The sequence below is a fragment of the Nocardia pseudovaccinii genome, from assembly GCF_050942345.1.
In the GTDB taxonomy this organism is placed as follows: Bacteria; Actinomycetota; Actinomycetes; order Mycobacteriales; family Mycobacteriaceae; genus Nocardia; species Nocardia pseudovaccinii.
Genome location: NZ_CP192074.1, coordinates 3155709 through 3211700, shown reverse-complemented (window position 1 = coordinate 3211700; position 55992 = coordinate 3155709). Strand labels below are relative to the sequence as shown.

General features: G+C 65.8%; 58 protein-coding genes and 2 pseudogenes (2 of these 60 running past the window's edge). 28 read left to right on the top strand and 32 right to left on the bottom strand.

All coding sequences use genetic code 11. The annotated features are described in order from the left end of the window. From cysD to ACQPZ2_RS14270, 5 genes are all read right to left on the bottom strand, one after another. A protein-coding gene (gene cysD, locus ACQPZ2_RS14290; protein ID WP_433525968.1) for a sulfate adenylyltransferase subunit CysD crosses the window boundary here: on the bottom strand, positions 1–503 show its 5' portion. Its footprint begins 433 nt before the window's first position; 503 of the gene's 936 nt are visible here — the first part of the coding sequence; its start codon is at positions 501–503; the stop codon falls past the left edge of the window. A gap of 26 nt (positions 504–529) precedes the next feature. Continuing rightward, positions 530–1300 carry an SDR family NAD(P)-dependent oxidoreductase gene (locus tag ACQPZ2_RS14285; RefSeq protein WP_433525967.1) on the bottom strand — a complete coding sequence of 257 codons (771 nt, stop codon included), beginning with the start codon at positions 1298–1300 and terminating at the stop codon, positions 530–532. Positions 1301–1385: 85 nt separating this feature from the next. Beyond that, the gene (locus ACQPZ2_RS14280) at positions 1386–2450 is read right to left on the bottom strand and encodes a hypothetical protein (RefSeq protein ID WP_433525966.1); all 1065 of its coding nucleotides are present in this window, start codon (positions 2448–2450) and stop codon (positions 1386–1388) included. Between the two features lie 26 nt (positions 2451–2476). Beyond that, positions 2477–3604 (bottom strand): sulfotransferase family protein, encoded by a 1128-nt coding sequence (locus tag ACQPZ2_RS14275; RefSeq protein ID WP_433525965.1) that lies wholly within the window; start codon positions 3602–3604, stop codon positions 2477–2479. A 4-nt stretch (positions 3605–3608) separates the two neighbouring features. Further along, positions 3609–4481, bottom strand: a complete 873-nt coding sequence (locus tag ACQPZ2_RS14270; RefSeq protein ID WP_433525964.1) for an SDR family NAD(P)-dependent oxidoreductase — start codon at positions 4479–4481, stop codon at positions 3609–3611. 167 nt (positions 4482–4648) lie between these two features. Between ACQPZ2_RS14270 and ACQPZ2_RS14265 the strand changes: the two genes are divergently transcribed. Together ACQPZ2_RS14265 and ACQPZ2_RS14260 are read left to right on the top strand one after the other, a co-directional pair. Further along, positions 4649–5602: a LysR family transcriptional regulator gene (locus ACQPZ2_RS14265; RefSeq protein WP_433525963.1), complete on the top strand. Its 954-nt coding sequence runs from the start codon at positions 4649–4651 to the stop codon at positions 5600–5602. Between the two features lie 537 nt (positions 5603–6139). Continuing rightward, the gene (locus ACQPZ2_RS14260) at positions 6140–7315 is read left to right on the top strand and encodes an amidohydrolase family protein (RefSeq protein WP_433525962.1); all 1176 of its coding nucleotides are present in this window, start codon (positions 6140–6142) and stop codon (positions 7313–7315) included. Between the two features lie 45 nt (positions 7316–7360). Here ACQPZ2_RS14260 and ACQPZ2_RS14255 read toward each other — a convergent pair whose 3' ends face one another. Next, positions 7361–8185 carry an SDR family oxidoreductase gene (locus ACQPZ2_RS14255; protein WP_433525961.1) on the bottom strand — a complete coding sequence of 275 codons (825 nt, stop codon included), beginning with the start codon at positions 8183–8185 and terminating at the stop codon, positions 7361–7363. Next, on the bottom strand, positions 8182–8652 hold the full coding sequence (locus ACQPZ2_RS14250; protein ID WP_433525960.1) for a VOC family protein: 471 nt from the start codon (positions 8650–8652) through the stop codon (positions 8182–8184). The genes ACQPZ2_RS14255 and ACQPZ2_RS14250 overlap by 4 nt, the downstream gene beginning before the upstream one ends. Positions 8653–8740: 88 nt before the next feature. Here ACQPZ2_RS14250 and ACQPZ2_RS14245 point away from each other — a divergent pair, with 88 nt between their 5' ends. The 4 genes from ACQPZ2_RS14245 (at position 8741) to ACQPZ2_RS14230 (ending at position 12964) form a co-directional block, all read left to right on the top strand. Beyond that, positions 8741–10042, top strand: coding sequence for an acyl-CoA dehydrogenase family protein (locus tag ACQPZ2_RS14245; RefSeq protein ID WP_433525959.1), 1302 nt, complete (start codon positions 8741–8743; stop codon positions 10040–10042). Between the two features lie 29 nt (positions 10043–10071). Beyond that, positions 10072–11067 carry a phosphotransferase family protein gene (locus ACQPZ2_RS14240; protein WP_433527421.1) on the top strand — a complete coding sequence of 332 codons (996 nt, stop codon included), beginning with the start codon at positions 10072–10074 and terminating at the stop codon, positions 11065–11067. Between the two features lie 156 nt (positions 11068–11223). Beyond that, the gene (locus tag ACQPZ2_RS14235) at positions 11224–11994 is read left to right on the top strand and encodes an enoyl-CoA hydratase-related protein (protein ID WP_433525958.1); all 771 of its coding nucleotides are present in this window, start codon (positions 11224–11226) and stop codon (positions 11992–11994) included. Position 11995: 1 nt separating this feature from the next. Beyond that, positions 11996–12964 (top strand): NADPH:quinone oxidoreductase family protein, encoded by a 969-nt coding sequence (locus ACQPZ2_RS14230; protein WP_433525957.1) that lies wholly within the window; start codon positions 11996–11998, stop codon positions 12962–12964. Between the two features lie 160 nt (positions 12965–13124). On the opposite strand, the gene ACQPZ2_RS14225 is transcribed toward ACQPZ2_RS14230, so the two are convergent. The 11 genes from ACQPZ2_RS14225 to ACQPZ2_RS14175 all read right to left on the bottom strand — a co-directional run bounded on the left by ACQPZ2_RS14225 (position 13125) and on the right by ACQPZ2_RS14175 (position 22344). Then, entirely contained in the window at positions 13125–13376 is a 252-nt protein-coding gene (locus ACQPZ2_RS14225) for a hypothetical protein (protein ID WP_433525956.1), read from the bottom strand. A 28-nt stretch (positions 13377–13404) separates the two neighbouring features. Beyond that, positions 13405–14298 carry a hypothetical protein gene (locus ACQPZ2_RS14220; protein WP_433525955.1) on the bottom strand — a complete coding sequence of 298 codons (894 nt, stop codon included), beginning with the start codon at positions 14296–14298 and terminating at the stop codon, positions 13405–13407. 168 nt (positions 14299–14466) lie between these two features. Beyond that, positions 14467–14865, bottom strand: coding sequence for a hypothetical protein (locus tag ACQPZ2_RS14215; protein WP_433525954.1), 399 nt, complete (start codon positions 14863–14865; stop codon positions 14467–14469). Positions 14866–14969: 104 nt separating this feature from the next. Then, positions 14970–15590, bottom strand: a complete 621-nt coding sequence (locus ACQPZ2_RS14210; RefSeq protein WP_063039525.1) for a TetR/AcrR family transcriptional regulator — start codon at positions 15588–15590, stop codon at positions 14970–14972. Between the two features lie 93 nt (positions 15591–15683). Next, positions 15684–16832, bottom strand: coding sequence for an acyl-CoA dehydrogenase family protein (locus ACQPZ2_RS14205; RefSeq protein ID WP_433525953.1), 1149 nt, complete (start codon positions 16830–16832; stop codon positions 15684–15686). An 11-nt stretch (positions 16833–16843) separates the two neighbouring features. Next, a complete protein-coding gene (locus ACQPZ2_RS14200; protein WP_433525952.1) occupies positions 16844–17989 on the bottom strand; it encodes a thiolase family protein in 1146 nt (381 codons plus the stop codon). Next, on the bottom strand, positions 17982–18812 hold the full coding sequence (locus ACQPZ2_RS14195) for an enoyl-CoA hydratase/isomerase family protein (RefSeq protein WP_433525951.1): 831 nt from the start codon (positions 18810–18812) through the stop codon (positions 17982–17984). Before ACQPZ2_RS14195 ends, ACQPZ2_RS14200 begins: the two co-directional genes overlap by 8 nt. Next, positions 18809–20041: a CaiB/BaiF CoA transferase family protein gene (locus ACQPZ2_RS14190; RefSeq protein ID WP_433525950.1), complete on the bottom strand. Its 1233-nt coding sequence runs from the start codon at positions 20039–20041 to the stop codon at positions 18809–18811. Before ACQPZ2_RS14190 ends, ACQPZ2_RS14195 begins: the two co-directional genes overlap by 4 nt. Next, the gene (locus ACQPZ2_RS14185; RefSeq protein WP_433525949.1) at positions 20041–20808 is read right to left on the bottom strand and encodes an SDR family NAD(P)-dependent oxidoreductase; all 768 of its coding nucleotides are present in this window, start codon (positions 20806–20808) and stop codon (positions 20041–20043) included. Before ACQPZ2_RS14185 ends, ACQPZ2_RS14190 begins: the two co-directional genes overlap by 1 nt. A 20-nt stretch (positions 20809–20828) precedes the next feature. Further along, on the bottom strand, positions 20829–21995 hold the full coding sequence (locus ACQPZ2_RS14180) for an acyl-CoA dehydrogenase family protein (RefSeq protein WP_433527420.1): 1167 nt from the start codon (positions 21993–21995) through the stop codon (positions 20829–20831). A 40-nt stretch (positions 21996–22035) separates the two neighbouring features. Next, the gene (locus ACQPZ2_RS14175) at positions 22036–22344 is read right to left on the bottom strand and encodes a hypothetical protein (protein WP_433525948.1); all 309 of its coding nucleotides are present in this window, start codon (positions 22342–22344) and stop codon (positions 22036–22038) included. Between the two features lie 139 nt (positions 22345–22483). Here ACQPZ2_RS14175 and ACQPZ2_RS14170 point away from each other — a divergent pair, with 139 nt between their 5' ends. The 13 genes and pseudogenes from ACQPZ2_RS14170 (at position 22484) to ACQPZ2_RS14110 (ending at position 32109) form a co-directional block, all read left to right on the top strand. Then, entirely contained in the window at positions 22484–22954 is a 471-nt protein-coding gene (locus ACQPZ2_RS14170) for a pyridoxamine 5'-phosphate oxidase family protein (protein WP_433525947.1), read from the top strand. Between the two features lie 71 nt (positions 22955–23025). Further along, positions 23026–23556 carry a carboxymuconolactone decarboxylase family protein gene (locus tag ACQPZ2_RS14165; RefSeq protein ID WP_433525946.1) on the top strand — a complete coding sequence of 177 codons (531 nt, stop codon included), beginning with the start codon at positions 23026–23028 and terminating at the stop codon, positions 23554–23556. Positions 23557–23561: 5 nt separating this feature from the next. Further along, positions 23562–24830 carry an aromatic ring-hydroxylating oxygenase subunit alpha gene (locus ACQPZ2_RS14160; RefSeq protein WP_063039542.1) on the top strand — a complete coding sequence of 423 codons (1269 nt, stop codon included), beginning with the start codon at positions 23562–23564 and terminating at the stop codon, positions 24828–24830. Further along, a complete protein-coding gene (locus ACQPZ2_RS14155) occupies positions 24814–25155 on the top strand; it encodes a hypothetical protein (RefSeq protein WP_433525945.1) in 342 nt (113 codons plus the stop codon). The genes ACQPZ2_RS14160 and ACQPZ2_RS14155 overlap by 17 nt, the downstream gene beginning before the upstream one ends. A 3-nt stretch (positions 25156–25158) precedes the next feature. Further along, the gene (locus ACQPZ2_RS14150) at positions 25159–26376 is read left to right on the top strand and encodes an amidohydrolase family protein (RefSeq protein WP_433525944.1); all 1218 of its coding nucleotides are present in this window, start codon (positions 25159–25161) and stop codon (positions 26374–26376) included. Then, positions 26363–26779 carry a nuclear transport factor 2 family protein gene (locus tag ACQPZ2_RS14145; RefSeq protein ID WP_040700292.1) on the top strand — a complete coding sequence of 139 codons (417 nt, stop codon included), beginning with the start codon at positions 26363–26365 and terminating at the stop codon, positions 26777–26779. Before ACQPZ2_RS14150 ends, ACQPZ2_RS14145 begins: the two co-directional genes overlap by 14 nt. A gap of 2 nt (positions 26780–26781) precedes the next feature. Beyond that, positions 26782–27870, top strand: a complete 1089-nt coding sequence (locus ACQPZ2_RS14140; RefSeq protein ID WP_433527419.1) for an acyl-CoA dehydrogenase family protein — start codon at positions 26782–26784, stop codon at positions 27868–27870. 66 nt (positions 27871–27936) lie between these two features. Continuing rightward, positions 27937–28671 carry an acyl-CoA dehydrogenase family protein gene (locus ACQPZ2_RS14135; protein ID WP_433527418.1) on the top strand — a complete coding sequence of 245 codons (735 nt, stop codon included), beginning with the start codon at positions 27937–27939 and terminating at the stop codon, positions 28669–28671. A gap of 30 nt (positions 28672–28701) precedes the next feature. Further along, positions 28702–28995 carry a hypothetical protein gene (locus tag ACQPZ2_RS14130; protein WP_433525943.1) on the top strand — a complete coding sequence of 98 codons (294 nt, stop codon included), beginning with the start codon at positions 28702–28704 and terminating at the stop codon, positions 28993–28995. A 131-nt stretch (positions 28996–29126) separates the two neighbouring features. Continuing rightward, positions 29127–30302: a helix-turn-helix domain-containing protein gene (locus tag ACQPZ2_RS14125; protein ID WP_433525942.1), complete on the top strand. Its 1176-nt coding sequence runs from the start codon at positions 29127–29129 to the stop codon at positions 30300–30302. 190 nt (positions 30303–30492) lie between these two features. Then, on the top strand, positions 30493–30678 hold the full coding sequence (locus tag ACQPZ2_RS14120) for a hypothetical protein (RefSeq protein ID WP_433525941.1): 186 nt from the start codon (positions 30493–30495) through the stop codon (positions 30676–30678). A gap of 449 nt (positions 30679–31127) precedes the next feature. Continuing rightward, a pseudogene (locus tag ACQPZ2_RS14115) lies at positions 31128–31514 on the top strand (transposase); the annotation flags it as partial. Then, positions 31504–32109 (top strand): ImmA/IrrE family metallo-endopeptidase, encoded by a 606-nt coding sequence (locus ACQPZ2_RS14110; protein ID WP_433525940.1) that lies wholly within the window; start codon positions 31504–31506, stop codon positions 32107–32109. The pseudogene ACQPZ2_RS14115 and the gene ACQPZ2_RS14110, both read left to right, overlap by 11 nt. 663 nt (positions 32110–32772) lie before the next feature. Here the strand turns inward: ACQPZ2_RS14110 and ACQPZ2_RS14105 are convergent. The 5 genes and pseudogenes from ACQPZ2_RS14105 to ACQPZ2_RS14085 form a co-directional block, all read right to left on the bottom strand. Next, positions 32773–32930, bottom strand: a pseudogene (locus ACQPZ2_RS14105) (enoyl-CoA hydratase); the annotation flags it as partial. A gap of 91 nt (positions 32931–33021) precedes the next feature. After that, entirely contained in the window at positions 33022–34377 is a 1356-nt protein-coding gene (locus ACQPZ2_RS14100; RefSeq protein ID WP_433525939.1) for a cytochrome P450, read from the bottom strand. Between the two features lie 406 nt (positions 34378–34783). Then, a complete protein-coding gene (locus ACQPZ2_RS14095; RefSeq protein ID WP_433525938.1) occupies positions 34784–35566 on the bottom strand; it encodes an enoyl-CoA hydratase in 783 nt (260 codons plus the stop codon). Positions 35567–35577: 11 nt separating this feature from the next. After that, complete coding sequence (locus tag ACQPZ2_RS14090) at positions 35578–36753, bottom strand: acyl-CoA dehydrogenase family protein (RefSeq protein WP_433525937.1); 1176 nt, start codon at positions 36751–36753, stop codon at positions 35578–35580. After that, positions 36737–37735: an acyl-CoA dehydrogenase family protein gene (locus ACQPZ2_RS14085; protein ID WP_433525936.1), complete on the bottom strand. Its 999-nt coding sequence runs from the start codon at positions 37733–37735 to the stop codon at positions 36737–36739. Before ACQPZ2_RS14085 ends, ACQPZ2_RS14090 begins: the two co-directional genes overlap by 17 nt. Positions 37736–37912: 177 nt before the next feature. On the opposite strand from ACQPZ2_RS14085, the gene ACQPZ2_RS14080 reads away from it, so the two are divergent. Genes ACQPZ2_RS14080 through ACQPZ2_RS14070 form a run of 3 tightly spaced genes read left to right on the top strand, consistent with a single transcriptional unit; the run spans position 37913 to position 40514 of the window. Next, positions 37913–38566 (top strand): TetR/AcrR family transcriptional regulator, encoded by a 654-nt coding sequence (locus ACQPZ2_RS14080; RefSeq protein WP_063039575.1) that lies wholly within the window; start codon positions 37913–37915, stop codon positions 38564–38566. A 45-nt stretch (positions 38567–38611) separates the two neighbouring features. Next, positions 38612–39430: an acyl-CoA thioesterase gene (locus tag ACQPZ2_RS14075; RefSeq protein WP_433525935.1), complete on the top strand. Its 819-nt coding sequence runs from the start codon at positions 38612–38614 to the stop codon at positions 39428–39430. Positions 39431–39434: 4 nt separating this feature from the next. After that, a complete protein-coding gene (locus ACQPZ2_RS14070; RefSeq protein WP_433525934.1) occupies positions 39435–40514 on the top strand; it encodes an NAD(P)H-dependent amine dehydrogenase family protein in 1080 nt (359 codons plus the stop codon). Positions 40515–41219: 705 nt separating this feature from the next. On the opposite strand, the gene ACQPZ2_RS14065 is transcribed toward ACQPZ2_RS14070, so the two are convergent. Genes ACQPZ2_RS14065 through ACQPZ2_RS14040 form a run of 6 tightly spaced genes read right to left on the bottom strand, consistent with a single transcriptional unit; the run spans position 41220 to position 47160 of the window. After that, on the bottom strand, positions 41220–42032 hold the full coding sequence (locus ACQPZ2_RS14065; RefSeq protein WP_433525933.1) for an SDR family NAD(P)-dependent oxidoreductase: 813 nt from the start codon (positions 42030–42032) through the stop codon (positions 41220–41222). 43 nt (positions 42033–42075) lie between these two features. Beyond that, positions 42076–43218, bottom strand: coding sequence for a thiolase family protein (locus tag ACQPZ2_RS14060; protein WP_433525932.1), 1143 nt, complete (start codon positions 43216–43218; stop codon positions 42076–42078). Between the two features lie 30 nt (positions 43219–43248). Next, complete coding sequence (locus ACQPZ2_RS14055; RefSeq protein WP_063039589.1) at positions 43249–43665, bottom strand: Zn-ribbon domain-containing OB-fold protein; 417 nt, start codon at positions 43663–43665, stop codon at positions 43249–43251. A gap of 11 nt (positions 43666–43676) precedes the next feature. Beyond that, positions 43677–44591: an ArgK/MeaB family GTPase gene (locus tag ACQPZ2_RS14050; RefSeq protein WP_433525931.1), complete on the bottom strand. Its 915-nt coding sequence runs from the start codon at positions 44589–44591 to the stop codon at positions 43677–43679. Between the two features lie 3 nt (positions 44592–44594). Continuing rightward, positions 44595–45740, bottom strand: a complete 1146-nt coding sequence (locus ACQPZ2_RS14045; protein WP_387285839.1) for a thiolase family protein — start codon at positions 45738–45740, stop codon at positions 44595–44597. Continuing rightward, the gene (locus ACQPZ2_RS14040; protein WP_433525930.1) at positions 45733–47160 is read right to left on the bottom strand and encodes a class I adenylate-forming enzyme family protein; all 1428 of its coding nucleotides are present in this window, start codon (positions 47158–47160) and stop codon (positions 45733–45735) included. The genes ACQPZ2_RS14045 and ACQPZ2_RS14040 overlap by 8 nt, the downstream gene beginning before the upstream one ends. Before the next feature lie 53 nt (positions 47161–47213). Here ACQPZ2_RS14040 and ACQPZ2_RS14035 point away from each other — a divergent pair, with 53 nt between their 5' ends. Both ACQPZ2_RS14035 and ACQPZ2_RS14030 read left to right on the top strand, forming a co-directional pair. Then, entirely contained in the window at positions 47214–47978 is a 765-nt protein-coding gene (locus ACQPZ2_RS14035) for an SDR family NAD(P)-dependent oxidoreductase (RefSeq protein WP_433525929.1), read from the top strand. Beyond that, on the top strand, positions 47975–48748 hold the full coding sequence (locus tag ACQPZ2_RS14030; protein WP_433525928.1) for an SDR family NAD(P)-dependent oxidoreductase: 774 nt from the start codon (positions 47975–47977) through the stop codon (positions 48746–48748). Before ACQPZ2_RS14035 ends, ACQPZ2_RS14030 begins: the two co-directional genes overlap by 4 nt. Before the next feature lie 81 nt (positions 48749–48829). Here ACQPZ2_RS14030 and ACQPZ2_RS14025 read toward each other — a convergent pair whose 3' ends face one another. Beyond that, complete coding sequence (locus ACQPZ2_RS14025) at positions 48830–49879, bottom strand: aldo/keto reductase (protein ID WP_433525927.1); 1050 nt, start codon at positions 49877–49879, stop codon at positions 48830–48832. Between the two features lie 301 nt (positions 49880–50180). Here ACQPZ2_RS14025 and ACQPZ2_RS14020 point away from each other — a divergent pair, with 301 nt between their 5' ends. Then, complete coding sequence (locus tag ACQPZ2_RS14020) at positions 50181–51746, top strand: MFS transporter (protein ID WP_433525926.1); 1566 nt, start codon at positions 50181–50183, stop codon at positions 51744–51746. Here ACQPZ2_RS14020 and ACQPZ2_RS14015 read toward each other — a convergent pair. Together ACQPZ2_RS14015 and ACQPZ2_RS14010 are read right to left on the bottom strand one after the other, a co-directional pair. Then, a complete protein-coding gene (locus ACQPZ2_RS14015; RefSeq protein WP_433525925.1) occupies positions 51736–52518 on the bottom strand; it encodes an AraC family transcriptional regulator in 783 nt (260 codons plus the stop codon). The two genes, ACQPZ2_RS14020 and ACQPZ2_RS14015, sit on opposite strands and share 11 nt — an antisense overlap. Before the next feature lie 242 nt (positions 52519–52760). After that, entirely contained in the window at positions 52761–53462 is a 702-nt protein-coding gene (locus ACQPZ2_RS14010) for a TioE family transcriptional regulator (RefSeq protein ID WP_433527417.1), read from the bottom strand. Between the two features lie 111 nt (positions 53463–53573). On the opposite strand from ACQPZ2_RS14010, the gene ACQPZ2_RS14005 reads away from it, so the two are divergent. The 3 genes from ACQPZ2_RS14005 to ACQPZ2_RS13995 all read left to right on the top strand — a co-directional run. Then, positions 53574–54788, top strand: a complete 1215-nt coding sequence (locus ACQPZ2_RS14005) for an erythromycin esterase family protein (RefSeq protein ID WP_433525924.1) — start codon at positions 53574–53576, stop codon at positions 54786–54788. A 326-nt stretch (positions 54789–55114) separates the two neighbouring features. After that, positions 55115–55516, top strand: a complete 402-nt coding sequence (locus tag ACQPZ2_RS14000; protein WP_433525923.1) for an SgcJ/EcaC family oxidoreductase — start codon at positions 55115–55117, stop codon at positions 55514–55516. Positions 55517–55839: 323 nt separating this feature from the next. Continuing rightward, on the top strand, positions 55840–55992 hold the 5' end (the start) of the coding sequence (locus tag ACQPZ2_RS13995) for an ectoine synthase (protein WP_433525922.1). 243 nt of this gene lie beyond the right edge of the window; only the first 153 of its 396 coding nucleotides appear in the window; its start codon is at positions 55840–55842; its stop codon lies beyond the right edge, outside the window.

Genomic DNA, 55992 nt, shown 5'->3' with positions numbered 1-55992 from the left:
TCCCACCGATGCTGCGCCGAACGCAGCGAGAACACACGTTCCTTCGCCCGCGACTTCTCCTCGTCGCGGCGCGCACCACCGAATGCCAGATCGAATTCATGGCTGTCCAGGGCCTGTTTCAGACCCTCGGTCTTCCACATCTCGGTATGCAGCGCGGAACCGTGATCGAACGGATTGATGCCGCGCTCGAGGCATTCCGGATTCCGGTACACGATCAGGTCCAGGTCATCGGCTGCCGCGACCTCGTCCCGGAACGCGTACATGGCCCGGAATTTCCAGGTCGTATCCACGTGCAGCAATGGAAAAGGCAGCCGCGACGGGTAGAAAGCCTTGCGCGCCAAATGCAGCAGCACCGAGCTGTCTTTGCCGACCGAGTACAGCATCACCGGGCGTTCGCCCTCGGCGACCGCTTCCCGCATGATCTGTATGCTTTCCGCTTCCAACCGCTGCAGATGGGTCAAACCCACGGCGTGACCGGAATCGTGTTGTGCCGCAATGGTCATCTCTCTACTCCCTGTGACCGCATGGCTCAGTTGCGCAGTTGCGCGCCGCCGCCGATGAACCACACCTGGCCGTTGATCCATTCGGCATCGTCGGACAGCAGGAACGCCACGACGGCCGCCAGATCCCCCGGCTCGCCCAGGCGCGTGGTGCGGGCCGCGGCCAGGAACGACTCCTGCAGTGCCAGATCGTTCTGGTTCCGCACGGTCTCCCCCATGACCAGCCCCGGCATGACGCCGTTGGCTCGGATGCCCTGCTTGCCCCAGTTGATCGCGATGTGCCGAGTGAGCTGATTGACCGCGGCCTTCGAGACGCCATAGGCGACCCGGGAGGGGTCGCCACCCACCGAAGTACCCGACGAGGTGTTGACGATGCTGCCGCCACCCTGTTCCAGCAGATGCGGCAGCACCGCACGAGCGGTGCGGACATAGCCGAGCAGGTTGACGTCCAGGGTGCGCTGCCAGACGTCCAACTCGGTCTCCAACAGGGTCTTGTCCCGCCCCAGATTGCCGGGCGACAGATCCGCACCCACGTTGTGCAGCCCGTGCACCGCACCGAATTCGGTGATCGTCCGATCCACCAGCTCCTGCACCGATTTGTCGTCGGACAGATCGAATTCGACGGCGATCGCCCGGCCGCCCGCCCGTGCTACCCGCTCGGCTGTCGCCTCCGCCCCGGCGATATTGATGTCACCGACGGTGACGAACGCACCCTCCTCGGCCAGCCGCTCGGCCGTCGCCGCACCGATCCCGGTCGCGCCACCGGCGATGATAAAAGTCTTCTCACGCAATCCACGCATAGTGTTTCTCCACGAATTCTCCGGCCGGATAACAAGATTCGCGGCCGCTGGGCTGCATACAGCGGTCGCCGCGAAAGCATCCGGGCTATTCCCGCACGATCTTGTCGAGCGGATTCGACCGCTCGAGCATCCCGAAGGTCTCCTCGCCGTCCCAGCGATAGCGCACACCGGCCTGCTGAACGGCCGGGAAGTCGGACTGTTCCTGTTTGAGCGACTCGACCGAGTAGGTCTTGTCGCTGTGGTGCACGTCGTGGGTGGAGACCACGGTCTCGCCCTCGATGGACACTGTGCCGTCGGCGGTTTCGAGCACGAGTGATACGTCCTCACCGAGTGCCTGCAATCGGGTCAGCCATGGCGCCCGCACCACCCGTGCCGGGATGAGATCTCCTTCACCGAGAAAGACGAAACCCTCGTTGAAGGTGGGCTTTCCGTCGTCCCTCGGCGGATAAGCCATATAGCCGAAGGCTTTTCCGCTGGGGAATACCGCCGACTGCCAGCAGTGCCCCCAGAACTCGGCCAGCCGTCGCACGCCCTGACGGCGGATCCGCAGCCCGCTGCCGGTGAACCGCTGCTCGCTGCCGTCCACGGTCACCGAGCCGGTCGCGCGGAACAACTGCTCGTAGCGGGGCCCGCCCATGAGATCGCCCTCGACCGAATTCTTCAGCCGCTCACCGGCGTCGTTGCGCAGGGCGCCCTGCACCCATGGCGGTACCGCCATGGTGGCCTCCACCCGGAACTCGATATCGACCAGCGGGCCGTCTGTTTGCCCGGCGGCCAGGTCGAAAGACGAAGTCTGCACGGCCTTTCCGGCGTAGGTCATGACCCAGGTGCGGAACGGTTCGACGCATTCGAACCTCAGCCCGCCCGCACCGAGCACCGTGGGCGTCCCGTCCGGTCCCGCCGCTGGCAAGGCCGGTGCTGTTTCGCGCAATCGGTATGCGCGCCCGTCCGGGAAGGCGACGTTGACCTGGATATCGTGCGACTCCCAGTTGGCGCTCACCGCCTCGATCCCGATGCGCGGCAAGCCGAGTTCGCCGCGGTCGTCGGAAACCCAGAAACTCACCGAGTCCCGCATCTCCGGATTCTCCGGTCGCTGCGCGAACACGTACTCGCGTGCGGAATCGATGCCACCCGTCAGATCCACAGGCATGGAAATTCCTTTCATAGCAATGTATTTCAGTGCGCGGTCCAGCGCCCAGCGCATTCGACGTAATGCGCGAACGCCGGGCGCACCCGATCCAGGTCGATTCCGAACTCGACCGGATCGGCCTTGTGGCTGGGCTCGCGTTCGGCCGCGGCCGCGGTCCACCAGCTGTGCATCCGCTGTTCGAACTCGCCGGTCACCGGTTCGTCCAGCCAGGCGTACAGACCCCGCACCTCACCGATCGGATCCGCTTGCATGGCACGGAAATCGATGTCGTAGAACCGATCCTCGGCACCGGCCGCGCGGAACTCCACCGCGCGGTCCATCCCCAACGTCCAGTGCTCGACGTTGAGCCTGCCGATGTAGGGCCGGTCGATATGGTCGGTGAACCGGCCGGTGATATCGGCGTACAGTTCGGCCACAGACAGAATCACGTCGGTCGGATCGCGATGGGTCATCACGAACCGCGCATCGGGAAACACCCGGTCCAGATGCTCGAGAAACAGGACGTGCGAGGGACATTTGAGCCGCCACGGCCGGGTCGGCTCACCCCACTGGAGCAACTTCATCACCCGCCGCTGATACGCGAATGTCGAGGTGAGGTCGGCGTCGGTGACCAGCCAGGCCGAATAGGCCGGGATCTGCGCGAATGAATGGAAGATGTGCGATTTGAAGTCCAGCGCCATCAGCTCGTGACATTCCATCGGCCCGTGCTTGTCGACGGGCACGTGATGGCGGGTGCCGACCATCTCGCCCTTGTCCGAGGGGATCCGCGGATCGACACCGACCACCGTCGAAGGCGGCGGGCACGGTTGCGACGACTCCCAGCGGCGCAGATATCGCACCTGGGGGTCCTGCGCCAGCAGCAGCGACAGCGCCGTGGATCCGGTACGCGGCAATCCCAATCCGATCAACGGCGCGACGATCGGCACCTCATCGATCTCCGGATGCCGCCGATACCAATCCTCCACCTGCAGGCGCTGGCTCAGGTACTTGACGATGCGGTCGTAGAAGAACGCCTCCCCGGCGGAGTTCAACCGAGCCTCGCGCTCGAGCGAATCCAGCAGGACGCCGAGACCCTCGCGGAACGAGTCGTCCCCGAAATCGTCCAGATCGGTCTGTGCGACAGCGGCTTTCAGCATGTCATCGATGGTCGGCATCGGCTCAGCCCATCCACTGTCCGCCGGCGACGTCGATGGTCTGCCCGCACATGTAGTCGGCGGCCGGGGAGGCCAGGAAGGCCACCACGTTGGCCACTTCCTCGGGCAGTGCGGCGCGGCCGAGTTGCACCCGCTGCGTGATCGATTCGGCGACCGAGTCGCGCCCCGCACGCTCCGCGTCGTTACGCGGCGCCATCAGGTAGCGCTTCATATCCTCTTTGATCATGATGCCGGGAGCCACCGCCAGCACGTTCACACCGCGCGAGGCGAACTCGTAGGCGAGGTTGCGGGTGAACCCGATGACGCCCGCCTTGCACGCCGCATAGACGGTCAGGCCGTTCTGCTGCACCCGGCCCGCCACCGCCCCGATATTGATGATCTTCCCCGAGCCCTGCTCGAGCAGGAATTCCAGCGCGGCGTGCGCGCCGTACATCATCATGGTCAGGCTGCCGAGCACCGTCAGGTCTATCTCCTGCTTGGTGTGCCGTTCGAACGCCCCGGCCGAGACCATGACCGGGTTGTTGACCATGATGTCCAATCCGCCCAACGCTTCCCGGCTCTCCGCGACCGCGCGATGCACCTGATCCCAGTCCGACATGTCGGCCTTGATCGGGACCGCCCGGACGCCCCAGCGCTGTTCGACCTCCGCGGCCCGGCGCTGCACCTTCTCGAATGTCCGCCCGACGAGCGCGATATCGGCGCCGCAGCCACCCAACCGGTTCGCGATCGCCTGCCCCAGCCCGTCACCACCGGCACCGGTGACAATCGCTTTCTTTCCGCGTAAATCCAACAGATCGGTCACGCGTTTGTCGACGGTGTCATAGGGCAGTCGGTCGAAACCCAATACTCGAGCCCAGTCCTGGTCCTGTGTGTCCATCCGGGACCTCCTCTCCGCTCCGTCATCGGAGCGCATCCAGATCGGCTTACCGCATTTACGGATTCGCCTATGCCTGAGAAGAGTAGAACTCCGGACTTTTCGCAGACCAATACTGATTTCGTCATTCAGTCATACAACTTGGTTATGCCACGTATTCTGATGCGACGATGGACACGCACCGGCTCAAGTACTTCCTGCGGATCGCCGAAGAGGGTTCGATGACCCGGGCGGCGGCCGTGCTCGGCGTCGCCCAGCCCGCGCTGAGCCGCCAGATCCGCCTGCTCGAGGAGGACCTCGGCATTTCGCTGTTCCATCGGACCAGGCGCGGTGTGCAACTCACCGAGGACGGCGAGCGGTTGCGCGCCTCCACCGCCGCACCGCTGCGCCAGCTCGAACTCGCCCTCCAGTACGCCGGCTCACCCCTGGCCCGCATCGAGCGGGGACTGCGCCTCGGCATGCCCCCGACGGTCGCCGCCGTCCTGGCCGCACCACTGCTGACCAGCCTCGCCGCCGCCTTCCCGAAGGTGAGCTTCGACGTCACGGTCGCCGGCACCGATGCGCTCATCGAGGCCATGCTGCGCGGCACGATCGACACGGCCGTGATCAACCAGGTCTCCGACGAGCGCCTGTTCGTGCGCGACCTGCTGGTCGAGGATCTGATCGTGGTCGGCGGCCCGCAATCGGACCTGCGGTCCGATCGGCCGGTCAGCTTCACCCAGTTGCTCGACCTGCCGCTGGTACTGCCCGCATCGCCCATCGGAATCGCCGTCGCCGTCCAGAACACGGCGCTGCGGCTCAAACGTCGTATCCACTCCCGGATCGCGACCGACTCGCTGCAGGTCATGATGGGTCTCGTCGAACGCGGAGACGCCTACGCCGTGCTGCCGATATCCGCCTGCGGCCGGGAGATCGCCACCGAACGGCTCCGCTACGCGCCGCTGGTCGAACCCACGCTGACCCAACATCTCGTGGTGGCCGCCTCGGCGCGCATGGACCTCCCCCGGGAGTTCGCATTCAAGATCGGCGATGTGCTCCGCGAGGAAGCCGCGCGCCTGACCAGGTCGGGTACGTGGTCGGCCCGCTTCCTGGCACCGGATCAATGGAATCCATACCGGGCCTGATCCGCCCTTGCCGAAGTCGACCGTTTGAGAGTACCGTTCTCTTTCAAGGAAACTATGATTCTCAGACGGTCAGGCGCCACTGAGCACTGTCAGTGATGCCGACGCCTTATATCAGAAGTAGCAGACTATCTACCCTGATCGTCCACTTCCACACGACTTTCACGCCGGACCCGCGCGGCCGTGGATATCAGCCCGGAGATTTGAATCCGAGTTCGTGAATTCATTCTCCAGCCTTTTCTACCAAAACTCTTTCGGTTGTCTATCAGGTCCTCGATAAGTGGCTGTTTTCAAACTGCTCTGAAAGCTTCCGTCGGTCCCGCATTTCGCCGACCTGACGGAATTCGCACTGCTGCGCGCGGGCGTGGATCTTCGACACCGCGCCGCCGCAGGAGGCGCTCGACGAGGAGATGGCCGACGACCGGCGCCCGGCAGCCGTAGGCGATGCGGATCGCCGACGACGGTCGGCACTTCGTCTCAACTATTGAACGCCGCACGTTCATGAGAATAAAATTCTCCTAGAATGCGAAGGAGAGTTTCATGCCCAAATGGGATCTGCCCTACCCGCTGTTCGACGCCGACAACCACCTGTACGAGACGAAGGAGGCGCTGACCACCTACCTTCCCAAGCACTATCGAAACGCGGTCAAGTACGTCGAGGTCGACGGTCGCACCAAAATCGCGATCCGCGGCCAGATCAGCGAATACATCCCCAACCCGACCTTCGATGTGGTCGCGCCTCCAGGGGCGATGGAGGAGTACTTCAAGAACGGCAATCCCGAGGGCAAGAGCATGCGCGAGATCTTCGGCAAGCCGATCCGCTCGACGCCCGCCTTCCGCGAACCGGCGCCCCGCCTGGAACTGATGAACGAGCTCCAGATCGACCGCGCCCTGATGTTCCCGACCTTGGCCAGTCTGGTCGAGGAACGCATGAAGGACGATCCGGAGCTGATCCACGCGGTCGTACATTCGCTCAACCAGTGGCTGTACGAGACCTGGTCGTTCAACTACTCCGACCGCATCTTCACCGTGCCGGTGATCAGCCTGCCCATCGTGGAGAAGGCGATCGAGGAGCTGGAGTGGGTGGTCGAGCGCGGCGCCCGGGCGATCCTGGTCCGACCGGCACCGGTGCCGGGCCTGCGCGGACCGCGCTCGTTCGCACTGCCGGAATTCGATCCGTTCTGGAAGCGCGTGGTCGAACTGGACGTGCTGGTGACCATGCACTCCTCCGACAGCGGATATTCCCGCTTCGCCTCCGAATGGGACGGCCGCCAGCAGGAGATGCTGCCGTTCGTGACCAACACCTTCAAGATGATCAACGAGTGGCAGCCGATCCGTGACGCGATGGCGTCCTGGGTCTGCCACGGCGCACTTTTCCGCTTCCCGGAGCTGAAGATCGCGGTCATCGAGAACGGCGCCGAATGGCTGCCCGGACTGTTGGAGACCCTCGCCAAGGTCTACAAGAAGGCCCCGCAGGGCTTCCCTGGCGATCCGGTCGAGGCGGTCAAGAAGATCCACGTCAGCCCGTTCTGGGAGGAGGATCTGGTCGCGCTGTCGGATCTCATCGGGGCCGACCATGTGCTGTTCGGATCGGATTATCCGCATCCGGAGGGACTGGCCGAACCCGCACGCTACGTCAACGAGATCAAGGATCTCCCTCTGGACGACCAGGCGAAGATCATGGGCGGCAACCTGGCCCGGCTGCTGAACGTGTAGTTATCCCGTTGCCCGCGTTGCTGCTCGCGGCGCGGGCACCGGGGACTAACCGGCTGTCCGCACCGCCGCCATCGCGCCACCGTCCACGAGCAGGTCGATACCGTTGAGAAAGCTCGCCTGATCCGACAGCGCGAAGGCGACGGCGGCGGCGACTTCGTCCGCGGAACCCCTGCGCCGCAACGGTGTTCGCTGCACCAGCGCCGCCATGCTCGGATGATTGTCGGCTTCCTGGCGGCCCTGCGGAGTGTCGATGATGCCGGGTGAGACCGAGCAGATGCGCGCGCCGACCGGGCCGAGGCGCACCGCCTCATGTGCCACGAAGCGGTGCACGCCTCGTTTCGCCCAGCTGTAGGCGAGACCGGGAGCCTCGACGGCGGGGCCGAGCGCATCGTGGATGCGCTCGAGAAACTTCTCATCGAGCGGATCGTCCACGACCGCGAGGCCGGCCGGGTCCGGCGCGACAGGATCGAGCAGCGGAGCCATCGAAGCGAAACACACCATGGCCGTGCCGGTTACAGCCAGCGGGCGCAGGGCCTGCGCGAGCAGCGCCGTCCCGATCAGATCGACGGTGAAGATCCGGCGCCAGTCACCCATCGTCGGAGAGATACCGGCGGCATGGGCGACAGCGCGCAGTGCGCCGTGCCGATCCACCCGCTCGGCGAGCCGCGCCAGCCCCTCGGCATCGGTGACGTCGAGCTCCACCGCTTCGACTGCGGCACCACCATTTTCGGCCAACTGGTCCCGCGCGGCAGCCGCGGCGGCCGCGTCCCGATCCACCAGGAGCAGTATGTCGACCATCTCGGCCAGTCGTTGTGCGCAGGCATAGCCCATACCGCGACCCGCGCCCGTCGCGATACCCACTGTTTTCACGTGTCACTCCGATCGGTCCTTGGCGCGGCCCAGCACTGGGCCAGGCTCGATTCCGCGGCCCGGTCGACCAGTTCCACCCGAAAGCCGTCGGCCCCGCGCAGGAATGCGAAGAACAGCTGCCCGTCGGCGCCGGGCCGGGTGGCCTCGGTGACGTAGCCGTGCCGCACCAGGTCCGCGGCATCGGCGGCCACATCGTCGGACCAGTACCCGACGTGGTGGAGTCCGGCTGCCCCCGCCGGTTCCCACAGCGTGCCCGCGACACTGCGCACGACCTCGAGGCGGGGCACGGTCGTGGAGTATCGGCATTTCAACTCCAGGACAGCCGTCCGGGTATCGGGCAGGTCCACCGACACCGGCCCGCCGACCTCCGGCCCCCACTCGTATCCGAGTACGGACGTCAGCGTCGCCACGGTGGCCTCGAAGTCCGCCGCGACGATCCCGATATGGAACTGATCCTCGGCCCTCACGACAGGACCTCCATTCGGCTCGAAATTCCTACAAGAATTGCATTCCGCATCACGAGAAGCATATTCTCATCATGCGAGAGGAGATGCAATGGCATGGGATTTCGAGACTGATCCGGAGTATCAGAAGAAGCTGGACTGGGCCGATGAGTTCGTGCGCACGGAAGTCGAACCACTCGACCTGGTCTGGGAGCACGAGCAGTTCGTGCCACTCGACGGGACACGGCGCAAGGCGATCCAGCCACTGAAGGAGGAGGTACGGCGTCAGGGTCTGTGGGCCACGCATCTGGGCCCGGACCTCGGCGGCCAAGGTTATGGACAGCTGAAACTGGCCCTGCTGAACGAGATTCTGGGCCGCTCGTCCTGGGCGCCGATCGTCTTCGGCTGTCAGGCGCCCGATACCGGCAATGCCGAGATCATCGCCCACTACGGGACGGCCGACCAGAAGCAGCGCTACCTGCAGCCACTGCTGGACGGTGAGCTGTTCTCCAGCTATTCGATGACCGAACCGCAGGCCGGCGCCGATCCGACCCAATTCCAGACCAGGGCGGTGCGCGACGGCGACGACTGGATCATCAACGGCTGGAAGTACTTCTCCTCCAACGCCAGAACCGCCTCATTCCTGATCGTGATGGCCGTGACGAATACGGACGTCAGCCCTTACAAGGGCATGTCGATGTTCCTGGTGCCTGCCGACACCCCCGGCATCAATATCGTGCGCAACGTCGGCCTCTACGGCGAGCCGATGAACGACGGCAGCCACGCACTGATCCAATACGAAAACGTGCGCGTGCCCGCCGAATCCCTGCTCGGCGGCGAGGGCCAGGCCTTCGTCATCGCGCAGACCCGCCTCGGCGGCGGCCGCATCCACCATGCGATGCGCACCATCGGGCTCGCGCAGAAGGCCATCGACATGATGTGCGAGCGGGCCCTGTCGCGCACCACCGCGGGCAGCAGGTTGGCCGATAAGCAGTTCGTACAGGGCTATATCGCCGACTCCTACGCCCAGCTGGCCCAGTTCCGGCTGTTCGTACTACACACCGCCTGGAAGATCGACAAGTACAACGACTACAAGAAGGTCCGCAAGGACATCGCCACGGCCAAGATCGTCATGCCGACGGTGCTGCACGATATCGCCTGGCGCGCAATGCAAGTGCACGGCGCCCTGGGCACCACCAACGAGATGCCGTTCTTCCGGATGATCCACGGAGCCGGTGTCATGGGGCTGGCCGACGGGCCGACCGAGGTGCACAAGACCACCGTGGCCAAGCAGGTGTTGCGGGACTACGAGCCCACCGACGGCATGTGGCCCACCGAATGGATTCCCGGAAAGCAGGAAGCCGCCCGGGCGAAGTTCGCCGAATATCTCGAGCACGAAGTAGGGAACCAGTGAGCATCGATACCACCCGGCTCGCCGATTGGATGGACGGCCAGGGCCTGCCCGGTAAGGGCGAACCCCTCGAAACCCGCTTCCTGTCCGGCGGAACCCAGAACGAGATCTATCAGATCCGCCGCGGCGAACACGTCAGCGTGCTGCGCATCCCACCTGCCGAGGCGCCCGCCGAACGGGATGCGGGCATTCTGCGCGAGTGGCGGATCATCGAGGCCCTCGACGGCACCGACGTCCCGCATACCGCCGCCGTCGGAGTCTGCACCGACTCCGGCGTGCTCGGCCGCACCTTCTACCTGATGGGCTTCGTCGACGGCTGGTCGCCGATGGACCATCGCGGCGTATGGCCGGAGCCGTTCGACTCCGACCTGGAAGCGCGGGCCGGGCTCGGCTACCAACTGGCCGAGGGAATCGCATTGCTGTCCAAGGTGGATTGGCAGGCGAAGGGCCTGCAGGATCTGGGCCGTCCGGACGGCTACCACGAGCGACAGGTATCGCGGTGGTTGGGCTTCTACGACAAGATCGATGGCGCGCGCACGCTCGACGGCATGGACGTGGCCACCGAATGGCTGCGCACCCACCGCCCGCTGGACTACATTCCCGGCCTGATGCACGGCGACTACCAGTTCGCCAATGTGATGTTCCAACACGGCGGACCGGCGCGGCTCGCGGCGCTGGTGGACTGGGAGATGGGGACGGTCGGCGACCCGAAGCTCGATCTGGGCTGGATGCTGCAGGGGTGGCCGGAAGACACCAGCGACCCGGCTGTTGCCACCAAGGGCTACGCCAATATGCAGTACATGCCTTCGCGTGACCAGATGCTCGCGCACTACGCGCAGGTGTCCGGACGCCAGGTCGACGATATCGACTACTACCTGATCCTGGCCAAATGGAAGCTGGCCATCGTGCTCGAGCGCGGTTTCCAACGCGCCAAGGGTGACGTCAAGCTGGCGGCGTTCGGGCCGATCGTGGTCGACACCATGCGCGCCGCCGCCGAATTGGCCGAGAGTACGGAGTACAAGTCATGAGCGAGCGCAGCGAGCGAACAATCAACACAGCCGAGCACTCGCTCGTGACGGAGCCGAGCGCCAGCGAGGCGGAGTCATGAGCGAGCGCAGCGAGCGAACAATCAACACAGCCGAGCACTCGCTCGTGACGGAGCCGAGCGCCAGCGAGGCGGAGTCATGAGCGATGCGGAGTTCGTCCTCGACCGGCACGGCCCGGTCATGGTCGTCCGGCTCAACCGTCCGGATGCGCGAAATGCGTTGACCGGCACCATGATGCGCGGAATCGGCGCGGCGATCATCGCGGCCGAGGCCGATCCGCTGGTGCGCGCAGTCGTGCTCACCGGCACCGGCGATCGCGCCTTCTGCTCGGGAATGGATCTGCGCGCCTTCGCCAGTGGCGAAGACTTCGGCAAGGGCGCGGAAGCCGAGGCCTACGGGCGGCTGGCCAAGGGGCAGGTGAGTGTCCCGGTGATCGGCGCGGCCAATGGCAGCGCCGTCGGCGGCGGACTGGAACTACTACTGGGCTGCGACCTGATCGTGGCGTCCGCGGCGGCGAAATTCGGCTTCCCCGAGGTCAAGCGGGGACTCTTCGCCGGTGGTGGCGGTACCTTCATCGGCACCCGGATCCCGCTCGGCATCGCACTCGAACTGCTGCTGACAGGTGATCTCGTCGACGCCGAGCGCGCCGAGCGGATCGGTCTGGTGAACGCGGTGGCCGAACCGGATGCCGTGTTCTCGACCGCGCTGGCCTTGGCCGAGCGGATCGCCGCCAACGCGCCACTCGGGCTGGCCGCTTCGAAAGAGCTTGCCCGCCTGGCGGTTTCGGATGCCGAAGCGGCCACCGATCGACTCGGCAAATGGCAGGCATTGGTATTCGGCAGCGAAGACGCCAGGGAGGGCGCCCGCGCCTTCGCCGAGAAGCGCACGCCGAACTGGCGAGGACGGTGAGATGCGCGCGGTGATCTGCCCGGCCTACGGGCCGCCGGAGGTCGTGCGCATCGAAGACCGTGCGGCGCCCGCACTCGAATCGGGACAGGTTCGAGTGCGGGTCGGCGCGGCCGCGGTCAATTTCCCGGACGTGCTGGTGATCGCGGGCGAATATCAGATCAAGGTGCCGACACCGTTCGTGCCCGGCAGCGAATTCGCCGGTGCGATCACCGAAACCGCCGACGACGTCACCGAATTCGCCATCGGCGACCGAGTCACCGGCACCGGGATCGTCGGGGCGTTCGCGGAAGAGGTCACCGTGCCCGCCGCGGGACTCGGCCGCATCCCCGACGGAGTCGACGACCATCGCGCGGCCGCGTTCGGCGTCGCCTACCGCACGGCGTATCACACATTGCGTTCGGTGGCCCGGGTGCAGCCCGGGGACCGGCTGCTCGTACTCGGGGCCGGTGGCGGCGTCGGCCTTGCGGCGGTGCAACTCGGGGTGCATTTGGGCGCCGAGGTCACCGCCGTCGCATCCTCCGCCGAAAAGCTCAGCGCCGCAGCGACTCACGGTGCCACCGGACTGATCGACCACACCAGCGGTGACCTGCGCGCGGCGCTGAAGCAAGCACTGCCCGACGGCGCCCATGCCGTCGTCGACCCGGTCGGCGGGCGACTATCCGAGCCCGCGCTGCGGTCGCTGCGCCGCGGCGGTCGGTTCGTCACCGTCGGCTTCGCCTCCGGCGAGATCCCGCGGATCCCGCTGAATTTGGTGCTGGTCAAGGGAATTCACGTGCTCGGCTTCCAATTCCAGGATCTGGATCCCGACGAATTCCGGCGCAACGAGGACGAATTGCGGGAACTGCTCACCATCGGCCGGGTACTTCCGCACATCAGCGCGGTGTATCCGCTCACCGAGGCTGCCACCGCACTACGGCGCGTCGCCGACGGGAAGGCCATCGGCAAAATCCTGCTCGATCCGAAAGCCTAGCCCGGCGCAACGAAACCTGTTGACCACCAACCCGAATCACACTGACTAGGTCGACGATGTGATCGAGACATAGTGGAGGGCGCGGCGGCACATCCGACCACGACCGCATCATCGTGGGCAATATCTGCTCCAAACCCGCCGTACCAGTGGGCGAGGCACCCTATGCGATGAACTCCTCGATAGTGTCGGCCTCGACAGCGCGCTCGAACCAGGTAGTCATCTGGTCAAGGTCTGTGCAAGTTGCAATACGGGCACGTACATCCTCGGGTACCGCCATCTCACGCAGTTCCAAGATCCGCAAGATGGATGCGGCCCAAATTTTGACCTCAGTTTTAGCGCGACCTTCTGCATGGCCCGCAGCACGGATTGCCTGCCACCACTCGGAACGGAGGAACCACGTCGGCACCGCCATCAACAACCTCCCGTGCGCTCAGTGCGTCCTACGCGAAGAGGTCGTCGATGGAGTCGGCCCTGAGGGCGCGCTCGAACCAGTCGGCAAGTTGGTCACGATCCGCGCAAGAAGCGATGCGGGCACGCATCTCATCGGATACCGCAATCCCACGCAGTGCCAATAGCTGCAGAAGGGCCTCAGCGCGCCCCTCAGCGCGCCCCTCAACACGCCCCTCAACACGCCCCTCAGCACGAACTTCCTGCCAGTATTCGGAACGGAAGAACGAGGTATCCACGGCCATCAACTGCCTCCAGGTCTGTCCGGCCGGGCCTTTGCCCAATCCGAGTGCGGTTAGTTCGGTGAAGATCACACGGTCGTCGGGGTTATCGATGCTGTGCAGTGCGGTGGCCAGCGTGTTCATTATGTCACCGATGACGGAATCGTCGGCGGCGTGTGTGATTGCCGAGAGCGTCGCCAGCGGAATGTCTTTGACAGCGGCGTCCAGGTTGGTCACCACGGGAACATTGTCCGGGCCGAATACCAGTGGGTGAACGATGAGACTGGTCCATTGCGGTGGACCGATGGCGAGTGGTCCACGGGCCCAAGTGGCCGTGGAAGTGTCCTGGCACACGACCAGCAGCACAGGGTGTAGCCGGTATTTAGCGTGCAGGTGTGCCAAGTAGTAAGCCCAGGAGCTTGGTTTCTTCTTGTCCTCGTGTCCCTGGGCTTCGACGAGCAGCAGAAACGCTCCTTCCGCAGTCTCTATCCGCAGCAGGGTATCGACGCGACGCTCCAACGGGTCGATCTCGGTGAGATCGGTCGGCAGCAGCGCGACATCGATCGGATCCGGAAACGGCAGTCCCAAATCACGGATCGTACGGGCGAATACGCCCGGATCCTGCCGGAAGAGGTGGTGCATAGCCTCGTGCTGGGAGCTGACCATGCGCGCGACCGTACTCGAAGAAATCGCAAATATGTTCGATCCAGCGAAATCGGTCCAGAATCGCCGGAATAGCTTGGGACACACCCGATGTCGTCCCGTGTGGCGCCCCCGGCGATTCCACGGGACGCCACCGCTCACCTACCGGACAGATCCACACATGTCAGAAACTCACCCCACCGGAAGCAGATCCGCCGCCAGGTGATCCTGGGTTTCGCTGCAGCGGAACATCTCCACATCCTCGAGCACATCGAACGGTTGGCCTAACGCCGCCAACGCCCGCGCCTTAAAGGCTCGCGCTGCCACGCTCAGCCGGTGCTGCACTCCCTCGGTCCGGCAATCGAGTTCACTCGGACAGGCAGCGCCCCACACCGTCACTTCGAACGACCGATCCTCGATGTTCTTCAGCACCCCCTGGCGGACCCGCGGATCGGATTCGAAAAGCTCTGCGGCGATGGCCATTCCGTTCGGCCACACACCCGCATCCGATAGCGATGCCATCGAGGTCTCCAGATCCAGCACGGTTGCCCCGAGGATCCGCAGCGGTCGGATATCGGCGACGTCGCCCACGCAAACCGTCACCTCCCACCCGGCCATCGCGCGGTCGAATAGCCAACCTCCCGAGTACCGCACCACATCGGCGATATCGGGGGCGATGACCGCCAGCCGATATCTCAGAGGGTGCTTGCGGGCATGAGCTCGCGCTCGAGCGAGCGGACGTACTCCGTGAATACCCGGTTCAGTGGTATCGAGGGGTCGAGCAGCCATGAGGTTTCCATCCCGTTGAGAAATGCGACTATCTCCACAGCCTTGACGGCAGGGTCCAGATCGGTGCGGTATCGGCCGGCGCGCTGACCGCGTCGGATGCCGCCGGCAATGGTGGCGACGGCGGCTCGGTACCGACCGAGCAGGCGATCGTGCAGGGGCGCGTCCGGGTCGAGATTCTCGACGAGCAGCACGGTGAACATGCCGACCAGATCCGGCGAGCGCCGGAACCGGTCGACGACGTTTTCGAGCTGCTCGATCAGATCGCGACGGCGGTCGGAATGGAGTTCGTCGTCGGTGTCGCGAGCCTCGAGTACCGCATGCAGCAGCTGTTCCTTGGACTCGAAGTGATGCAGCACCCCGGCCGTACTGACCCCGGCCTCCCGCGCGATCTGCGCCAGCGTCGTATTACGCCAGCCGTTGCGCGTGAGCAGTCGCTGTGCGACGGAGAGAATCTGCAGCTTGCGGTACTCGCCTTTGGCCAGCAAAGTCTCATATGGCCGCGGGGTACCGGCTTCCGGATCGGACACCGAACTCCTTCGTTCGATCAACCTACTGAAGACACAGTAGGTTGGTTCCGAGGCTGTGACAAGGGTCTCAGGTAGCCCAATTTTTGGGCTGGATCACAGACCGAGAGATTTAGCTATGATCATTTTCATCACCTCGCTGGTACCGGCATAGATGCGCGCGACACGCGCATCGGCGTAGAGCCGGGCGATCGGATATTCCGTCATGTAGCCGTAGCCGCCGAACAGTTGCAGACAGCGATCGACCACCCGCGCCTGCACCTCGGTGCAGAACAGCTTGACCCGCGCGGCATCGGCACCCGAGAGCTGACCCTCGACCAATTCCAGCACCGCGCGATCGACCATGGCCTGGGCCGCCTCCACCTCCGTCGACAGCGCGGCCAGCTCGAATTTCGTGTTCTGGTAGGCCGCCACCGGCTGGCCGAAAACCTTGCGCTGCTGCACATATTCGATCGTCGCGGTGATCGCGGACCTGGCCTGCGCCACCGATCCGACGGCCACCGTTATCCGCTCCTGAGCGAGATTGTGGCCGAGATAGGTGAATGCCTGCCCCTCCGCGCCGAGCCGGTTCGTCGCCGGGACGCGCACATTGTCGAATGCCAGTTCCACCGTGTCCTGCACCTTGCAGCCCAGCTTGTCCAGCACCCGGCCCTTGGTGAATCCGGTTCGGCCGCTTTCCACCACGATCAGGCTCAGGCCCGCGCGCCGATTGTCCGGATCCGACGAGGTGCGCGCCACTACGATCACCAGATCCGCGAGCAGACCACCGGTGATGAATGTCTTTGCGCCGTTGAGTATGTACTGCTCGCCGTCGCGAACCGCGGTGGTGCGAACACCGGCCAGATCGGAGCCGGTGCCCGGCTCGGTCATGGCGATCGCGGTCAGCAGCTTGCCGCAGGCCAGACCCGGAAACCAGCGCTCGCGTTGCTCGGCGTCGGCGTATTCCAAGAAGTAGGGCAGGATCACGTCGATCTGGGTGCGGACGGTACTGAGCGTGACGAGCGCGCGGTAGGCCTCCTCCTGCAGCACGGCATTGAACCGGTAGTCCCGCATGCCGCCGCCCCCGTACTCCTCGGGGATCGCGGTGCCGAGCAAGCCGAGTTCGCCCATCCGCTCGAAGATTTCGCGCGGCATCTGCCCGGCCCGCTCCCAGTCCGGGTAGTGCGGCACCACCTCCTTATCGATGAATTCGCGGGCCAGCTGCCGGAATGCGTCGTGGTCTGGGGTGAAAATGTCTCGTCGCACGGTCGGCTCCTTCAGTGCACGAGTTCGACGACGGTGGCGTTGGCGGTGCCGCCGCCCTCGCACATGGTCTGCAGGCCGTAGCGAATTCCGTTGTCGCGCATGTGGTGGATCATCCGGGTCATCAGTACGGCGCCGGATCCGCCGAGCGGGTGGCCGAGGGCGATCGCCCCGCCCAGCGGATTGAGCAGGTCCGGGTCGGCCCCGGTTTCGGCCAGCCAGGCCAGCGGGATCGGGGCGAATGCCTCGTTCACCTCGAAGACGCCGACCTCGGACAGACCGATACCGGCCTTGCGCAATACCTTCTCGGTGGCCGGAATCGGACCGGTCAGCATGAGTACCGGATCGGCACCGGTGACCGCACCGGCCCGATAACGCACCAGCGGCGTCAGCCCCAACTCGCGCGCCTTTTCCGCCGTCGTCACCAACAGTGCCGCGGCACCGTCGGAGATCTGCGACGAGTTACCGGCATGGATAACACCATCGGCCTGGAAAGCCGGTTTCAGCCCGGCCAGTTTCTCGACCGTGCTGCCGGGCCGGATGCCCTCGTCGGCGCTCACCGTCCCGGAATCGGTTGCGACGGCGACGATCTGCTCCTCGAACGCGCCGCGATCCTGAGCGGCGGCGGCCCGTGCGTGCGACAGTACCGAGAACTCATCGAGCCGGGTGCGGTCGAAACCCCATTTCTGCGCGATCAATTCGGCGGAGATGCCCTGGTTGAACGCGAAATTGTCGTAGCGGGCAAGAGCTTTCGGGCCATAGGGCATGCCGTCGGCGCGCGCGGCACCCAGCGGCACCCGGCTCATCACCTCGACGCCGCCCGCGACCACGACCTCCTGCGCACCGGACGCCACCGCCTGCGCGGCGAAATCCAGGGCCTGCTGGCTGGATCCACAGGCCCGGTTCACCGTGGTGCCCGGAATGGTCTCCGGCCAGCCCGCGGCGAGCACCGCATAGCGCCCGATATTGCTGGACTGGTCGCCGACCTGGGAGACACAACCCCAGATGACGTCATCGATGACCGCCGGGTCGATGCCCGTGCGGCCCGCAAGCGCATTGAGCACGATCGCCGACAGATCGGCGGGATGCGTACCCGACAGTCCGCCATTGCGTTTGCCGATCGCGGTCCGCACCGCTCCGGCGATGACTACCTCACGCATCTGCTGTACTCCCGTTTTCGGACCGGCCCGCGCCGCGGACCGGTGGTCTGTGCACGGTCCAGCGACCGTCGAACTGTGGTTCTCGTTTCTCGGCGAAGGCCGCGAATGCCTCCGGGGCGTCCGAGGTGGCGAAATTGAGGCCCTGCGCGGCGGCCTCCCCGGCGAGCGCTTCGCGCAGAGTGTGATCGGCACCCGCGTTGAGCAGGGCCTTGGTTTGTGCCAGCGCCACCGGCGGGCCTGCGGCCAGCCGTGCGGCGAGATCAGTGACCCAGGAGTCGATTTCGTGCTCGGGAACCACCCAGGTCACCAGATTCAGTTCCCGCGCCTGTTCGGCGGCGATCATTTCGCCCAGCAATGCCAACCGCTTGGCCTGTTGCAGCCCGACGAGTTTCGGTAGCAGCCACGAGCCGCCCAGATCCAGCGAAAGGCCGCGGCGGGCGAAGATCTGCGAGAAACGGGACTCGGGCGTGGCCACCACCAGGTCGCAGCCGAGCGCCAGATTCCATCCCGCGCCGACGGCAACGCCGCTCACCTTCGCGACCGTCGGCATCGGCAGCTCGTGCAGCAGCAACGCCACATCGGTCAATGCCCGCATGCGATAGACCGGATGCCCGTTATCGGGCACCGAAATGTCGGCGCCGGAACAGAAAGCGCCACCGGCCCCGGTGAGCACCAGCGCTCGCACGGTGCGATCGGCCGCGGCGGCCCGGAGCGCATCCGCCAGCGCCTGCCACAGTTCGGCATCGATCGCGTTCTTGCGATGCCGCCGATTCAGTGTCAAGGTCCGTACGCCGTCACGATCCTCGGTCAGCAGCGAACTCATGCCCGCCCCGCGGGTTGCCGATATGCCGGACCGATTGCACCCGCCGCGCGGAGTTCATCGATTTCCGCACCGCCGCAGCCGATTTCGGACAGTACGGCGTCGGTGTGCTCGCCGAGTCCGGGAACCGCGCCCATGGGTGGATCGAAACCGTCGACAATGGCCGGTGGCAGCAGCGACGGGATCGGGCCGGACGGGGTGTCGATGCTGCGCCAGCGATCGCGGGCCGACAGTTGCGGGTGGGCGATGACCTCGCTGGGCAGGTTGTAGCGCGAGTTGCCGATCCCGGCCGCGTCGGCGAGTTCTTGAATCCGCGCGAGATCGTGTCGGGCGCACCAGGATCCGATGGCCTCATCGAGAATGTCGCGCCGCTTACAGCGGTCCGGATTGGTGCGCAGGCCCTCGTCGTCGGCCAGGTCGGGGCGGTCGATGATGTCGCGGGCCAGCCGCTGCCATTCCCGATCGTTGGTGGTGCCGATCACCACGGTCTGTCCGTCCGCGGTGCGGTAGGCACCGTAGGGCGCGACCGCCGCCGAGCTCATGCCCAGCGGTTGCATATCTATTCCGGAGTGCCTGGCGTAGGTGAGGTGATAGCCCATCACATCGGCCATGGTGTCGAACAGGCTGACCGCGATCGTCGCGCCCGCATCGGATCCCCGGCGCTGTCGTCCGCACAGCGATGCCAGAATCGACAGCGCCGCATACTGTCCCGTGATGACATCGGCCATCGGCGGGCCCGGTTTCGCCGGGGCATCCGGATATCCGGTGACCGCGCACACCCCCGATTCGGCCTGCACCAGCAGGTCGTAGGCGCGCTTGTGCGACAGCGGTCCACCCGAGCCGAATCCGTCGATCGATACCGCGATCAGATCCGGGTGCCGCTCGGCCAGATCCGCCGGTGCGAGACCGAGCCGGTCGGTCGCACCGGGCGCCAGATTCGATACCAGTACCTCGGCCAGATCCAGCAGGCGATGCAGAATCGCCACGCCCGCAGGCGTTTTCAGGTCGAGGGTCACCGATTCCTTGCCGCGGTTGACCCAGACGAAATGCGCCGCCTGCCCCTCGACCACATCGTCGTAGTACCGGGCGAAGTCGCCACCGTCCGGGTTTTCGATCTTGATCACGCGGGCGCCGAAATCGGCGAGTGTGCGGGTGCACATCGGCGCCGACACCGCCTGTTCCAGGGCGACGACGGTGATACCCGCCAATGGTCCCTGCGCCGTATCCGGCATCACATCACCATGCCGCCGTCCACCGGCAGCACCTGCCCGGTGACGAACGAGGCGGCATCGGAGGCGAGGAAGACGAAGGCGCCGGCCACCTCCGCGGGATCGGCCCAGCGCCGCAACGGAATTCGGTTCAGCATCTGCGCCGCGAACTTGTCGCCGGTGCGAATGGTCTCGGTCATCGGCGTGGCCGCCAGTGGCGCCAGCGCGTTCACCAGGATGTTCTTGCGTGCCAATTCGCGAGCCAGGGATTTGGTGATGCCGATGATGGCCGCCTTGGCCGCGGAGTAGTTGACCTGCCCCAGCGTGCCGACCAGCCCGGCCGACGAGGTGACGTTGATGATGCGCCCGGTGCCGTCGGTCGGCAGGTACGGCAAGGCCGCCTGCGAGCAGTTGAAGGTGCCCAGCGTGTGGATCTCGTACAGGCGCCGCATCGAGTCGGCACTGGTGTCGGCGAACATGTGCGGATCGGTGACCCCGGCGTTGTTCACCACGATATGCAGTGTGCCGCCTGCCAATTCGGCGGCCTTGGCGGCGGCCGCGTCGGCGGCCGCGCGATCGGACACGTCGAGAGCGAAACTCGCCGCGCTACCACCGTTTCCGATGATCTTCTCGGCGACGGCCGCGGCCGCGTCCGCATCGACGTCGGTGACCAGCACCGCCGCGCCCTGCGCGGCGAGGGCCTGCGCCACCGCCGAGCCGATGCCGCCCGCCGCGCCGGTGACCATCGCGGCCCGCCCGGTCAGCTCGAAAAGTCCGTTCTTGGCTGCCATTCGGTTATTTCCTGCCTCTGCTAATAGCTTCTGGGTAGGCCCAGCGTGTGGGAGCCCAAGTAGTTCAGAATCATTTCCTGGCTGATCGGGGCGATCCGCATGACGCGGGCCTCCCGGAAATAGCGGGCTACGTTGTATTCCTCGGCGTAACCCATGCCGCCGTGGGTCTGCAGGGCCCGGTCGGCCGCCGTGAATCCCGCGTCGGCGCACAGATATTTGGCGGTGTTCGCCTCGCGTCCGCACGATTTCCCGTTGTCGTAGAGCCAGGTCGCCTTGCGCAGCACCAATTCCGCGGCATCCAGGTGGGCCAGCGAATCGGCGAGTGGGAATTGAATGCCCTGGTTCATGCCGATCGGCCTGCCGAATACCACGCGCTCCCTGGCGTATTTCGTGGCCCGGTCGAGTGCGACCCGGCCCAGCCCGAGCGCCTCGGCGGCGATCAGCATGCGCTCGGGATTCAGGCCGTCGAGCAGATAGCTGAATCCCTTGCCCTCCTCCCCCACTCGATCCTCGACCGGGATACGCAGCCCGTCGATGAACACCTCGTTGGAGGTGACGGCATTGCGGCCCATCTTCGCGATCGGCCGGATATCGACGTGCGCGCGATCGAGGTCGGTGAGGAACAGCGTCATGCCGTCGGTCTTCTTGGTGACCTCGTCGTAGCGCTGGGTGCGGGTCAGCAGCAGGATCTTCTCCGACTCCATCGCCTTGGAGATCCACACCTTGCGGCCGTTGACGACATAGTGGTCGCCATCGCGGCGCGCGAAGGTGGTGATGTGGGTGGTGTCCAGGCCCGCACCGGGTTCGGTGACGCCGAAGCACACGTGCAGATCACCGGTGGCGATGCGCGGCAGCGTCCGCTGTTTCAATTCCGCGGATCCGTGCACGATCACCGGATGCATGCCGAAGATCGACATGTGGATCGAGCTGGCCGCATTCATGCCGCCGCCCGATCGGGACACCTCCTCGGCCAGCAGCGTGGCCTCGGTGATGCCCAGCCCGTGTCCGCCGTATTCCTCCGGGATGGTGATGCCGAGCCAGCCGCCCTCGGCGATGGCGTTGTAGAACTCGGTCGGGAATTCGTGCGCCTGGTCCTTTTCCATCCAGTACTGGTCGTCGAACTTGCGGCACAGTTCGGCGACCGTGCTGCGGATCAGCTGTTGATCCTCGGTGAGTTCGAAATTCATGCCTCCGACGTTCGTGTCGTCGCGCACGGGGCAACCCCTTTCAGTCGGAGGCAGGCAGCGCTTTGGCGGCCTTGAGGGTCATCGCGGTCCCGTTGCAGGTCAGCTCACCGGTGCCCGAACTGGTGCACAGCAGCTCGACGGTCTCCGCGTCGTCGACATAGCGTTTCCCGATCAACGTGACCGCATCGGCCCCCGCTGATTTCCCGGGCGGGGCCGAGGCCGCGGGCACCATGGGCGCGCCACCGCACGCGATTTCCGGCCGAGCGTCGGCGGGCGCCCGGACCACCACCACCCGCGTGCCGCATACGGTGCTGGCGAACTGTTCACCGGGACGAATCGGCGCCGTCATGGTGAATCTCCTTTCCGCTCAGGCGATCCCCGAGCCGATCGCATCGAAGGACCGACGGAACACGCATTTCGTCGCGCTCTCGTTATTAGAAAACTATATTCTCTTCTTTGGAGAATCAACATCTGATCGGAAGACGACCATGACTGAGCAGCGACGAGCACGGGCGATCGCGATGACCGCCACCGAACGCGACGCCTTCCTGCAGGGCCAGCCGATCTGCCGGGTCGCCACCCTCGGCCCCGGCGGACACCCGCACACGAGCCCACTGTGGTTCGCCTGGGACGGCACGGCCCTGTGGCTGAACTCGCTGGTGCGCAGCCAGCGGTGGACCGATATCACCCGTGATCCACGGATCAGCGCGATCGTCGACGACGGCGGGACCGACTTCCTGCAGCTGCGCGGCGTCGAACTGCGCGGACGCGTCGAAGCGGTCGGCGAAACGCCGCGCACCGGCACGCCGATCGAGGAGCTTGCCGAACCGGAGCGGCTGTTCGCCGACAAGTACATGGGCGGGCAGCCGTTTCGGTACGACGGCCGCCACGGCTGGCTGCGGCTGACGCCGGACCACGTCGTCAGCTGGGATTTCGCCCGGTTGCAACGCCGACGTTGACTATCGCAACCGTCCATGGAAATCTAGTCTTCAGTTTTGGAGAATCTAATTCTCATGAGAGGAGGACAGGAATGCGTCTGCCGCCGTTGCCCGCGGACCAATGGGACGACCGGACCCGCGACGCCTTCAAGGGGCTACTGCCGCGCGCGATCCGCAACGCGGAAGGGGCAGGCCCCGCCATGGGACCGCTGGCCCGGCACCCGGACCTGACCGAGGCCTATCTCGGATTCAGCGTCTACTTGCTGTTCCGGTCCACGCTGCCGCCCCGGGTGCGCGAGTTGACGATCCTGCGGGTCGCCCACCGGCGCGGCTGTGCCTACGAGTGGGCCCATCATCTGCGGTTCGGCCAGGATGCCGGACTGACCCTCGACGAGATCGAGGCCGTCACCCGCGGCGAGGCCGCCGACGACTTCGACCGCCTCGTCCTCACCGCCGTCGACGAACTCGACGACACATCCGAACTGTCCGACCAGACCTGGGCGGCACTTGCCGAACGACTCGATGAAAAGCAGCGCATGGACCTGGTTTTCACGGTCGGCGGCTACATCCTGCTGGCCATCGCGCTCAACACCTTCGGCGTACAGCCCGACCCTGAAAGGTAAATCCCTTGCCACACTTCACCAAACCGACGGCGGGCAGCTGGACGGAGAACTATCCCGAGCTCGGCACCGAGATGGTCGACTTCACGGACTCGACCGATCCCCAGTTCTATAAGGACGAGCAGGAAGCCATCTTCAAGAAGAGCTGGCTCAATGTCGGCCGGGTGGAGCGGTTGCCGCGTGTCGGCAGCTATTTCACCAGGGAGCTGGCCTGCGTCAACGCCTCGTTCGTCATCGTCAAGGACCACGATCAGCAGGTGCGGGCCTACTACAACATCTGCAGGCACCGCGGCAACAAACTGGTCTGGGACGACTTCCCGGGCGAGGAGACCGCCGGTAGCTGCAGGCAGTTCACCTGCAAATACCACGCCTGGCGCTACAGCCTCGAGGGCGAAGCCACCTTCGTCCAGCAGGAGAAGGAATTCTTCGACCTCGACAAGAGCAAGTTCGGGCTCAAGGCCGTGCGCTGCGAGGTGTGGGAAGGCTTCATCTTCATCAACCTCGACGACAACGCCCAGCCACTGGAGGAGTACCTCGGCGCATGGGCGAAAGGCCTGGAGGGCTACCCCTTCCACGAGATGACCGAGGTCTACAGCTACAAGGCCGAGATCGGCAGCAACTGGAAGCTGTTCATCGACGCCTTCGCCGAGTTCTACCACGCGCCGGTGCTGCATATGAAGCAGGCGGTCAAGGACGAGGCCGACAAGCTGCTCAATGTCGGCTTCGAGGCACTGCACTACGAGTGCTGGACCCCGCATTCGATGGTGTCCTCGTGGGGCGGTATGGCCCCGCCCAAGGACATCAATATGGTCAAGCCGATCGAGCGCGAACTGCGCAGCGGCCTGTTCGGCCCGTGGGAACGCCCCGATATCGAGGGCCTGGATCCGCTGCCGTCCGGTGTCAACCCCGCAGGCCACAAGGCTTGGGGCATTGACGAATTCGAGGTCTTCCCCAACTTCGGCATCCTCATCTGGGCACCGGGTTGGTACCTGACCTACCACTACTGGCCGACCGCGGTGAACAAGCACATCTTCGAGGCGAATCTGTACTTCGTGCCGTCGAAGACCGCGCGTGAACGTCTCGGCAAGGAACTGGCGGCGGTCACTTTCAAGGAATACGCGCTGCAGGACGCCAACACCCTCGAGGCGACCCAGACCATGCTCGAGACCGGTGTGATCACCGAATTCCCGCTCAACGACCAGGAAGTGCTGTTGCGCCACCTGCACCTCACCGTTCAGAAGATCGTCAAGGAGTACCGCGATGCCCGAAACAACTGAGAAGGCGCTGCCCGCCGAATTCGCCGACCTGGAGCGGTTTTCGGACTGGATCCTGGCCACCGAGCCCGAGCGTTACGCCAAGCGGCTTGCCTCCCCGATGGAGGAAATGCAGGACCTGTACGACACCGCCTTCCCGCGCCTGCAGGCGGCGCTGGACTACTGCGACAAGTTCGAGTGGTCCGAACTGCCCGATGACGCCCGGCACCTGTTCCACCTGCTGCAGTCGCTGGTGATGGTGTCGTTCCCGATCGAGGTGTGGAAGCAGCCGCGGGTGCCCGACTCCGGTGCCGCCTATCTCGACGTGATCAAGGAGCCGGTGGTCTAACCCATGCTGACACTGAAGGCGGCCGGTCTACTCGATATCGACACCGGCGAGATAATCCGACCCGGCATCGTTCGCGTCGACGGCGATCGGATCGTCGGCCTCGGCGCGACCGCGGACGATGCCGACGAGGTCATCGATCTCGGTGATGTGGTGCTGCTGCCCGGCCTGATGGATATGGAGGTCAACCTCCTGATGGGCGGTCGCGGCGAGACCGGCCTGGCCTCCAGTGTGAAAGACGATCCGGCACTGCGCATGCTGCGTGCGGTGGGCAATGCCCGCCGCACGCTGCGGGCCGGTTTCACCACCGTGCGCAACCTCGGACTGTTCGTGAAGACCGGCGGCTACCTGCTGGATGTCGCGCTCGGCAAGGCGATCGACGCGGGCTGGATCGAGGGTCCGCGGATCGTCCCGGCCGGACATGCGATCACGCCCACCGGTGGACACCTGGATCCGACCATGTTCTCCGCCTTCGCGCCCGACGTGCTGAAGCTGACCCTCGAGGAGGGCATCGCCAACGGCGTCGACGAGGTGCGCAAGGCGGTGCGGTACCAGATCAAGCACGGCGCGCAGCTGATCAAGATCTGCGTCTCCGGTGGCGTCATGTCGCTCACCGGAGCACCTGGGGCGCAACACTATTCGGACGAGGAGCTGCGTGCGATCGTCGACGAGGCGCACCGGCGCGGGCTCAAGGTCGCCGCCCACACGCACGGGGCGGAGGCGGTCAAACATGCCGTCGACGCCGGAATCGACTGCATCGAGCACGGCTTCCTCATCGACGACGAGGCCATCAAGATGATGGTGGCGGCGGGCACCTGGTTGGTGCCGACCACCCGGCTCGCCGACGCGATGGATGTGTCCAAGGCGGATCCGGCCTTGCAGGCCAAGGCAGCCGAGATGTTCCCGAAGGCCCGCACCTCGGTCCGGGCGGCCTACGAGGCCGGGGTGAAGATCGCCGTCGGCACTGACGCACCGGCGATCCCGCACGGCCGCAACGCCGACGAATTGGTGGCACTGGTCGATCGCGGCATGAGCCCGATCGACGTGCTGCGCGCGGCCACCGTGCGCGCGGCCGAGCTGATCGATGTCACCGACCGCGGTCGGCTGGCCGAGGGACAGCTGGCCGACATCATCGGCGTGCCGGGAGATCCGTTGCGCGACATCACCGTCACCCAGAACGTGCGGTTCGTCATGAAAGGCGGCAAGGTCCATGTCCAGAAATGATGATCTGCTGGAGATCCAGCAGCTGCTGGCCCGCTACGCGGTGACGATCACCAAGGGCGATATCGATGGCCTGCTCGCGGTATTCACCCCCGACGGCACCTACAGCGCATTCGGCGACACCTATACCCTCGACCTGTTCCCCGAGCTGGTCGCGGCCGCGCCGAAGGGACTGTTCCTCACGGGCACACCGGTTCTCGATATCGACGGTGACACCGCCGCGGGTACCCAGCCGCTGTGCTTCATCGACCACAGCACCCATGACATGCGTATCGGCTACTACACCGACAGCATCGTACGAACCGAAGCGGGATGGCGGCTGAAGACGCGGCGGATGACTTTCATCCGCCGCAGCGGCGTGCACGATTCGGGCATCCCACACGCCTTCGAGAACACCCGCGGATGACCATGGACGTGTCCGAATTCCGGTCCGCTGTGCGGGCGTGGCTGGACGAGCACGATCTGTCCCCCGGTCCGGATCATTCGCTGGACGGTCAGGTCGCGCAGTTGGCCCGCGTGCGCCGGGCCCTCTACGACGCGGACTGGATGCGCTACGGCTGGCCCGCCGAGATCGGCGGTCTCGGCGGGCCCGCCATGCTCCGCGCGATTCTCGGTGAGGAGGTCGCCACCCGCGACCTGGCCGAGCCCGGACTCTATTCGATGGTCGAAGTGCTTGCGCCCACGATGATTTCGTATGCGAGCCCGGAGCTGGCGGCGGAAATGGTGCCGTTGCTGCTGTCCGGCCGCGAGCAGTGGTGCCAGGGATTCTCGGAGCCGGGTTCAGGCAGCGATCTCGCCTCGCTGACGACGAAAGCCGTTGCACGCGGAGATGATTGGGTGGTCAACGGCCAGAAGGTGTGGACCAGTCTGGCCCAGTACTCGGCGCGCTGCGTGCTGCTGACCCGCACCGCCCCCGGACACGACGGGATCACCGCGTTCTTCCTCGATATGGACTCCCCCGGCATCACGGTGCGCCCGCTGCGCACCATGCACGGCGTCGACGAATTCGCCGAGGTGTATTTCGACGATGTCGTGATACCCGGTGACCGCATGCTCGGGCGGCCCGGCGATGGCTGGCGGGTCGCGATGGATCTGCTCCCGCACGAGCGCTCCACCTGCTTCTGGCACCGCGGCGCCTATCTGTTCACCCGGCTCGACCGCTTGGCGACCGCGGCAACGGTGGCCGACGACGCCGACCTCGGTGCCGCCTATCTGGCATTGCATACGCTGCGCTGCCGCTCCCGGCTGACCCAGCAGCGGTTGGCGGACGGCGAGCATCTCGGACCGGAAACCTCGATCGACAAGGTGCTACTGGCCGGTGCCGAACAGCAACTGTTCGACACCATGCGCGACGTGCTGCCCGGCTCGGTAGAGCTGACCGATCCCGAATTGCGCACCGAATTCCTCTATTCGCGCGCGGCCACCATCTACGGCGGCACGGCCGAGATCCAGCGCAATATCATCGCGCGCCGTCTGCTCGACCTGGGCAAGGAGTAAGTCGTGACCAGCATCGATACCGATACCGCCGAGCTCGAACTGCTCACCGATACGCTGCGCAAGACGATGACGGCGACGTCGGGTCGGCAACTCGATCAGGCGCTGACCGACCTCGGCTGGCCCGACCTGCTCACCGAAATGCCGGACGTGGCAATACCTCTGGTATTCCGCCTGCTCGGCGAGACCGGCGCGCACGCGCCATTGCTCAACGATGTCATCGCCCACGCCGTCGGTACGTCCCTCGGTGTCACGCACCCGCTGCCGTTCGCGGGCGGGTCGTGGGTCGTCTGGGAGCGTGCTGATCGGCCCGGCACCACGGTGGACGAGGAACTCCCCCTGCACCCGGTAGCGACCGGAACCGCTGTCGGGGTGGCGGCCGGTCGTCGTGCGCTGGCCTGGTGGCTGCTCGGCAGCAGCCGCGCCATGCTGTCACTGGCCCGCCGACATGCCTTGGACCGCAAGCAATTCGGCCGTCCAGTCGCGTCGTTCCAGGCGATCCGGCACCGCCTCGCCGAGACGCTGGTCGCCATCGAAGGCGCCGAGGCCACCCTCACGGCCGCCGACGACGAGTTCGGCGCGCTGCTGGCAAAGGCCGCTGCCGGACGCGCGGCACTGATCGCGGCTCGACACTGTCAGCAGACACTCGGCGGTATCGGCTTCACCGCCGAACACGACCTGCAGCGGCATATCCGCCGCGTCCTGATCCTGGACGGATTGCTCGGCAGCACACGGGAACTCACCCGCGAGGCCGGCACCCGTATCCGCACCGCGGGCGCGGCACCGCGCCTGGTTCACCTGTAGATCCGAACCGCAAACTCCGAGGCGCCCGCCATGAAATTCGCTCCAACCGCGATCGGCTATCTCCGCAGCGATGTATCCGGAATACGGCAGGGCTGGGACGAAACCCAGATCCGGAGCCTAGCCGGGCGTCTCGGCTACAACCTCACCAAAACCGTTGCCTTCAGCGCCAAGACCGACAATCCGGTGGCACAACTGGTCGCCCTGGCGCGCAAGATGAACGCGGACGCGGTGATCGCGCCGGGCCTGACCCATTTCGGCGGTGCGATACCGCGCGAACTGGACCGGATCACGGCCGTGATCACGGTGGTATCGGACACTGTCTGACCCGCATAGCACGACCGCGCCGTCGAAGTAGCGGTGCGCGTTGTCCAGCGCCGCGCCGACCCGTTGCAGCTCGTCGGTGCTACCTGACTGGAAGTCTGGTGGGTATTACCGGGGAGGCTTACCCTCAGCATATGGAGCACACCGGCCAACGCATCCGGTACTGGCGACGCCGACGCGGCGGCATCAGTCAGAAGATGCTGGCTGACCGCTCGGGAGTCTCGCAAGGCTATATCTCCCTGATCGAGAGCGGACAGCGTGCACTCGATCGTCGGGCCACCCAAGTAGCGATCGCGCAGGCTCTGAATGTCACCGTGTCGCAACTTCTCGGACAGCCTGGAGACCCTACGGACCCGGCCAAGGCAGCAGCGACAGCCGTCGTGCCCGACATCAGATCAGCGTGTCTGGAAATGTCCGTCGGTGAACGACGCAAGCCCGATCGACCGCGAGACGCCGTCCGTGAGGCGGTCAGGCGTTCGTCGATCCTGCGCAACGCTGCGGACTACGCTGGTCTCGCGCCCGGCATGGCTGATTTACTACGAGATGCCTTCTACTACAAGGGGCCGGAGTTTGTAGAGGCCACGTTCAACGCCCGATTTCTGGTCAAGGGCGTCGGCTATCCCGACCGTGCCGCGACCGTTGCCGGGATCGGCATGGATGTTGCTCTCGATCTCGATTCCCCGCAGTGGATCGGCCTAGCTGAGATTTCCAGGCTCAATGCGATGCCACCGGAGAACGCCGGACTAACCAGCCGACTGGCAACCCGAACCGCGAGCGAGATTCAACCGATGCTCGGCGACATCGACGTGCGCCAAGCCTACGGGAATCTACTGTGCCGAGGCGCGCTCGCCAGCGCGGTATCCGGAGACGCAAGCGGCGCATCGGGCTTTTTGAGCGAAGCGTTCTCGGAGGCAGGCTCTCTCGGCGATTCCGAGGATGGCGGATTCGGCCTGCTCTGGTTCGGTCCAACGAGCACCGCCATATGGCAGGTATCGGTAGCGGCAGAACTCGGCGACAGTGACGAAGCTGTCAGCGTAGCGCGAGGGATAGACCCGCGCCCGGTTCAGGCACCCAACAGAGTTGTGTACTACTGGACCGACTACGGGCACGCACTCACAGCGACCGGTGATGACGCCGGAGCCGTCCGAGCATTCTCCGAAGCCGAAATGGTTGACCCCCAACGTGTCCGGATGGACCCAATGGTTCTCGACTCCGTTTCCGCGCTGATACGGCGCGCCCGGCGTCGGGCGGTCGAAGGTCGCATTCAGTCGCTCGCGCACAGTCTCGGCCTCGATCACTTGACGGTATAACTCCTTGTAATTCTTCTGCCCCCTTCCACGGCGCATTCTCATGTCTGCACACGGCCCCAGGAATGGCCCTAACTTCCACCGCCGCAGTCTGTTAGGGCACACCAGCCATCGCACACGGAGCGCGATTCGCTGATGGCGACCCCTCCGCCCTGGGGCCGGGTGCATCCAACGCCTTTGGAAGGACCCTGCCATGGATTACCTTCTCGACCACCACGCGCGCGACCAGATGACCCCCGAACTCGCGCACCATGTCATGCAGACGCACAAGGAATGCCCGATCACGGCATGCGCGGTCAAGTTGCAGGCCAAGACGTTCCTCGTTCACACCAAACGGCTTGTGCCCCAGTCGACTCCGCGCCCGCGCTTCGGGTTCTAGCCATGGATCAGCACGAGCTGACCAGGCTGGCGGACGAGTTGCGCGCCCTGCCAGCTCGCACGCCGGAACCCGTAGAGGTCCCGTCGTCTCGGCTTCGGCGCGACGACGGGACATGGTCGGCGGTCTCCCCGGACGGGATGGTCGGCGAACCGTTCTCATTCGCACAAATGCTCGCTATTCGCGGCCAAGATATAGGAGAAATCCTCGAATCGCTGATGTCAGCCGGTCTAGTAACAGACGCGCGGCCGACCGGCACGGAGTTATTCGAAGGCCCTCGAGAGTAATTCAGCAGCACCTCCCCGCTCCGATGGATCAATCCATCGGAGCGCGGGTGTAGGCGCAATGCCAATTGGACCGTATCTCACGTGGATGTAATTCGTTTCGCTCACGTTGAAATCGATTGTGTTGCATGATGTTCGGTCGTGGCGGATGCGTAGCCGCAGCGTTTGGTGCCGGATGAGCTGTGGGAGCTGGTCGAGCCGCTGCTGCCGAAGCTCACGCCGCGTCCGCAGGGCGGTGGTGTCGTCCCAGTGGATCAACGTGCGTGTTCACGGCGGTGGTGTACGCGCTGACCAGCGGTTGTGTATGGCGAATGCTGCCGCCGTCGTTCAGGGTGACGGCGCCGACAGCGCATCGGCGGTTCACGGTGTGGACGAAAGCCGCGGCATGGCGGCGGTTGCATCGTGCGGTCCTCGACGAGCTGGGCCGCCAAGGGCTGATCGATTGGTCGAGGGCAGTGGCGGATCCGGCGATCATGCGGGCAAAAGAGGGGCGACCAGACCGGTCCTAACCCGACCGACCGAGGCAAGCCCAGCTCGAAGATCCGTGCGCTCTCCATTGGCTCATGAGCTGGCGCATTTCGCGCTCGGCCACCACAACGGGGACTCCCAACCAGGAGAGAAGGACGAGGCGCCAGCCGACCGATTCGCGGCAGAGTTGCTACTGCCGGAGGACTTGATTGCTGGGCAAGATTGGCAGCAAATGGATGAGCGCGGCGTCGCGGAATTCCTCTGGCAGACGGGGGTATCCACGATGGCCCTGGGGAAACGACTAGCCTCGCTGGGAGTGTTGGTGTCGGCGGAAGTGGTTGCCGCTCTGAAGCGGACCACACCTAGTCTGATTCGCGCCAATTCGGGTGAGGATCAGGGAGTGATCGGTGGTGCGAAGCAATTGATTGTGCGCCAGCAACAGTCAGCCGCCCGCGTGTTTCCCTCCGCTCTGGTCGATGCGCTCCAGCGCCGGGTTGAGGCCGGTGCCGCCTCGCCCGAGCACCTTGCGTGGGTGCTGGATGTGCCCGTGGACGAGATAGATTTCCCCGAGCCAGACGACGACAGCGAGTTCGTAGACGCCTACGAGCGAGTGCTTGCCGCTCGGCCGAGTCGAGCTGATCTGGAGGACTGGCTGGCTACGAAAAGCCAGTCTGCACAGTGAATCTGGCAGGCATCCGCTGGAGCGCGATCACCGAACGTACCGAGGTGAAAAAATATCCATTTCACGAGTTCTCGTGTACTGAGCCGTACCCTAGGACGCCGGAGGGGCGGAAGATGCCTCATCCGAAACCGTGGGAATGGACCGCGCAAGGCATCATCCGGCAGAGCTCGCGTTGCTTGAAGGCAGGCAGTCTGCTGATAGTCGGATGGTCCAACCCCAGCAACGAAATCCTCGCGGTCGCTCACGCGATTCCGGAGGTGTCTACCTCGCTATTCTCTGTTCATGTCGCAGCAATCGGTGTCAGCAGGACGGTTCGTGGCCGGGGTGGATCGGTTGCGGACCGGACACTGGAGGAAGTGCACAGTGTCGTCCTCGAAAACGCACGACAAAGCGGTGCGGTTGACGTGGTGGCGACCGCGAACATCCACACTCGGAACCTCCCTAGTCAGCGGCTCTTCGAGCGCGCCTGGCTACGAGCCGCGATCGGTCCCCAGCGGCGAACTCCAGCAATGGATTTGCCGCCTAGACAACTGACACGAAGTTCGCAACGACGCTGGCCACCGACTCCGTGGTGTGATCCGTGCGAGCGATGGAAAATGTGTGCGCGATGTCCGCGGACGCTCCGTCAAACGCGCGCGTCACAGCAGCTTCCGAGTAAAATGCAACGGCGACAGGGGAACCCGACACAACGGCCTGGGAACGATCCGCCTCGCCAACCAGAGCGGCGGAGAAGCCCTGTAATCCAGCGCTTGGTTGATCGCGCGCTTGGCCTGACGCGGCCCGAACGGCGGCATTTTGGCGATCTGTGTGGCCAACGCACGGACAAGTTAGCCGTGATCCCTTTCTCTGTCTGCCGTGTAACCGATTTCCTTCCTTGGTGATTCGGCTGCTTCCAACCAACTCTGCACAAGGCTATTGCCGTTCGGTCACCCTCGCGATTGCCGGGAACTTGGTATTGAGGGTCAGCGCGGAGATCGGGGTGAGGTCCGGGTTGTCGATGGTCAGCTCGAACCGGCTCATAATGGTCGAGAGCGCCAACTGCATCTCCATCATCGCGAATGCGTTGCCGATGCAGAGGTGTCCGCCCGCGCCGAAGGGCAGCCACAAGTTCCGGTCGCGGGCGGCGACCGCGTCGGCTGCGAACCGGTCCGGGTCGAAAGCGTCTGGCTGGTCCCAACACTCGGGGTTTCGGTGCGCGTGGTAGTAGCTGAACATCACCGGAGTGCCTGCCGGGATGTGGTAGCCCCCGATCTCATCGTCCTCGGCAGCGCGACGTTGCCCCATCCAGGCAGGCGGTTTGAGCCGCAACACCTCCTCCAGTATCTGCTTGCTGTAGGGCAGCGTAGGCAGGTCGGCCAGGGTGGCATGGCTGCCGGTCAACGCGCTGTCAACGTCATGGCGCAGTCGCTGGCGCACCTCCGGATGCACTTGCAACAGCAGAATTGCCGACGTCAATGCCGAGGAGCTGGTCTCGTGACCGGCAAAGAGCATGGTGACAACCTCGTCGCGCAGCTCCAAGTCGGTGAGTTTCTCATTGGTATCGGCGTCCGTGGCGTTGATGAGCATGGACAACACCCCACCGCTGTCGGAGTCGCGCAAGTCGTCGATCACCTTGTAGACGATGGCGTCCATTTCGGCGATCCCGCGCCAGAAACGGCGGTGGCTGGGTGTCGGAAATTTCAGGGGAACCCAGGGCATTCGCACGAACCGTCCGAGCTCGATGTTCACCTCCTGCGTCACGCGGGCGAAGCCGGTGACCTCCGGGCCGTTGGGATCCAATCCGAACAGCGCCCGCACCACGATCCGCAGCGTGAGGTGGCTCATCTGCTCACCGATGTCGATCGTCCGTCCGGCGCGAGCGTGTTCGGCCCATCGGTCACACATGGCGTCGATCTCGGCCACCATGATCTCGCTCAGCGCACTGATCTTCTTGTGGTAGAAGGCCGGTTGGACGAGGCGCCGATTGCGTCTCCACCGGTTGTGGTCGGCGATGGTCGCCAGCCCCCGGCCCACGAACGGCTCGATGATGTCGTACATCTGGGTCTCGCGGGTGAAGTTCGCCATGCGTTCCTGCAAGACGTACTTGATGTGGTGGGGATGGGTGATCCCGACCATGCTTCCGTTGACCAGTTGGAATCGAAAAACGTCGCCGTGCTGAGTCATCGAGTCGGATAGAAACGAAATCGGGTCGACGACAAAGCGTTTGGTGTTGCGGAGGCGGCCGGCGACCATCGGGGGCAGGGCGCTGACCGCGGAGGTGGAAGACATGACAATAAGTAGAACCGATCTCCTCGGAATCCGCTGATTTTCAGTGGTTGTGACTGGAGACCAACTCCCGCAACAGGTCCCGGCCCGGCGAAGCGGCTGGGGGTTCTCATCGCACGCGAAAGTGGCGCTGTTGTAACCGATTCCGATGGCAGCCCGCTCAGCCTGACTGCGGCACATACCATCGCGGCGAGCCCGGCCATTGCTCCGCTATTGCTCGATCTGATCGCAAGCGCCTGGTGGCAACGCCACCAGATCGGCAAGCGAGAGGTCGTTCTCGCCGCCGAGTGCTCGCCGCCTCGGTTGCCTGCCGATTCGACACCGCCACCAGCCGTATTCGGCGAAAAGCCGTTCCGCCACAGCCAGAATCAGCTCCAGCGTCGCGGTCGCCCGCACGCGCCGCGGCCGACTACTGCATCTTTTCCTTCATCTCGTCCAGATGCACCAGAATCGGCAGCCCGGAATGGCTGAGCGCATTGCCGTGGCCGGTCTGGTGCACATCGAAGACCGATTGGATGGCGGCATAGAAGCCTTGTATGTCCAGCGTTTGATTCACCGCACGTTTGGCCTGACGCAATCCGAACGGCGGCATCGCGGCGATCTGCGTGGCCAGCGCGGTGGTCTGCGCATCCAACTCGGCTCGCGGCACCACCTTGTTCACCATGCCGACCTGCTCGGCCTCGCGAGCGGTGACCGGACGCCCGGTGAACAGGATCTCCTTGGCCTTGCGCGGGCCCAATTCCCAAGTGTGCCCGTGATATTCGACGCCGCCGATGCCCATCAGCACGACCGGATCGGAGAAGAGCGCGTCCTCGGCGGCGACGATCAGATCGCACGGCCAACACAGCAGCAGGCCACCGGAGATGCAGCGCCCCTGCACCGCGGCGATGGATGGTTTCGGCACATTCCGCCAGCGCAGCGAATACTCGAGATAGCGGCGCGATTCGACGTTGTAGATCATGTCCAGGGTGATCTTGTCCGGTAGCGGCCCGCCCGAGCGCAGATCATGACCGGAGGAGAAATGCTTGCCTTCGGCCCGCAGGACGATCACCGATACGTCGTCGTCGGCCGCCGCCCGAGCCCATGCCGCATCGAGTTCGTCCAGTAATTCACCGTTCTGGGCGTTCGCGACTTCGGGACGGTTCAGGGTGATGGTCGCGATCTTGTCGGCGACGGCGTACAGAATATGCATTGCGAACTCCGCTACCTGGGCAGTCCGAGCACCCGCTCGGCGACGATATTGCGCTGAATTTCGGAGGTGCCGCCGGCGATGGTTCCGGCGAAGCTGCGGACGTACCGCTCGAACCAACTGCTGATGAAATTGTCATTGTTCAGCGGATTGAACGGCGCGGTCATTGCCGGGTGGATCAGGCCGTCGGGGCCCTGTGCGGACAGCGCCTGTTCCGAACCGTTCTGCACTGCCTCCGAACCGAGCAGTTTCAGCACCGACAGCGCGGCCACGTCCTGCTGGCCCCGCGCCTCGCGCGCCAGCGCCGCCGACCCGAGCAACCGCAGCGCCTGGGCATCCATGACCAGCGTCGCGTACCGGTCGCGATCGAGCACGGTGCGCGGGTGGAAGTCCTCGATCAGCTCCTGCAGCCGGTCGGCGAAACTGAGCCACAGCAGCGTGCGCTCATGGCCGAGCGAACCGTTGGCCACGCCCCAGCCGCCGTGCAGTGGGCCGACCAGATTTTCCGCGGGCACCCGGACGTCCTCGAAGAACACCTCGTTGAAGTCCAGATCGTGCGGTCCGCAGATGGAGGCGAACGGTCGCCGGGTCACGCCCGCAGTATCGGTGGGGATCAACAGCACGCTGATGCCCTTGTGCTTGGGCGCATCCGGATCGGTGCGCACGAAGGTGAGCAGCACGTCGGCGTCGTGTGCGCCGGAGGTCCATACCTTCTGCCCGTTGACCACGAAATGATCGCCGTCGCGCGCGGCCCGGGTGCGCAGCCCGGCCAGATCCGACCCCGCCCCCGGTTCGCTCATGCCGAGCGCCGCGGTGATCTCGGCCCGCAAAATCCTTGCCGCCCAATGCTTCTTCTGCTCCGCACTGCCGAACGACAGCAGCGAGGCGGCGATGATGCCGAGCCCCTGCGGGTTGAAGCTGTGATAGATGCGCCGCTTGGACAGCTCCTCCAAATGCACATACTGCTGCAGGATTCCGGCATTGCGGCCGCCGAATTCCGGTGGGTTGCCGGGCAGCAACCAGCCGTGGTCGAACTGCAGCCGCTGCCATTCCCGCGCCCACGGCGGGACCTCCGCACTGGAGATCGGCCGATCCTGGGCCGCCACCGCCTCGTCGGGCATGAATTCGGTGAGGAAGGCGATGAATTCGGCCCGGAACTCCTCGACCTCGGTATCAAAAGTCAGTCGCACGGTACTCCTCGGCGATCAGCGCCCGGTGCTCGGCCGCGCCGCCGAGCAACAGCTCACCGGCTTTGGCCCGCTTGAGCGCGAACTGCAGGTCGTTTTCCCAGGTAAAGCTCATGGCGCCGAACAACTGCATGCCGCGGCCGAACACCTGCGACTGGCATTCGCCCGCCGCGGCCTTGGCCATCGACGCGGCCAGCCGCCGCCGCGGATCGTTCTCCCGGATCGTCATCGCCGCGAAATACGCCAGGGCGCGGGCTCTTTCGATCGCGATGTGCATATCGGCGGCCTTGTGTTTGACCGCCTGGAACGAACCGATCGGCACGCCGAACTGCTGTCGACCGCGCACATGCTCGAGCACCATGTCCAGTACCCGTCGGCATGCGCCGACCATGGTCAGCGCCATTCCGGTCGTGGCCAGGTGGCGCGCGGGTTGCGGATCGACGCGCAGGTAGCGATCGTCCGGAACCCGCACCTCGACAAAGCTCACTTCGGCGAGATGCAGCACCGGGTCGAACACTGCCGCGCGCCGCACGATGACGTCGTCGGCGGGCACCACGAAAACACCGGCCTCGGTCACGACCGCCAGCTGCCGCGCCCGATCGCCGTCGAGCACATGACGCGCGGTGCCGCTCAGCAGCCAGCCGTCCCGATCGCGCACCGCCGACACACCGTCGTACACCGCGGCGCCCGGTTCACCCTGGCGCACGAAATCTGGTGCGAGCGGCGCGAATTGGGTCATGGTGGCCAGATACGGGGTCGGGTCGGTGGCCCGCCCCAGCTCCTCCAGCACGATCGCCAGTTCCACCGCGTCGGCCGGGTCGGTCAGCTCCATCCATCCCAGCTCCGCATAGGTACGCCACAGCCCCTCCGGATCGGCGCCCTTATCGGCGACCTCACGGATCAGGGTCGGTGGGCACTGCTTGGCGACCACCTCGCGGACGGTTTGCTGCCACAGCAGTTGATCGGAGTCGAACTCCAAAAGCATCCGGCCTGCCTCCTTGCCACTCCGACACACTACAGAGCTGAGAATATCATTCTCCAGTTCGGAAAGTAAGAGTCTCGCATTTGTTCGCTGACACAGCGTCCAGCCAATACGGAGACAGCACATTCTCCGGTACAGTGCATCCATGTTCTCTCTACATGACCGAGGACCGGAGCGCCGGTGACCAGCCCGAGCGAAGAGCCCGCCTGGAAGCAGCGCGCCGTCGAGCGCTCGTTACGGACCGCGAAATTGCGGGCCGAACAGCGCGTTCAGCGCTTCCTCGACGCAGCGCAGGCCATCATCACCGAGAAGGGCAGCACCGACTTCACCGTCCAGGAAGTCGTCGATCGTTCACGCCAGTCGCTGCGGAGTTTCTATCTGCAGTTCGACGGCAAGCACGAGCTGCTGCTCGCCCTTTTCGAAGACGCACTCGTACGCACCGCCGACCAGCTGCATGCCGCCGCCGATGCCAAAGCCGACCCACTGGAGCGGCTGCAGGTAACCGTCGAGCTGCTATTCGAGTTGTCCCGGCCCGATCCGGCCGCGCAGCGCCCGCTGTTCACCGACTTCGCGCCACAGCTGCTCGTCACGCATCCGGCGCAGGTCAAGGTCGCGCACGCACCGCTGCTCGCACTGTTCACCGAGCTCATGGAGCAGGCCAAACAGGCCGATCAACTGCGCTCGGACGCGAATCCGCGGCGGACCGCGGCGATGGTCATGCAGACGGTCATGTTCATCGCCCAGTCCACCGGCGGCACCGACGAGGAGACCGTGCACCCGCTGACCGCGACCGAGGTCTGGAACTTCTGCGCACACGGCTTCACCAAGGATTGAGAATAATATTCTCACTCGGGGAGAGTTTCACTTACACTCGGGGGCATGCCCGACCTCTGGAATGATCTTCTCGGCTGTCTCGACCTGACCGCTCGGCCGTCCCTCGACGACGAATCCGTCTTCGAGGGACGCAACCAGCAGCTCGAGTACTACCGCGTCTTCGGCGGGCAGTTGCTCGGCCAGTTCATCCACGCGGCCGATCTGACCTGCCCGGAGAAATCGGTCAAGTCGCTGCACGCACTGTTCGCCCGCGAGGGCAGGACCGATGAGCCGATCCGCTATCGGGTGCGCCGACATCACGAAGGCCGCTCCTTCGGCACCGTGACCATCGTCGCCGAGCAGAGCTACGGGGTCGTGGCCACCGCATCGGTGTCACTGCACGCGGAGGCGGAGGGACCGGAGCACCAGAGCGTGCCCGCCGCTCCCCCGCTGCTCAGCGCCGAGCACAAAGTGACGTGGGACCTGCTGCCCTGGGAAACCCGATCCGCCGCCGATCTCGACGACACCGCTTCCGCCCCACCGGAATTCGAGTTCTGGATGCGCACACCGGACGTCGATCCACAGCTGGCCCCGGCGATCATCGCCTACGCCACCGATCTCAACCTCATCGGCACCGCACTGCGGCCGATCGAGGGCGTGTGTCAGCGCGGCAACGGCACCGCATTCCATTCGGCGGTGACCTCGCACAGCGTGTGGTTCCACCGACCGTTGCGCACCGACGAATGGCTGCTGCTGCGCCAGCACAGCCCGCTCATGGCGGGCAGCCGCTGTTTCGGCCGCGGCGATGTGCTGACCGAGAGCGGCCGGTTGGTCGCCTCGTACGCGCAAGAAGCCATGGTGCGCTTCCCATCCGAGGTCGGGTGAACCCGTGGTCGTGAATCGAATGGTGATCAAGCGATCCTCCGACGCACCCGAGAACCGGCCGCACCGGGTGGTGCAATGGGCCACCGGCACCATCGGCGCGCGTGCGCTGCGCGGTGTCGTCGAACATCCGAAGATGGAGTTGGTCGGCCTGTTCGTGCACAGCGCGGACAAGGTGGGGCGCGACGCGGGCGAGTTCTGCGATATCCCGGCCACCGGTGTGCTGGCCACCGATGACATCGAGCGGATCGTCGAACTCGACGCCGACTGTGTGCTCTATATGCCGCTCGTGTTCGACGCGGAGGTGGTGATCCGCCTGCTGGCATCGGGCACCAACGTGGTGACGACATGCGGCCTGTTCCACCACCCGCCGAGTATGGATCCCCAACTGCGCCAACGCATTCAGCAAGCCTGCACGCTCGGGGGCACCTCGATCCACAGCACCGGCAGCAGTCCGGGTTTCATCACCGAGGCGGTGCCGCTGGTGCTGTCCTCGATCCAGCGCCGACTGGACCGGCTGATGATCGACGAATACGCGGACCTGTCGCAACGCGATTCGCCCGCCATGCTGTTCGACGTCATGGGTTTCGGGCGGCCACCGGGTGATTCCAACGCGGCCCGTGCGGAACATCTGGCCGCGAGTTTCGGCCCGTCACTGCGATTGGTCGGCGACGCGCTCGGCTGCCCGCTGGATTCGATCGAGGCACACGGTTCGGTGGCGACGGCGCGGGCGACCACGCGTATCGCGGCGGGCACGATCGAGCAGGGAACCGTTGCGGCCCAACGAACTACGGTCTCCGGTCTGGTGGCAGGCGAACCGGTGCTCAACTTCCGCGCCAATTGGTATTGCACCACCGATATCGAGGCCGATTGGGACCTGCGCGATACCGGATGGCACATATCGGTGGTCGGCGACGCGCCACTGGAAGTGGATCTGCGCTTCCCGATTCCCCTGGAACAAATGGCCGCCGTATCCCCCGCCTATACCGCCAATCGCGCGGTCAATGCGATTCCGGCGGTGTGTGCCGCCGATCCCGGGATTCGATCGACCCTCGACTTACCGCACATCGCAACCACACTCGGCTGACCACACGATGGCTGTGCTCTGCTGAGCGGACCGCGGCCCCGCTCGGCCGAGCACACCACGACCCCGCTCGGCCGAACGCACCACGACCCCGCTCGGCTGAGCGGACCGCGCCCCTGTTCGCCGGGCACATTACGGCCGTGCTCGGACGAACGGTGTCGACACCACGCGATATCTGTTGCCGCAGTGATGGATTCGCGACCAGGCGACGGTGGCGCCTGCACGTCACGGCCGTGCTCGGGCTGAGCGGTTGTCGTCCCCACACAATGCCTGTTGCCGCAGTGGCCAATTCGCGGCCGGGCGACAGTGATGCCTGCACATTACGGCTGCGCTCGGGCGATCCGTCCCGGATCTGATTGGGATCTGCCGAGATCCAGACGGTTTGCATCGCTGGAGACGGTCCGGTTTACGGCCGACCTGATGTCAGCCGGAAAGTGATAGCCCGTGCGGGGCAGCCGCTCGGATATGCCCGATGAATGTGCGCCACGATTATTGGAACTCGGTGGCCGACCGAGAGCGCTTCGTTGACGAACGCGGTGTCGACCCCAAGCCCCCACGCCTCGGTATCTGTTGCCGCAGTGGCCGATTCGCGGCCAAGCGACGGTTACGCCCGCACATCGCGGACCACGCTCGGCTGAGCGGATCGCGGTCGCGCTCGGCTGATCGGTTCCCACTGCGGGATCTATTGCCGCAGTGTGTAATTCGCGCTCAGGCGACAGTGATATCAGCCAGTAGCGTGTCTACCCGTGCTCGCGCTCGCGTGGCTACTCCATCACCGGGAGCCACGTGGACGCGGCCCGCCTCGATCGCGGCGAGTGCGGACTCGGCGACCTCGCGCGGGGACAGGATTCCGCTGCGGGCGGCAGCGAGGCTGCGCATCGAGGGAGTCGCACCGGCACCGGCCGGTAGTTCGATCGCGCCCAGCGCGGCGGAGTTCTGACCGAGCGGGGTGTCGACCAGCCCCGGGCAGAGCACGGTTGCGCCCAGCGCGGGCGCGACCTGCTTGAGCTCGATATCGAGCGTCTCGGTGAGACCGACCACCGCGTGCATGGTGCCGGTGTAGGGGGTGCGGCCGGGCAGCGGGGCGAGGCCGCCGGAGGAGGCGGTGTTGAGAAAGTGACCGGCGCCCTGCTCGATGAGCAGGGGCGCAAATGCCTTGACGCCGTGGACGACACCGAGAATCTTCACCCCGATCATCCGCTGCCAGGTGCGCGCGTCCTGGTCCCACAGCGGCGCGGCCGGGCACACCACCCCGGCGTTGTTGCAGACCAGATCCACCCGGCCGTAGGCGGCCATGGTGCGTTCGGCCAGCGCGCGTACCGATGCCTCGTCGCTCACATCGGCCACCACGGCCGTGACCTCGGCGTCGCGCAATGCTGCTGCCGCCGCGATCAGGCCGTCCTCGCGAATATCGGAGACGACGAGCCGTACCCCGCGCGCGGCGAGCGCCTCGGCCAGGCCGTAGCCGATGCCGCTCGCACCGCCGGTGATCACGGCGACCTGTCCCTCGCGTATCAACATCGGCTACTCCTCCTCGCCGGGTGGATGGTGGGTCGAAACCTTGTCAGAGGCTGAGAATCGATGCCGCCGCGGTACCAGGCGCCCCATAGACCTGGGCGTAGCCGACACGAGGATTACCCGGCACCTGACGTTCGCCCGCCTGGCCGCGCAATTGCAGCACCAGTTCGTACACCTGCCGGATGCCGGAGGCGCCGATGGGTTCCCCGTTGGCGATGAGCCCGCCATCGGTATTCACCGGTAGGCGGCCGCCGATCTCGGTAGCCCCCTCGGCGAGCAGCTTCTCCTGGTCACCGTCGGCGCAGAAGCCGTTCTCGGCCATATGGATAACTTCCGCGCCCGCATCGGTGTCCTGGAGCTGGATCACGTCGACATCCTCGGGTCCGATCCCGGCAGCCTCGTATGCGGCCCGAGATGCGTACACCGTCGGCGAGACGTCCTCGTCGATGGCCGCCCAGGTGCTGTGCACCTCGTACGCGCCGTAGCGACGCGTGCGGATCGCGGTCGAGCGCAGGTACACCGGATTGCTGGTGTAGCGGTGCGCGATATCCCCGCGGCACATGATCACGGCCGCGGCGCCCTCGTCCGGCGAGCAGAACATGTACTGCGTCAGCGGATAGTTCAGCATCGTCGAGTTCAGGATCTCGTCTTCCGGAATCGGCTTGCGCCGCAGGGCATTCGGATTGAGTGCGCCATTGCGGAAGTTCTTGGCGGCGACCTTGGCCAGGGTGCGCTGGGAGATGCCGTGCTCGTGGATGTAGCGGTTCGCCTTGATCCCGAAGAACTGGGTGGTGACGAACTGTCCGTTCTCCGCGTACCACGCGGGCAGCCCGAGCTTGGCCGGGTCGTCGGTGAACGCACCGCGGGGGTGTTTGTCCATGCCGACCGCGATGCCGAGGTCGTATCGTCCGGACCGGATCGCCTCCGCGGTCTGTTCGATCGAACTGGCCGCGGTGGCACAGGCATTGAACACATTGGTGAACGGGATTCCGGTCAGCCCGACCAGCCGGGTCACGGCATCGGGATTGCTGACCTCATAACTGCCGCCGAAGCCGAACTGGATGTCCTTCCACTCGACACCGGCGTCGGTCAGCGCCAATTGGATTGCGTCGGCGCCCATTTCGATGGCCGACTTGGCGAAGCGGCCGAACGGGTGCAGGCCGACGCCGATGATGGCAACGTCGTTCATTCAAATCTCCTCGGTAGCCGTGGCCGCTGATCAGGCCGGTGCGAAAGCGACCGTGACGACTTCGTTCCCGTCGTCGTCGACATAAAGGGGGACGAAGGCCAGCTCGACATCCATCCCGAAGCGCAACTCGGCCGGTTCGGCCACGGTCAGCCGGGCCTCCACGCGCACGTCATCGCCCAGCTGGATCAGTCCGATCCCGAACGGCTCGAAGCTTTCGGCCGTCTCCTTGCCCGCGTACGGCAGTTTGGGGACGAAGCCCTGGGTGGTCCAGGCAACGAGCGTGCCGCGTCGTGGCAGCAGCCGTTCGGACATGTCCGGGCCGCTGCATCGCGGGCAGCGTGGTTGTTTGGGCCAGGTGACCGCGCTGCATGCGGCGCAGCGGCTACCGATCAACTGCGGATTCTCCGCCGGCCACGTCGAGACATCGGGCGCGAGGGCCTTTGCCATGCCGTCCTCCATCAGGTGGAAATGTCATTCTCATAAAATGTATACGCTATTTCCGGCGAAATGCGAACAGGGAGCAGTCGCTCCGCGGCGGTGTACGCGTCCAGCTGTCCCGCCGCGACCGAGTCCGCCAATACCGTCAACGCCGGATCGGCCCGCAAACGGGTCTGCGCCAGGGACAGGATCTGCGCGCGCGCCCGCGCGGTGCGCCGGTCGAGAGTGTCGCTGCGATGGTGTGCGTCGATCGCGGCCACCAACTCGGCGATCCCGACGCCCTTGGCCGCGACCAGGGTGAGGATCGGGGCGGCGGACTCCTGATGCAGATCCCGCACGGTCTGGTCGGCGCCCTCCCGGTCGGCCTTGTTGACGACCAGGATGTCGGCGACCTCGAGCAGACCCGCCTTCGCCGCCTGAATCGCGTCTCCCGCACCGGGATTCAGAATCACCAGGGTGGGATCGGCGATCGCGGCGATCTCGATCTCGGACTGTCCGACGCCGACGGTTTCGAGCAGAATCAGCTCGTGGCCGAGCGCGCCGAGCAATCGGATGGCGGCGGGCACCGCGGCCGCGAGACCACCCAGATGACCGCGCGTGGCCACCGACCGGATCAGCACATCGGGATCATTGATGTGCTGTGCCATCCGAATTCGATCACCCAGCAGCGCGCCGCCGCTGTACGGCGAGGACGGGTCGACCGCCAGCACCGCCACCCGCAGGCCCTGCTCGCGATAGGCGGCGACCAGTGCAGCGATCGTGGTCGATTTACCCGCGCCCGGCGGGCCGGTGACACCGACGACCCGCACCGGGACCGCTTCGAGCAGCGCGAGCACCTCGTCGCGCTGTGGTCCCTCGACCGCGCTCAGCAACCGCCCCGCGGCCCGCACCGATCCGGCCCGCGCGGCGGCGATGAGCTCCGCAATGGTCCCCACGCGCTACGGAGCCGGAACCTCGATGACGGTGGCCGAACCCATCCCGCCACCCGCGCACAGTGCCGCGATTCCGAAACCACCACCGCGACGCCGCAATTCGTGCACCAGCGTGACGATCATCCTGGCTCCGGTGGCGGCGACCGGATGGCCCAGCGAGCATCCGCTGCCGCTGAAGTTGACCCGATCGGGATCGATATCGAGTGCCTTGGTCGCGGCGATCGGCACCGAGGCGAATGCCTCGTTGATCTCGAACAGACTCACCTGCGACAGCGAAATACCGGCCCTGGCAACGGCCTTGGTGATCGCCTCGATCGGCGCCAGCCCGGTGTCGTGCGGATCGACGCCGACCGAGGCCCATCCGCGGATGATGCCGAGGGCGGGCAATCCGAGCCGGTCACTGGCGATGGCCAAGGCCGCGGCGCCGTCGTTGGAGCCCGACGCATTGCCCGCGGTAATGCTGAAGCCCTCGATCTCCGGGTGCAGCACCTTCAATCCGGCCAGCTTTTCCAGACTGGTGTCCCGGCGCGGGTGCTCATCGACCGCGAACAGTCCGTGCGGCGTGTCGATCGGCACGATCTCCTCCTTGAACCGGCCCTCGTCGATGGCGGCAATGGCATTGCGGTGCGAGCGCAGCGCCCACGCATCCATCTCCGCCCGCGAGATGCCGGACGCCACCGCGGTGTTCCAGCCGACCGTGATCGACATATCGAGGCAGGGCGCGTCCGGCCGGTCCGGATGGCTCGGGGCAACCCACGGGTCGATCCATTCGTCCTCGCCGACCCGGAAACGCACACGCGGCGCGGTGGATTCGGAATTCACGCCACCGGCGATGACGAGTTCGTCCATTCCCGCCCGGATTCCGGCGGCCGCGGTCTGCACGGCGGCCATGCCCGCGGCGCAGTGCCGGTTGTGCGCCACACCGGCGACATTGGTCAGTCCGGCGGTGATCGCCGCGTGCCGGGCCAGCACGCCGCCGCCGTAGCGGCCCTCGCCGAGGACGACGTCATCGATACGGGCTGGGTCGAGCCCCTCGGCGGCCGCGGCCACCACGTGCTTGGCCAGGTCGAAGGCATTGGTATCGCGCAGCGTGCCCTTGCGCGCGGTTCCGATCGGAGCGCGCAGGGCGGACACGATGACAGCTTCAGGCATTGGTGTTCTCCATTTCGGTGACGAGGTTGCGGCGCAGCAGTTTTCCGGTTTCGGTCTTGGGCAGTTCGCGGCGGAACACGATGGTGTCGGGCGTCTTCGACGACCGCAGTCGGGTGCGGACCCACTGTTTGATCTCGTCCGGCTCGCCCGCGCCGACGAGCACCGCGACCAGGCGCTGCCCCCACTCCGGATCCGGTACCCCGATCACCGCGGCCTCGGTGATGCCCGGATATTCCAGCAGCACGTCCTCGATCTCGGCGGGCGCGATGTTCTCGCCGCCGCGGATGATGGTGTCGTCGGCACGGCCTTCGATGAACAGATAGCCGTCGGCGTCCAGGCGGCCCAGATCCCGGGTCGGGAACCAGCCTTCGGCATCCAGTGCGCTGCGGCCGCCGTATTCACCGGAGATCTGCTCGCCGCGCACGAATACCAGCCCGACCTCCCCCACCCCGGTGGGCTCGCCGGACTCGGCGCGGATCTGGATCTCGATCCCGGGCAGCGGCTGCCCCACGGAGCCGAGCCGATCGCGGACGGCCGGATCATCTGAGGCGAAGGCCGCACGGTGATCGTCGGGTCCGAGTACCGCGATCGAGGACGCGGTCTCGGTGAGTCCGTACGCATTGACGAAGCCGGTGTCCGGGAACACCCGCAGCGCGTGCTCGAGCACCGGGCGCGGCGTACGCGAGCCGCCGTAGGCGAGGCTGGCCAGCGTCGGCACTCCCGCGTCGGCGCCGTCGACGGCCGCGACGATGCGCGCCAACATGGTCGGCACCAGCATGGCGTGGGTGATCCGTTCGCGCCGAACGGTTTCCAGCCAGCCGGACGCGTCGAACGCCGCCAGGTAGACCACCCGGCGACCGGAGTAGAGATTCGACAGCAGATTCGTCAGACCCGCGATGTGATAGGGCGGCACCGACACCAGCGCCGCGTCCGTCTCCTGCGCACCGCCGAACTCCACGGTGTTCAACAAATAGGCCATCAAATGCCGATGCCGCAGCAACGCCGCCTTGGGTTCGGAGGTGGTGCCGCTGGTGTAGATGATCGCGGCGACCGCATTGCCATCCCACGGCACCTCGAGTTCGGGCGCGTCGGCGCCCTCCTCGACCAAGTCGTCGAGGTCCTCGGGCCGCAGCACCAGCGCCCCTGGATGACGATCCAGGAGCACGGCCAACTGCTGTTCGCCGAGCCGATAGTTCAGCGGTACGAATGGCACCCCGGCCAGCGCCGCGCCGAAGAGCGCGACCGGGTAGGCCAGGTGATTCGCGCCCAGATACAGCACCGCGGGGTGCCGCTGGAAGCGGACGGCCGCGCGACGCGCATTGCCGAGCAGGGCGGCGGCGGTCAGCGAGCGATCGCCGACCGTGATCACGGTCCGATCGCCCGCCGATGCGGCCATGTCTAGGATCATGCTGATATTCATGAGAACATTATTCTCTCCATAGGAGAGTGTTAGTTGCAAGAGAGGATTGCGATATGCAGATCAGTGGGAGCGCTGCCATCGTCGTCGGCGGTACCGGCGGACTCGGCGAGGCCACCGTGCGCCGCCTGCACGCCGCCGGAGCGAAGGTGGTGGTCGCCGATGTCGCCGACGACAAGGGCAAGGAACTCGAGAAAGAACTCGGCATCCGCTACGTGCACACCGACGCGACCAGTGAGGAGTCGGTGCTCGCGGCCATTGCCGAAGCGGAATCCCTTGGACCGCTGCGCATTTCGGTCGACACCCATGGCGGCCCGGCCACCGGCGGCCGCCTCGTCGGCAAGGACGGCTCGCCGCTGGCACTCGACGGTTTCCGCACCACCATCGAGTTCTATCTGACCGCCGTATTCAATGTGCTGCGCCTGTCGGCCGCCGCCATCGCCAAGACCGAGGCACAGGATGAGGGCGCCCGCGGTGTGATCGTCAACACCGCCTCGATCGCGGGATACGAGGGCCAGATCGGCCAACTCCCCTATTCGGCGGCCAAGGGTGGCGTCATCGGTATGACCCTGGTGGCGGCCCGCGACCTGTCCCCGCTCGGCATCCGGGTGGTCACCATCGCGCCCGGCACGGTCAACACGCCCGCCTACGGCAAGGCCGCCGACCAGTTGGAGGGCTACTGGGGCCCGCAGGTGCCCTTCCCCAAGCGGATGGGCCGCTCGGTGGAATACGCGCAGTTGGCCCAGTCGATCATCGAGAACGACTACCTCAACGGCGAGGTCATCCGGCTCGACGGCGCGCTGCGCTTCCCACCGAAATGAACGGGCAGCCGTACCCGGAGTGGGGCGAAACACTCAGCGGCAAGGTCGCATTCGTCGCCGGTGCCAGTCGCGGCATCGGTGCGGCGATTGCCGCCGGGTTGGCCGGAGCGGGTGCGGCGGTGGCCGTCGCCGCGCGCTCGGAAACCGAGGGCAAGCTGCCGGGCACCATCGGTTCGGTCGCCGACCGGATCACCGCCGCGGGCGGAACGGCAATGCCGGTGGCGTGCGATGTCACCAGCGAGGAGTCGGTCGAAAATGCCGTGGCCGCAACGGTTTCGGAATTCGGCGGAATCGATATCCTGGTCGCCAATGCGGGGGTGATGTGGTTGGGTCCGATCGAGACCACACCGCTCAAGCGCTGGCAGTTGTGCATGAACGTCAATCTGACCGGCGTCTTCCTCGCGACCAAGGCCGTCATACCGCATCTGAAAGCCCGCGGCGGCGGCTCGCTCATCGCGATCACCACCACGGGCGTGGATATGATCCGCGGCGCCAACGCGTACTGGGTGTCCAAGGCTGCCGTCGAACGCCTCTACCTCGGTCTGGCCGCGGAACTGAAGGACGACAACATCGCGGTCAACTGCCTGAGCCCGACTCGGGTCGTACTGACCGAAGGCTGGCAGGCCGGAGGCGGTGGCCAGGAAATTCCAGCGAACATGGTCGAGCCGCCGGAAACGATCGCCCGCGCCGCGGTGCTGCTCGCGGGCCAGGATGCCGCCGGTATTACCGGCACGGTCCAGCGTTCGGAAGTGCTGATTCCGCGGGGATGATCGGCGCGAGGGCCCCGAAGAAGCATGGTCTTCGGGGCCTTGCGCGGACCTCAGCGCTCAGCGATATCAGCCCGTTCGCTCTTACGATTCTCGATAGGGGCGCCGCCGGGACTCCGGCCGCAGCGCCGGGTACTCGATGAAGTGGTCGATTCCGGGCAGGTCGGTGCCGGGCGGCACGACCTTGTCGATGGCATCGAGCACGTCATTGTCCAGACGGACCTCCGCCGCGGCGAGCGCGTCGTCCAAATGCCGCATGGTGCGCGGCCCGACCAGGGTCGAGGTGATGGCGGGATGACTGCCGACGAAGGCGAGGGCCATTGTGGTCAGGGCGATACCGGCCTGGTCGGCGATACCGCGCAAAGCGTCAACGGCATCGAAGCGCACGGGGGCGGCGAGTTCCTCGGCGCGGCTGAATCTGCCCTGCATGAACGGACTGTTCGGGTCGAAGCGCGACCCCACCGGTGCTTGTTGGCCGCGCCGGTACTTTCCGGTCAGCCAGCCTCCCGCGAGAGGACTCCATGGAATCATCGCCATCCGGTGCCGCCGACAGGTGGGCAATACCGCCTGCTCCACCGACCGTGCGAAGATCGAGTACTGCGCCTGCTCGCTGACGAAGCGCTCGGTGCCCCTCCTGGCGGCCGCCCACTGGGCTTCGACGATCCAGTCCGCCGGGAAGGTCGATGATCCCAGGTAGCGCACTTTACCTTGGCGCACGAGGTCGGTCAGCGCGCCGAGGGTCTCCTCCAGATCGGTATCCCAGTCGAGTTTGTGCACTTGGTAGAGGTCGATGTAGTCGGTGCCGAGCCGACGGAGGCTGGCCTCGACCGCGCGCGTGATCCACCGCCGGGATCCGCCACGCTGGTTGCGGTCCGCGCCCATCGGGTAGAAGCATTTGGTCGCGAGCACCACGTCATCGCGGCGCGACCGGACGGCCTGTCCGACGATCTGCTCGCTTTCCCCACCGGAATACACGTCGGCGGTGTCGATGAAGTTGATCCCGGCGTCCAGCGCACGGTTGATGATCCGCGTGCATTCGTCGGTGTCGGTGTTGCCCAACTGGCCGAACATCATCGCGCCGAGGCACTGACTGCTCACCTCCACGCCGGTTGTACCGAACTTGCGGTAGTCCATGCCTGACCCGTTCCTTGCGCTGCGATAATTCGACTCGCCAAAATGGCGTGCGAGTTTTCCGTGAATGAGAATCATACTCTCCGACGCTCGACGTAAGACGGGGCTGCAGCCGAGTCGCCGCGACTGCTGCGGCGTCGGGTCGACACGGATCGCTGTCGCATACGCGCAACTACCTGTCCTGATACGTCATTTCCGTCAAATCGTCCGATCCCTAGCGTTGGAAGTGCACTCGCGTGATGGCCTTCGAATCACGAGAACCGTTACAGCGCAGTGCATTTCCTTGCCGAGAGAAAAGGACGCCATGTCTACGACCATCGAAGTTCCATCAGCGGAACGTGTGCGCGGGCGGCGGCCCGCGCTGGTGCTGTCCCTGGTGGGCATCGCGGTGTTCATGCTGATGCTCGACACCACCGTCGTCACCGCGGCCCTGGCCGATATTCGTGCCGACTTCGACTGTTCCATCGACGGACTGCAGTGGGTCATCGACGCTTACGCGATTCCACTGGCCGGGGTGCTGCTCACATTCGCCACTGTCGGCGACCGGTTCGGCCGGAAGCGATTGTTCGCCACCGGCATGACGGTGTTCACCGCGAGTTCGCTGGCACTGTCCTTGTCCGGCAGTCTCATTCAGTTGAACGTGCTGCGTGCGGTGCAGGGTGTCGGCGCGGCCATGCTGTTCGCCACCGCACTGCCGCTGCTGGCGGTCGCGTTTCCCGATTCCCGCGAGCGCGCCAAGGCCATCGGCGTGTACGGGGCGGTCATGGCGGCGGCCAGTGTCGCCGGGCCGGTTCTCGGCGGGGCGCTGGTCACCCAGTTCGGATGGCGATCCATCTTCACTGTCAATGTGCCCGTCGGGCTGGTAGTCGCGGGAATAGCGTTGGCGCGCATGCCCGAATCCGCGCGGACGTCCGGACGTCGTACCGATTGGCTCGGCTCGCTACTGCTGATCGGCGGACTGACCTCCGGTGTGTTCGCACTGACGCGGGGTAATGCGCTCGGCTGGACCTCGGCCACCGTGCTGACCCTCGTCGGCGCCTCCTTCGTCCTGCTGATCGCCTTCGCTTGGTGGCAGACCAGGACCGCGCACACGCTGCTGGATCTGTCCATGGTCCGTAAGCCCGGATTCGCAGGCACCGCCATTGTGTCCGTCGCCTACATGGGGACGCTGATGGCCGCCTCGAACTATCTGGCGGTTTTCATGATCGGCGCCCTCGGGCTCAGCCCGCTGCAGATGGGCATGCGGCTGTTGCCGATCAGCCTCGCGGCACTCGTCGCCGCTCCGACCACCGCCGTCCTGGCCAAACGCGTGCCCGTCGGCGTTTCACTGCCGGTCACCATGGGCCTGGTGACGCTCGGCATGTGGTTGCTCGGCGGCGTCGGGATCACCAGTGACTGGACGCATTTCATTCCCGGCATGGTCGTCGGCGGGCTCGGGTTGGGTGCGATCACCGCACTCGCCCAGGCCGCGTCGCTGACCTTCGCGCCCGCCGAGGACGCCGGAATGACCAGCGCCGCCTTCGCCACACTGCGCCAGGTCGGCATGGCCATGGGGGTGGCCGGACTGGGCGCGCTGTTCAGCAGTACCGCTCGCGACACCGCCAAGAGCGGCTTGGCAGCGCTGCCCGGAGCGCAGTCCATCAGCTCAGGGGAGTTCATCGATGCCGCCGCAGCCGGTGCGGGAGGACAGGCCGGTGACGCTGTACCGCACGAATTCGCGACGCTCGCACCGACTCTCGCCGATATCGCCAACCGGGCCGCCGTCGACGGGCTCGATGCCGCGATCACTCTGGGCACTGTGATCGGCGTCGTGGCCACCCTGCTCGCGGCGGCCATCTTCGCCCGGGACGCCGTGCGATTCAGGCAGTGATCTCCGGATCGGCATCACTCCGGCCGAAATACGCCGCGGGAGTGGTGCCGATCTCCCGTTTGAACGCGGCGATGAAGGCGCTGGCAGTCCCGTAGCCCACCGCCCGCGCGGCGCCCGCCACCGTCGCGCCGGTCGCCAGCAGCGGTAGCGCGGCATTGAGCCGCTCGAAGGTGCGCCAGCTCTCGAAACTCACGCCGGTCTCGGCGCCGAACCGCCGCGACAAGGTCCGTGCCGACACACCGACCAGGCGTCCCCAGGCATCCAATCCCCTGTCCTGCGCGGGATTTCGCCGAATCTCCAATGCCACCCGCAGGGCGTACGGATCCACCGGCAATGCCGTCGGAATCTTGGTGACCGACATAGGCCGCAGCACATCCCACAGCACCGTCAGCGCGTGCGCGCGCCGATCCCGATCCTGCTCACCCAGTTCCATCAGATAGCTCAGCAGCGGCCCGGTCAGTCCGGTGGCGTCGACCACCGTCGGTGTGGTCCAACCGATCGGGCACAGCTCCGGCTCGAAAAACAGCGAAAGCAGCCGCCCGGCCGGGCTCGGCGTCACCGCGTGCGCCACCCCACCGGGCACCCACAACCCGCGTGTACGCTGCACGATCCAACGGCTTTGGTCCGTCTCCACGGTGAGTACACCGTCAGGCGCCCAAGACAATTGGTGCTGCGGATGCGTATGCGTCGTCACGCTCGCACTCGGGTCCAGGGCGATGACGATGCTGGGATGGTCGGCCGCATCGAGGCTTATGTGCTGAACGACTCCCACCACCGTGACCCTAACCTGATCAGATCGAACGCGCTGTCATGCCGCTGGCGCCTCGGTCGCCGGCCAGGCCGAGGGCTCTGCTCGGCCCGTCGGCCTGCCCCACCATCACACGACCGGTCAGCCACGCACACAGCAGGAATGCGGTAGCCACCGAACGGTGGAGTCGCGTGGACGGCTCTGCCGCCTGTCACACACACGCTCATGCCCATTTATCGCGCGATAAGTGTTGGTCGGCGATGGGTTCATAGGGCGTGCTGATCGAGCAGGGCGAGGTAGGCGTCGAGTTGGGCTGCACCGGCGAGCAGGCTGCGGCTGCGCGTGGTCAGCCGGTCCTGCCAGGAGTCGAGGAAGGCACTCAACGCGTCCGCACCGCCCGCCTCGCGCAGCGACTCGATGAACTGCGCGACCTGGTGCAGCAGGTACCCGCCTCGACGCAGTTGTCGTGCGATCTCGGCGTCGCGCACGCAATCCGGTCCGTATTCGCGGTAGCCCGTTGCCCGGTCGCGTTCGGGGCGCAGGATGCCCTCGGTCTCCCAGGTGCGCAACGTCGCCGGGTGCACGCCGAGCCGGCGCGCGAGTTCGCCCACGGTCAGCGGACGGCCGTTGACAGGGGGCGGTTTCGTGGTGGACAGGCTGTCGAGTGCCGCCGCGACCTCGGTGCGGGTAGCGCGTTCGGTGAGGAGCGCGACGTGCGTGGCATCGATGAGCCGGTAAGCGGACCCGGCATCGCCCCGGTTGGTCGCGCGCATGATCTCCATTGCCTGCTGGTGCCCGTGGCCGCCGCGTAACGCGAGAAAGGCGCGCAGGGCTTGCGCGTGCAGGGGCGTGTAGCGCCGGTAGCCGGTCTGGCTGCGCTCGGTCGGCGGGAGGATGCCAGCGTCGTCGTAGTTGCGGATCGCCTGTGCGGACAACCCGTGTTCTCTGGCGAGGTCGATGGGGCGCAGCTGTACCTCCGATTGAGGCTTTCATCTATCGACTGCAGGTAGAAGTCTCAGAAGTTTCACACGAATCTTCAACGATACCGTCGAGGGTAGATACTTCTGGAAGGGGTGTTCATGTCTACTGCCGCAGCACTGCGTGGGATCGGCCGCCAACTCGACGACGCGGCCGACCTGGGCCGTGCCCTCGACGAGCTGCTCGCCGCGCGGCCCGAGCCGCCGGCCCTGCTCGCCCTCGGCGAGCCGACCCACGGGATCGAGGCGTTCCCGTTGCTGCGCAACGAAATCCTCGGCCACCTGGTCGAACGGGGGTACCGGTCGATCGTGTTGGAAACCGATGTCTTCGCCGCGTCCGTCGTCGATGACTACGTTGCCGGGGCACCGGCGCAGATCGACACGGTGCTCGCGACCGGGTTCAGCCATGGGTTCGGTGCCGTACCCGGCAACCACGAACTCGTCGAATGGCTTCGCGCGCACAATGCAGGCCGCGCGCCGCAGGATCGGGTTCGCTTCTACGGCTTCGACGCGCCGACGGAGTACTCGGGTGCGCCGAGCCCGCGACGCGCGCTGTCCTCGGTGATCGAGTACCTGCCCGCGGCCCTGCGGCCCGAATCAGTCCACGACCTCGACACGCTACTCGGCGAGGACACGGACTGGACGAATCCGGCGGCCATGTTCGATCCGGCAGCCTCCATCGGCGACTCCGACCGCGCCCGCGCCCTGCGCATCATCGCCGACGACCTCGCCAGCACGCTGCGCCGCGCGGCGCCCGACCTGCACCGCGCCGACCCGACCGGCTACGCCTACGCCGTCGCGCACGCGCGCACCGCCCAGAGCCTGCTGCGCTATCACGCGGCCATGGCGAGTCCAGCCCCTGATCGCATCGCGACCTTGGTCAGCCTGCGCACCGAGATGATGGCCGAGAACCTGCTCGCGATCGTCGCGCAGGAGCAGCGACGCGGACCGAGCCTGGTGTTCGCGCACAACCTCCACCTCCACCTGCAACGCACCCAGTCGGACGGCGGGGACAAAGTGAGCTGGGGAAACGCTGGAGCGCTGGTAGCGCGCACCCTCGGCGAGCGCTACGCGTTCCTGGCAACCGACGCCAAACCCGACAGCGATCCGGACACCTTCCAGGGCATGTTGGCTATTGCGACCACCCGCCGCGCCCTGTTCCCCGCATCGGCCCTGCGCGCCGCGCTTCCCCCGTCGATCGGCCCTGGCGAACCGATCCTGCCCGGCCACATCCCGCTCACCCCAGCAGAATTGGACGGCGCCGACGCGGTCATCTTCATTGCCGACACCGACGGAAAACGGCATCAGTACTGGTAGCAGCCACCGCCGGAGGAGATCCGCCAGCACCCGGGCGTACACCGCGCAGCGTCCACAGACAATCGATCGCCTGAAGACCGAGAATGCATTGTGAGAAGGGCGCTCTCGACGTCTACGGCCACCAATACATTCTCGACGGTCGCCTATGGGGACGGTGTGCGCGGTGGAACTGGCTGCGGCTCAGGGCAATCGGGGTGGCGGGTCGACCCTCAGCTCCTCGAAATCGGCTCTGCCGAATCTTTCTACACTGCGGGCGATGAATCGGGCGTAGCCCGCTGGTAGGTACTCGTGAGCCGCTCACCGCGGCCACGAACCGAGGAGAAACCATGACCGACACCGCAGTGCACGCCGACCGCGAGGCCGTTCTCGATGTCCTGAACAACCTTTACCGTGCCTGGGCCGACAATGATGCCGACGCTTTCGTCGCCGACTATGATCCCGACGCCACTTCAATCTTGCGCGGCGTCTTCAACTCCGGCCGCGACGCCGTCCGAGACCGGATGGCCGCGGGCTTCGAGGGCCCGCTGCGTGGCTCGAAAACCCTGGACGAACCCCAACTCGTCCGTTTCCCCACCCCCGACACCGCCATCGTGGTCAGCCGCAGCGCCGTCCTCATGGCACGTGAAACCGAAGCGCCCGCCGACCGTTGGGTCCTGGCGACCTGGACCCTGATCCGCCGAGACGACCGCTGGCTGCTCACCGCCTACCACAACTGCCCGGCCCAGTAATGCCACGTCGTCGACGGTCAGGTGAGTGGGTGACCTCGGCGGAGGTAGTGCGATTGACGAGCTTGGTGCTGTCGGCGTCGCCGCCTGCACCAAGCCTCAGCGCGCGAACCGCAGGTCGAGCCGCCGCCAAAGGGATTGCCGCTCAGGGCTGTCGAGGGAAATTGTCGGTGTCGCTGTCGTCGGTAATGTGAGCCGTACTCATTCGTTCTTGCATGGCGCGATCTTAATGAAGGGGGGCATTCCTGCCACTGTCGGAGATGCTGTGCCAGCAGCCATGCTCCTAGTGTTCGCAGGAAACGCACGAAACAAAAGGAACGCACTCCATGATCGTCCGTTCACTGAGAGAGATCATCGGCACCGACCGCGAAGTGAAGGGCCCCACGTGGACCAGCCGCCGCCTGGTGCTCGCCGAGGAGAAGGTCGGCTTCTCCTTGAACGACACCGTGGTGGAGGCGGGCACCGAGCTCGAGATGTGG

Excerpts from the sequence above, each read along its gene's own strand:
- ACQPZ2_RS14285 (WP_433525967.1), bottom strand. The coding sequence starts at position 1,300 with ATGCGTGGATTGCGTGAGAAGACTTTTATCATCGCCGGTGGCGCGACC.
- ACQPZ2_RS14280 (WP_433525966.1), bottom strand. The coding sequence starts at position 2,450 with ATGCCTGTGGATCTGACGGGTGGCATCGATTCCGCACGCGAGTACGTG.
- ACQPZ2_RS14275 (WP_433525965.1), bottom strand. The coding sequence starts at position 3,604 with ATGCCGACCATCGATGACATGCTGAAAGCCGCTGTCGCACAGACCGAT.
- ACQPZ2_RS14270 (WP_433525964.1), bottom strand. The coding sequence starts at position 4,481 with ATGGACACACAGGACCAGGACTGGGCTCGAGTATTGGGTTTCGACCGA.
- ACQPZ2_RS14265 (WP_433525963.1), top strand. The coding sequence starts at position 4,649 with ATGGACACGCACCGGCTCAAGTACTTCCTGCGGATCGCCGAAGAGGGT.
- ACQPZ2_RS14260 (WP_433525962.1), top strand. The coding sequence starts at position 6,140 with ATGCCCAAATGGGATCTGCCCTACCCGCTGTTCGACGCCGACAACCAC.
- ACQPZ2_RS14245 (WP_433525959.1), top strand. The coding sequence starts at position 8,741 with ATGGCATGGGATTTCGAGACTGATCCGGAGTATCAGAAGAAGCTGGAC.
- ACQPZ2_RS14240 (WP_433527421.1), top strand. The coding sequence starts at position 10,072 with ATGGACGGCCAGGGCCTGCCCGGTAAGGGCGAACCCCTCGAAACCCGC.
- ACQPZ2_RS14235 (WP_433525958.1), top strand. The coding sequence starts at position 11,224 with ATGAGCGATGCGGAGTTCGTCCTCGACCGGCACGGCCCGGTCATGGTC.
- ACQPZ2_RS14230 (WP_433525957.1), top strand. The coding sequence starts at position 11,996 with ATGCGCGCGGTGATCTGCCCGGCCTACGGGCCGCCGGAGGTCGTGCGC.
- ACQPZ2_RS14225 (WP_433525956.1), bottom strand. The coding sequence starts at position 13,376 with ATGGCGGTGCCGACGTGGTTCCTCCGTTCCGAGTGGTGGCAGGCAATC.
- ACQPZ2_RS14220 (WP_433525955.1), bottom strand. The coding sequence starts at position 14,298 with ATGGTCAGCTCCCAGCACGAGGCTATGCACCACCTCTTCCGGCAGGAT.
- ACQPZ2_RS14200 (WP_433525952.1), bottom strand. The coding sequence starts at position 17,989 with ATGCGTGAGGTAGTCATCGCCGGAGCGGTGCGGACCGCGATCGGCAAA.
- ACQPZ2_RS14195 (WP_433525951.1), bottom strand. The coding sequence starts at position 18,812 with ATGAGTTCGCTGCTGACCGAGGATCGTGACGGCGTACGGACCTTGACA.
- ACQPZ2_RS14190 (WP_433525950.1), bottom strand. The coding sequence starts at position 20,041 with ATGCCGGATACGGCGCAGGGACCATTGGCGGGTATCACCGTCGTCGCC.
- ACQPZ2_RS14185 (WP_433525949.1), bottom strand. The coding sequence starts at position 20,808 with ATGGCAGCCAAGAACGGACTTTTCGAGCTGACCGGGCGGGCCGCGATG.
- ACQPZ2_RS14180 (WP_433527420.1), bottom strand. The coding sequence starts at position 21,995 with ATGAATTTCGAACTCACCGAGGATCAACAGCTGATCCGCAGCACGGTC.
- ACQPZ2_RS14175 (WP_433525948.1), bottom strand. The coding sequence starts at position 22,344 with ATGACGGCGCCGATTCGTCCCGGTGAACAGTTCGCCAGCACCGTATGC.
- ACQPZ2_RS14170 (WP_433525947.1), top strand. The coding sequence starts at position 22,484 with ATGACTGAGCAGCGACGAGCACGGGCGATCGCGATGACCGCCACCGAA.
- ACQPZ2_RS14165 (WP_433525946.1), top strand. The coding sequence starts at position 23,026 with ATGCGTCTGCCGCCGTTGCCCGCGGACCAATGGGACGACCGGACCCGC.
- ACQPZ2_RS14155 (WP_433525945.1), top strand. The coding sequence starts at position 24,814 with ATGCCCGAAACAACTGAGAAGGCGCTGCCCGCCGAATTCGCCGACCTG.
- ACQPZ2_RS14150 (WP_433525944.1), top strand. The coding sequence starts at position 25,159 with ATGCTGACACTGAAGGCGGCCGGTCTACTCGATATCGACACCGGCGAG.
- ACQPZ2_RS14145 (WP_040700292.1), top strand. The coding sequence starts at position 26,363 with ATGTCCAGAAATGATGATCTGCTGGAGATCCAGCAGCTGCTGGCCCGC.
- ACQPZ2_RS14140 (WP_433527419.1), top strand. The coding sequence starts at position 26,782 with ATGGACGTGTCCGAATTCCGGTCCGCTGTGCGGGCGTGGCTGGACGAG.
- ACQPZ2_RS14135 (WP_433527418.1), top strand. The coding sequence starts at position 27,937 with ATGACGGCGACGTCGGGTCGGCAACTCGATCAGGCGCTGACCGACCTC.
- ACQPZ2_RS14130 (WP_433525943.1), top strand. The coding sequence starts at position 28,702 with ATGAAATTCGCTCCAACCGCGATCGGCTATCTCCGCAGCGATGTATCC.
- ACQPZ2_RS14125 (WP_433525942.1), top strand. The coding sequence starts at position 29,127 with ATGGAGCACACCGGCCAACGCATCCGGTACTGGCGACGCCGACGCGGC.
- ACQPZ2_RS14120 (WP_433525941.1), top strand. The coding sequence starts at position 30,493 with ATGGATTACCTTCTCGACCACCACGCGCGCGACCAGATGACCCCCGAA.
- ACQPZ2_RS14100 (WP_433525939.1), bottom strand. The coding sequence starts at position 34,377 with ATGTCTTCCACCTCCGCGGTCAGCGCCCTGCCCCCGATGGTCGCCGGC.
- ACQPZ2_RS14095 (WP_433525938.1), bottom strand. The coding sequence starts at position 35,566 with ATGCATATTCTGTACGCCGTCGCCGACAAGATCGCGACCATCACCCTG.
- ACQPZ2_RS14085 (WP_433525936.1), bottom strand. The coding sequence starts at position 37,735 with ATGCTTTTGGAGTTCGACTCCGATCAACTGCTGTGGCAGCAAACCGTC.
- ACQPZ2_RS14075 (WP_433525935.1), top strand. The coding sequence starts at position 38,612 with ATGCCCGACCTCTGGAATGATCTTCTCGGCTGTCTCGACCTGACCGCT.
- ACQPZ2_RS14065 (WP_433525933.1), bottom strand. The coding sequence starts at position 42,032 with ATGTTGATACGCGAGGGACAGGTCGCCGTGATCACCGGCGGTGCGAGC.
- ACQPZ2_RS14060 (WP_433525932.1), bottom strand. The coding sequence starts at position 43,218 with ATGAACGACGTTGCCATCATCGGCGTCGGCCTGCACCCGTTCGGCCGC.
- ACQPZ2_RS14055 (WP_063039589.1), bottom strand. The coding sequence starts at position 43,665 with ATGGCAAAGGCCCTCGCGCCCGATGTCTCGACGTGGCCGGCGGAGAAT.
- ACQPZ2_RS14045 (WP_387285839.1), bottom strand. The coding sequence starts at position 45,740 with ATGCCTGAAGCTGTCATCGTGTCCGCCCTGCGCGCTCCGATCGGAACC.
- ACQPZ2_RS14040 (WP_433525930.1), bottom strand. The coding sequence starts at position 47,160 with ATGAATATCAGCATGATCCTAGACATGGCCGCATCGGCGGGCGATCGG.
- ACQPZ2_RS14035 (WP_433525929.1), top strand. The coding sequence starts at position 47,214 with ATGCAGATCAGTGGGAGCGCTGCCATCGTCGTCGGCGGTACCGGCGGA.
- ACQPZ2_RS14030 (WP_433525928.1), top strand. The coding sequence starts at position 47,975 with ATGAACGGGCAGCCGTACCCGGAGTGGGGCGAAACACTCAGCGGCAAG.
- ACQPZ2_RS14025 (WP_433525927.1), bottom strand. The coding sequence starts at position 49,879 with ATGGACTACCGCAAGTTCGGTACAACCGGCGTGGAGGTGAGCAGTCAG.
- ACQPZ2_RS14020 (WP_433525926.1), top strand. The coding sequence starts at position 50,181 with ATGTCTACGACCATCGAAGTTCCATCAGCGGAACGTGTGCGCGGGCGG.
- ACQPZ2_RS14005 (WP_433525924.1), top strand. The coding sequence starts at position 53,574 with ATGTCTACTGCCGCAGCACTGCGTGGGATCGGCCGCCAACTCGACGAC.
- ACQPZ2_RS14000 (WP_433525923.1), top strand. The coding sequence starts at position 55,115 with ATGACCGACACCGCAGTGCACGCCGACCGCGAGGCCGTTCTCGATGTC.